The following is a 56,889-nucleotide window of genomic DNA, read 5'->3' as shown; positions in this document are numbered from 1 at the left end:
TGCGTCAGGGTAACCGGCCCGCCGTCCTTGATCTGCTGCCGGAACAGCGGCACGACGGATCCGGAGGAACCGAGCACGTTTCCGAACCGGACCATGGAGAATTTCGTGCGCACTCTGTCAACGGCCGGTTCTGCTGCGAGCGCCTGCAGAACCATCTCCGCCAGCCTCTTGCTGGCGCCCATCACATTCGTCGGACGCACGGCTTTGTCCGTGCTGATCAGCACAAAATTCAAGACGCCGCATTTGTTCGCCGCGCGTGCGGTGATCAGCGTCCCCATGACGTTGTTCTTGATGCCCTCCACGGCATTATGTTCGACGAGAGGCACATGCTTGTAAGCGGCCGCATGATAGAGCGTCTGAGGCTGCCAGCTCTGCATGATATGTTCCATGCGGTCCTGGTCGCGGACGGAACAAAGGATCGGAACGATCTGCACGCTTTCCTGCTGGTAAAGTTCGGCCAGCTTTAGCAATTCGGCGTGAATATTATAAAGCGAAAACTCATTCTGATCGATGAGGATGAGGGTCGAAGGCGCATTGCGCAGAATCTGGCGACAAAGTTCCCCGCCGATGGAACCGCCGGCGCCCGTGACCATCACCACCTTTTTGCGCATCGCCTTGTCGAGCAATTCCTGCCGCGGCGCTACCGCTTCCCTGCCCAGCAGGTCTTCGATCTCCAACTCGCGAATGTCGGAGACGGCGACACGGCCCTGAGCAAGCGCCGTCAGATCCGGCAACGTGCGAACATTCACCCTGGCTTTGCGGATGCGCTCGAGGATTTCGTTGCGCCGCTGCCGCGATGCGGATGGAAGGGCAAGAAGCACGTTATGCACGCCAAGAGCTTCGGCGAGCACCGGAAGGTCCGACGGGTCGTAGATCGGCAAGCCGCCCATGATGCCGCCCTTAAGACGCGGATCATCATCCAGGTAACCGACGACATTGAGTTCGGCGCTGTTCGTCAGGGCGCCGGCGAGTTGCCGGCCGGCATTTCCTGCCCCGTAGATCAGCACCTTGGCGAGCGTATTCTGGTGAAGGATCCGCTGATAGGTATCGCCGAGCCAATAGCGGATACCCAACCGCGACAGTCCGATCGCAATCAGCAGCAGGAAGGGCTGAAGAATACCGACCGTTCTAGGAACGCCCGGAACGCTCAGCGCCGTAAATATCGTCATGAAGGCGACGCCGTAGATCGCAATAGCCTTTAGAACCGCGATGAAAGCGGCAAGACCGGCGTAACGGAAAATTGCCCGATACATGCCCATGACGATGAAGATCGGAAGGGCCATGCACAGGGACACAAAGACCGGCAACCACTGCACGCCGGTCAGAACGGTCCATTCGTTCAGGCGGAAGCAATACGCCAGCCAGATCGTCAGGACGCAAAAGCTTGAATCCACCAGCAAGGCGAGCGCGCGTTTGGCAGCACGCGGCATCGCCAGCAAAGGGGCGACGAGCGCCTGCATCGGCACTAAGAACCATGCTGAGCGTGGCGTCTCAGTGGGGGTATTTTCAGGCATTGCTTCCCAGCGTCTCGCAGATCATCAGACAATCACCTTCTTGTCAGTTTCTACAATGAGCGCAACTGAAATAATCGGGAATCAAGGTCTTCCGCACCGCTTATCTATCGGAAGTTGGTAACTTAATGCCTTATTCCCTTGCGGCCGATCACCTTGCCGGCGGTCAGAAACAGAATGCGCATGTCGAAACCGAACGAGCGCCGCTCGAGATATTCGACATCGAATTTCACCTTCTCCAGAATCGGCAACTCGTCGCGGCCGTTGATCTGCGCCCAACCGGTCAATCCGGGCAGGAGTTTATCGACGCCGTGGGCTGTCCGCAGTTCGATCAGGTCATACTGATTGTAGAGCGCCGGCCGAGGCCCGACAAAGCTCATCCTGCCGCCCAGAATGCACCAGAGCTGCGGCAATTCGTCGAGGCTTGATTTGCGCAGAAACGAGCCGATGGGCGTCAGAAACCGATCCGGATTCTCGAGCAGATGTGTGGCAACCGTCGGCGTGTCGACGCGCATGCTGCGAAATTTCGGCATCAGGAAGATCTGATTGAAGCGGCCGACACGTTTTGACCAGTAGAGGATTGGCCCCGGCGAGGTCAGCCGAACACACAGAGCGACGACAAGGATCGGAACGAGCAGGATGACCGACGCGATCACAGCCAGAAGAAAATCGACCGCCCGTTTCAAACCCATGCTCCGCACTTGTTCCACCGCCTCATGGGGATTTCGCCATACGCCCCACCGCGCCGTATCGTCAAAAAGGCGTTTCGCGTCAACTCCGGTTGTTGCCGCTTTCGTCAATGACCGGCCAACTGATCACGGCCAGTGTCCCCTGCTGAATCAGAAAACCGTAACCCGATTAGGCTCGAGAGAAGATTTTTACGCGCCGTTGCTCAGCTCCCTGCCCCGGGTTTACCACGGTAAACTCTCCGCTCATTTCCGGCCCAGCCCTTGTGGATAAGATCGATTATTTCGGTGTTGACCGAGTCCATTGGCTCGCGCCCGCGCAGGGTTACGCTAAGCCCGGACATTCCTGAGAAAGAGACTTACCAGTCCAATCGATGGAGAGCTTCCCAACCGGCCCCTTGGATTGTTCGCGATAGGCTTCTGGGACATCGTCAATACTGAATTGCTTGGCCACCACCAGAACGATCTTGGCAGCCTCGATGGCCTTCATAGCCTTGCCGAAGTCCCCCGCCGATCCCGTGTTGTTTCCTTGAATCCGTAGAGCCTTGAGGATGATCGGCTTGAGATCGATCTGCAGATTTGTCCCGGTAACGAAGCCGATCGTGAAGATGATACCACCATACGTGAGCTCTGGTCGGCTTTTTGTTCCATTGGTGAGCGGGGTCGCAGGTCAGCTAGCTGGACATTGGAATTCTACACCGGGAGGGTCAGTTGCTCCCATTCCCATTGATGACCTCAGAGCTGGCTGCCTTACTTGCAGTCCGGACTGTCGGCATATAAATTATCCCAATGCTTGATCGTTCATCCCAGTCTCCGACGCAAATTCCTACGGACGCACTCAGCGAAATTCTCCGGGACTTTCGCCTGAGTGGAGTCAATTACGGCCGCTGCGAGCTACGTCATCCATGGAGCATCGCCTTTGCGCAGCAACAGCTGCTTCGCTTTCATTTCGTCAGTGAGGGGCCATGCTGGATCCATACCGAAGCGCAAGGATGGCAGGAGTTGCAGGACGGCGATCTGGTGTTGTTGCCACAAGGTGTCGAACACCGACTGGCCAGCAAGCCCGATGTTGTCGGGGACTCGCTCAAGAGCTGCCAGGTCACCAAGCTGGGGGGCAATGTCTGCGAAGTGGTGCAGGAAGGAACAGGAGCGACGAGCACCTTGTTCTGCGGTTCCATGGCCTTGGGTGCGAATGCCCTCAACCCGTTGATCGCTTTGATGCCACCGATCATCAAGGGTTGTGATGTTGCTGGCAATGATCCGATCGTCGGCCCCCTCCTCGCCGCCATGACGGCAGAGGCGTCGCAGCCCCAGCTAGGCAGCGCCACGGTCTTGTCACGCATGGCGGACGTCCTCGTCGCGCGGCTTATTCGCTGCTGGGTCAATTGCAGCGGCGCCTCGACCAGTGGCTGGCTCGCCGCGATCCGTGATCCTCATATCGGTCGTGCGCTGGCAGCCATGCACCGAGATCCCGGCCATGACTGGACGCTTGAGACCCTTGCTGGCGTGGCAGGTCAATCGCGCTCGATCTTCGCGGAACGCTTCAGCGCCATCTTAGGGGAAGGCGCGGCACGGTATCTCGCCCGTCTGCGAATGCAGCTTGCACGAGAGTTGCTCGGTCAAAACATGTCGGTTGCCGAGGTCGCTTCCCAACTGGGCTATGAATCTGAAGCTTCTTTCGCTCGCGCATTCAAGCGAATCACCAGCGTTTCACCTGGCGTTGTGCGTCGCACCATTTCCGGACGAATGGACATAGAATTCGGACTTTAGGACACATATCATCCTGAAAGACTCCGCTATTAAGACCCTCCAAACCTTGGAGGTACTTCAATGACGGACACAACATCCCAGCTTGACGGCCCCGCGATTGGCCTCGATTCTACCGTTCCGAGTACATGGAGCCCCACGACCTGGTTCGCCGTTATTTCAATGGCAGCCACAAGCTTTGCGCTGGTGTCAGCTGAATTCTTGCCGGCAGGTTTGTTGACCCCAATGGCGCGTGACCTTGGCGTCAGCGAGGGAATCGCCGGTCAGGTTGTCACCGCCACCGCGTCTGTTGGCGCGGTGACGGCCTTGTTGAGCAACGTTCTCATCGGCAAACTGAACCGGAAGACTGTCCTGGTTGGCCTAAGTGCCTTGGCTATCGGCTCCAATCTGGTGGCCGCGCTCGCGACGGATTTTTGGCTATTGTTGTTGGGCCGAGCCGGGCTTGGCATCGCGCTCAGTGGTTTCTGGGCGCTTTCAGTTGCCGTCGTGGCGAGATTGGTTGGCACCAATGCGACAGGCCGGGGTATGGCTATCGTCACCCTCGGTGTCTCTCTTGCCACCATAGCTGCACCATCCATGGGCGCCTTGATCAGCGATTGGCTCGGCTGGCGTGCCGCCACGGCCATGACCGCAGGGCTCGCAGCGATTGCGATGCTGCTGCAGATACTCAGCTTGCCGACGCTACCCGCAAGCACAAGCAACAGTCTTTCCGACGTCTTCCGGCTGACGAAACGGCGCACTGTGCAACTCGGAATGCTTGCTATCCTCTTGCTGATGACTGGACATTTTGCCGGCTCGGTCTATGTGCGACCCTTCCTCGAACAAGTGACGCTCCTTGGCACCGGCCCGATTGCCCTAGCGCTCCTCGGGTTTGGCATCGCCTCTGTGATCGGCAATGTCGCCGGCGGCCGACTGGCAGACGCAAATATCCACATGGCGCTCGCTGTCGCCGGCGTATTGATGGCGTTTTCGGCGCTTGCTCTCGTACTGTGGGGTGCATATAGCGGCATCGCGTTTGCCCTCGTTACACTTTGGGGTTTCGCTTTTGGGATGGCTCCGGTGGTACTGCCCACCAACTTGTCCCGGGGCGCAGCAGACGCCTTGGAGGCTGCTGGCAGCCTGATGGTCGTTTCGTTCCAGGTCGCCATCAGCATAGGTGCGCTGTTCGGCGGCTATGTGGTCGATCACTTTGGTGCCTCAGCGCCATTGACATTTACAGCCGTCTTGGCGGCATCGACTGTCGTTCTGGCGTTGCTTCAGCCCCGCAGCTGACTCTTGGAGCTCCGGCCAAGGTGAGCAGAAGAGGCGAGGTCTCAAGTGGCCGGAGTGCCGGGTGAGGCAAATCCGTGACATGGCGGAGCTTTCTCGTTCCGGCGAGAGCACCGTCCGATCGCCGATAACCGCGACAACAACAATCTCGATTAAAGCGGCGTGGAAGATCGGCGCTCACGCCTAGCAGGGCCGGTGTGCGCCCCAGGCGGGAAAGCGTGGTGGGGTCGCTTCGCAAGAGCAGACGCTCCCTCCAGGCGATTTCCCCGACCGGCGCTACTTGCCTATGCTGGACAGCAATTCGTCGAGCTGCTCCAACTGTTCCGGCAATGCGGCCGCCGAGCCCTGTAGGGCTTCCTCAAGCGCCTCCTTGGACGGATAGACTTCGTGGAAAGTCAGGAGTGTCTTCCCGCCTTGATCCGCGAAGGTCACGGTCGTGATCGCGCCCTCTTCCCCCTCGTCGTTGGTCCAGACGATGCGTTCGTTCGGCACTACCTCGAGATACTTGCCGTAGAAGGCCATGGTGTCGGAATCGTCGGCGCCGAACTCCAGCCGATATTTGCCGCCGGTACGCACGTCCATCTCGCATGAGACGAGCGAAATGCCGGATACCGATTTCGGCACCCACCAGCGCCGGAACAGTTCGGCCTGGCTCCACGCCCTGTACACCGTGCTCGGCGGCGCATCGAATGTCCTGGTTACCAGGAGTTCGCGATCGCCTCTGCGCTCGACCGACGTGCGGTTCTCAGAACCAGCTGCACCGTTAACTCGCTCAGTCATCGCTTCCCTCCTGTTGCATCTCGCTGATGATCTCGTCCAAGGCTTCGAAGCGGGCCTCGAAGAGCTTGCGATGCGCCTCCATCCACGCGGCCTCCGCCTTGAGGCCGCGTGTCCCAAGCTTGCAGGTTCTCACCCGTCCGATCTTCTGCGTGACGACGAGCCCCGCCCGCTCGAGAACCTGGACGTGCTTCTTCATGCCGGTCAGCGTCATCTGGAACTGATCCGCCAGACTGGTGATCGACGCGTCCCCCCGCCCAAGCTGATCGATGATCCCGCGGCGGGTTGCATCGGACAGCGCCGCAAACGAGAGGTCGAGGGGACTTGCATACTGAACCATCTGGTTCAGTGTTTTAGCCTGCCTGTGCAGGAAGCGCAAGCGTTCCGAACTTTCCAGGCCGTAGACCGATCATCCGAGGAAGTCCTTGACGCCGGAGTGGCGGGTGCAAACCAAGCCGGTCAGAGAGAGATAGACTACGTCGCCGACAGGCGACGTGACCGTTTGCCGAGCGCGGTCGGCCATGCAGATTGGCCGTTTTCCGCGCGATCGAACGATCGCGTCGACGCTGCGGCTGCTGGGAGATAGGCCGTCACCCGAATGCGCGGGACTGCTTGCGGGCACCGTGAGCGGCAGCTCATAGCACCGTCCGCCGCAGGCGGCTCGCCCGAACAGTCTGCTCTGCAATGCATCACGGTCATGAATCAATTGCGGCTGACTGATTCAAATGTCTTGTTGGACGCGCAATCGGCAATCGGCGATCCTCTCACCATGATCGCGCAGCCTTATCAGCTTTATATCGAACGCACGGACGCCACGAAGAACATGGCCCGCTATTATGCCATGTCGATCGAGCCGACGCTGTTTGGGGACGCATGTCTCATCCGTCGGTGGGGACGCATCGGTGCTCGCGGTCAGAGGCTGGTGCATCATTTCAAGTGCGAGGAGGAGGCGGTCGGGCTCTTCCTCCAGCTCTTGCGTCAGAAACGGATGCGTGGCTATCGCCCGAAACCGTATCAACAATGACGCGGAGACGTAGGATGACCACCACGAATGAAATCGCCGACAAGATCGCGGGTGAACACAGCCTGACGAAGGCACAGGGCAAGGCCATAGTCGAAGCGGTGATCGCCTCGATCACTCAAGCCGCGATTGCCGGCAACGAAACCTCACTGCCTGGATTTGGCAAGTTCAAGGTGAAGGCAACGCCGGAGCGCGAGGCGCGCAATCCGGCGGCCGGCGCGACCATCAAAGTCGCAGCAGCCAGGAAGCTAGCGTTTACGCCGGCCAAGGCACTTAAGGACGCATTGAACAAGTAAAGCGGTCTGAGCAAGCACATCCGGTCCGCGGGGGACCAGGTGTTCGTTCTTCCACGCTCGATTTTATTCCGGAGGCCCCCTGCCCTGCCAACTAGCGAAAGAACGTATCGACTGGCGCATCGCCGTCATGTCTGCACAGACAATCATGGATTATCCATTCCGTGTTGGCGGCCGCACGGCGCTGGCGCTTCGTGGTCATGTGCACTACTTGGCACTGGGGGCGAGAAAATCTTCATCTATGGCGATGCGCCGCGCTGGCTCGCGAACTTCCCAGCCAATGGCCTCCCTATCCTCCGCAGCACGCGTCTCTTCAAGACCGCGGGTCTCGGCATTGAACCACTGGCGGCGGAATCAGATCGCAACCACATCCCGTTTTTGCAGAGCTGGACGATACGCGCATCAACGACGGAGCAGGTCATCATCGAGGCACTGGACGAACTGCCGGAAAACGAAAGCTTTCACAACATCGATGCGATCTTCGAGGGGCTTACCACCCTTCGTCCGCGCCGCATGACCGAACTTCTCACAGACTGCACAAGAGTCCAGGACGAGGGGCCGACTGACCCGCTGTTTCGTACCCTCCTTGTTTACGTGGCGAGTTCCGGGCGGCCCCGCACGAAATGCTGGATGTCCGGAGCGGTTCCCGAACGACATCCAGTCGCGCCTTGATGCTAAGGCCCGAACGTTTCTCCTCTCTCTTCACGATGGTGAACCTGACATCGAGGTTATACGCTTGCCACACGCCCGCGACTTGTCGGCCGTCCGCTGGAAGATCCCCACCCTGCAAAAATTAAGAAATGACAATCCGCCCAAACACGCCGAACAACGCGAGGAGATCGACCGGCTATTCACATGATGCCTTAGCCACCCCACTCGTCGTCAATCCCACAGCTGGCGCCGCTGAATGCGGAGGTCAGCCGCTCGGTCTAAGTGGAACGTCTTATTCCGGCCGGTGATTTTACTCCAAAATCCCGAAGTTCGAAAAGTGAACGACTGCAAAGGTTTAGAAGAGTTGGTCGCGACCAACTCGTTTTCCAGGCATTGAAGTGAGCGCGATTTCGTTCGCGTCGAAATTGGCGCGGCCGCTCTACCCCGCTTTCGCTTGCGCCACACCATTTGCCTTCAGCAACGCCATGATCATAGGTCCCAGCGAGAATTCCCCACGCTCGGTTCGCCGCGTCAGGTCACGAAGATACCCGCCGGGCGAGTTAATCATGTTGACGCGCTCCAGGATGCCGGCAACGGCGACCGCCGCATTTTCCGGCCCCATGACCTCGCAGGCCTCCTGGTAGGCCGACGGGCTTATCCCCAGCATCGACCGGACGACGACGGCTGCGCGCTCGAGCGAGTAGCTGTGCCCCTGCATGGAGGCCAATTTGTCCGCAGATTCTGCCGATCAAGCTCGGCGAACAGGTGATCGACGCCCGTAATGCCCTTGGCCCGAGCGAACGTCTCGATTCGCGCGCGGTGGAGCTCCGCCATCACCACGACCAAGGGCTTCTCGGCAGGCTCCGGGTCTTTTTTCCGCCTCTCGTTGCGGACGGCGTCGATTAGTTCTTGGTCGGAGCTACAGGACTAATCGCCGACTACGAACCAGTCGGCTCAAGCCGCCGTCGGGTTGATCACATTCATATCGATTTCAGTCAGCTCGACACGCCGCTCAAACGCAATGCCTGCCTCGTCGAAGAGATGGCAATCGGCGGCATTGATGCCGGTGGCAACCGGCGTGTCGGGGCGGATGCCGACGCTGCCGGGGAGCATGGCGCAGAAATTCTCGGCCTCTCCGTTGAGCGAGGCATAGGCGACAGTGTTGGCGCCGAGGCGTTCGATGACCGTCGGGGTGACGGTGAAGACGATGTCGCCGCCGTTCAGCTGGATGTGCTCCGGGCGGATGCCGAGCGTCAGGGTCTTGCCGGCCATGCCGTCGCGTGGTGTCACCGGCAGAAGGGCGGTCTGGCCGAGATAATCGACTTCGACGCCGCTCGCGCTGACGCCCTTGCAGGTGACGGGGAGAAAATTCATTTTGGGGTTGCCGATGAAGCCGGCGACGAACTGGTTGGCGGGCTTGTGGTAAAGCTCCAGAGGCGCGCCGGTCTGCGAGATATTGCCGGCGTCGAGCACGACGATGCGGTCGGCCATGGTCATGGCCTCGACTTGGTCATGCGTCACATAAATCATCGTCGCCTTCAGCTGCCGGTGCAGCTTGGCAAGCTCGATGCGCATGTCGGCGCGCAGCGCCGCGTCGAGGTTGGACAGCGGCTCGTCGAACAGGAAGATCTTCGGTTCGCGCACGATGGCGCGGCCGATGGCGACGCGCTGGCGCTGGCCGCCGGAGAGCATGCCGGGTTTCTGCTGCAGCCGCTGGTCGAGATGCAGGATGCGCGCGGCGTTTTCCACCTTGGCCTTGAGCTTTGCCTCTTCCATCTTTTCGACGCGCAGGGGGAAGGCGATGTTCTCGAAAACCGTCATGTGCGGATAGAGCGCGTAGGACTGGAACACCATGGCAATGCCGCGCTTGACCGGCGGCAGGTCGTTGACCCTGACGCCGTTGATGACGATATCGCCCGCCGTCGTCGCATCGAGGCCGGCGATCATCCGCAGCAGCGTGGACTTGCCGCAGCCTGACGGCCCGACGAAGACGACGAATTCGCCGTTCTTCACCTCGAGCTGCACGCCCTTCAGAACTTCGTAGTCGCCGTAGAATTTCTGAACGTTGTTGAGAAGGAGCTGTCCCAAAAATCTGTCTCCGCCGGCGGTCTTCGTCGCACATTCGATAGAGGGGTGGGGGCCGCGGCTTGCACCGCGACCCCAGGGAGATTCAGGAGGGCTTACTTGAACGCTTCGATTTCGCCGGCAGCCTTCTTCAGCGCGGCTTCCGGTTCGGCCTTGCCTGTGACGACCGACTGGATCATCTCGATCATCGAGTTCTGGAAGCCCTTATAGTCAGTGAAGAGCGGCTCGGGACCACCATAGCTGATGCCTTCGATGAGCGGCTTCCAATAGGGGTCCTTGGCGACGAATTCGTCGACCTTCTTCGAGGGACGCAGGGGCGTGAGGCCGGCGCCGCCCTGCAGCTCGTATTCCGACTGCACATCCGGCGAGGTGATGAACTTGGCGAATTCGGTCGCCTTGTCCTCGACGCCGGAACCCTTGAAGATCGCCAGGCTGTCGGTGATCAGCAGCGTGCCGGGGCCTTTGGCATCGGGGCCGAGCGGCAGGGTCGTAATGCCCCAGTTGATCTTCGTCTCCTTCAGGCGGGAGGCCGCACCCGATCCGGCCTGGATCATGGCGACCTTGCCGTCGAGGAAGATGGCGCGGACTTCGTTCTGCTCATAGGCCGTCGGGCCTTCTTCGGAGTAGGGAACGATATCCTTGTAGGCCTTCAGCGCGGCGAGAATCTGCGGGCTGTCGAGGGTGATCTTGCCGTCGGCATCGATCACGCTGCCATTGTTGGTGTAAACCCAATGCATGAACTGGTGCATCGTGTTGTCGAAGGTCTTGGCCGAGAGACCGAAGCCCGGAATGCCGGTCTTTTCCTTGATGGTCTTGGCCATCTCGATTTCTTCGGCCCAGGTCTTCGGCGGCTTCTCGGGATCGAGGCCCGCCTGCTTGAAGAGGTCCTTGTTCCAGTAGAGCGCCTTGGTGGAGAAGGCGATCGGAACGCCCCACTGGGTGCCCTCGAAGGTCACCGTGTCGACGATGTGGGGATAGTAAGCCTTCTTTTCCTCATCGGTCATCGGCACCTTGACGATGAGATCGTTCTGGGCGAACTCCTTCAGCGTGCGCGAGCCGACATAGGCCATGGCAACCGGCGTACCGGCGGCGGCGAGCGTCGTTGCCTTGTCCTGGCACTGCGCCCAGCCGACAACTTCAGGCGTGACCTTCCAGCCGGCGTTCTTTTCTTCCCACTGCTTGATGTATTTGGTGTGGACCGGGTCGATCGTGTCGCCGCAATAGATCCAGCTGATTTCCTTGTCGGCGGCATGGGCAGTGACCGCGGTCAATGCCGTCGAACCGAGCAAGGCGAGCGCCATAAGGCCTGTCTTGATTGTTATGCTCACGTCGTGACTCCCGTTTGGTTGTTAGCTGTTCACTCGTTTTTATAATCTTATTGTTTCACCGCACCGGCGGTCAGACCGCCGACAAGGTAACGCTGAAGGAAGAAGATGACGACCATCGCCGGCGCGATGCCGACGAAGGAAGCCGCCATCAGTTCGTTCCAGATGACCTCCTGCTTGCCGAAGTAAGCAAAGAGCCCCACCGGCAAGGGCATGTATTCACTCTTCGAGTTGAAGGTCAGCGCGAAGATGAATTGCTGGGCGTAAGCGCCGATGAAGGTGGTAATGGCGACGACGATGATTCCCGGCATCGCAATGGGCAGGATAACGCGACGAAGCGTGTAGAAGTGGCTGGCGCCATCCATGAAGGCGGCTTCGTTGAGCTCCTGGGGAATGCGGATCATGTAGGTGCGCAGCAGCCAGATCGCCGACGGGATAAGGAAGGCTACTCCCGGCACGATCATGGCGAGATAGGTGTTGAGCACGCCCATGCTGCGCATCAGCCGGAAGAGCGGGATCAAGAGCACGGCTCCGGAGAACATGTTCACCGTCAGGAAGGCGCCGAGCAGGATGCCCATGCCCCTGAATTCGAACTTGGCGAAGGCATAGGCCGCCGGAATGACGAGGCAGAGCACGATCAGCGTGACGATGATCGAGATGAAGAAGGAATTGAAGATATAGCGCCCGAAGCCCGGCACGCTGATCCACATCGTCCGGTAGGCTTCGAACGAGCCGTTCTCCGGCCAGAAGCGGTAGGGCGAGGAGAAGAGCTGGGCGAGCGGCTTCAGCGACACCAGGAAGCCCTCGACGAAGGGCGCCAGCACGAAGAACAGGAACACCGCGATGCCGCAATAGATCAGGATGATCTCCCACCAGCGGTAACGGTCGATCATGGCAGCACTGCTCATGCGCGCTTCTCCGGATTGAGGCGGCGGGTGACGCGGAAATAGGCGAAGCAGAAGAGCGACAGGAAGATGCAGATCAAGACGGCGCGTGCAGCACCTTCACCGTATTTCTTCGAGCCGATCGCCGTCTGGTAGGTATCGATGATCATCGTCGTCGTCTCGCCGCTCGGCCCGCCCTGCGTCAGGATCCAGATAATGTCGAACGAATTGAAGGTGGCGATCAAGGACAGCATCGACATGGTGATGATCGCGGGCACCATCAGCGGCAGGGTGATGCGGCGGAAGCGGTACCAGCGGCCGGCACCGTCGGTCCAGGCGGCCTCGTAGAGATCCTTGGGGATCGACTGGATCGCCGCCAGGAAATAGATCGTCACCAGCGGCACGCCGATCCAGACGTCGGTGACGATCGTCGCCCAGAAGGCGGTGCTGCCATAGGCGAGGAAGGCGACCGGGCCGTCGACCAGGCCGAAACGCTGCAACAGGCCGGAGATCATTCCGAACTGGCCATTATACATCCAGCCCCACATGAAGATGCCGATTGCCATCGGCACGATCCAGGGCGGCATGGTCAAGAGCCGGAACAGCGAGCGGCCGGGCACGGCGGCGTTCAGCATGCAGGCGCCGAAGGTGCCGATCACCATTTTCAGCGCGACCGAGAAGAAGGTCCAGATGAAGGTGCGCAGGATCACCTCCGCAAAGGTGGCGTTGAAGATCTTCTCGTAATTGATCCAGCCGACCCAATTGGTGGTCTTCTTCAGCGACGCGTCGGTGAAGGAGAGAATGAACGTATCGACCAGGGGATAAGCGACAATGGCGAGAACATAGAGAACGGCCGGAAGAAGAAGGATCCAGGCAAAGATGAAGGCGCTTCGTTGGACACTCATCTTGCCGCCGTCCTCAAGCCGCTCTTGCGTGAAGGGCTTCGTCGAAGCGGTCCCAGATGGGCCTGAGGTCGACGACCGTTTTCTTCATCCTCGCTGCGTCCATCGCGAGCGCCAGAATGCCTGCCTCGAGCGCATTCAGCGTCGAGACGGGAAGTTCGAGCCCGGTGCGCACGCTCTCCAGGAGGTCGCTCGCCATCTGCTCGTCGGCGCCGTAATGCTGGGAGAGTTCGGTGGCGGCATATGTGTTCGCAACGATCTTGTTGCCGGTCAGTTGCTCGTGCACATCGAGATAGCCGCGGACGAAATCACCTTCAGCCATGCCGCGCGAGCCCATGATGGCGAAGCGGCGGAACTGGTCGGGCACATTAAGATTGGTGTGGAAGTCCATGCCGACGCCGTTTTCATATTCGACAATCGCAACCTGGTAATCGATGATGTCGGCATCGCTGTCGAAGACCTTGTCCGATCCCATCCAGCCGCTCGGCTTGCGGTGGAAAAGCTCGAGGTCGTTGATGCCCTCGCGCGCCGGATCATTGGCCGGGATGAAGCTCTTGCGACCGCCGAAACTGGCGACCCGCTCCGGCCGCGCGCCGACAACACCATTATAAAGGTCGAGGTCGTGGCAGCATTTTTCCAGCATAAAGCTGCCGGAATAGCGCTCGTAGCGGCGCCAGTCGCGCATGAAGAAGGCGCCGTGATAGGGCTCGATATGTTCGGATGCTTCGATCGAGACGATCTGGCCGAGCTTGCCCTCGGCCTGGATGGCGCGCAGGTCCTTGTAAAGAGGGGAGTAGCGCAGCACCAGGCCGACCATCAGCCGCTCGTGGCCGAACTTCGCCATCAGATGCGCCAGCTCGATGCTTTCGGCAATTGTCGTGACGATCGGCTTTTCGCAGAAGACCTTGAGGCCGGCCTGCAGCCCGAGCCTGATATGGCCGAGATGCATGTGATTGGGCGAGCCGATCATCAGCAGATCGAGCTTTTCGGAGGCGAGCAGCTCTTCCGGCGAAGCATAGGCCTTGCCGGCCGAAATGCCCTTTTCGGTCAAGCCGGGAAGGCCGGCGGGATCGGGATCCACATAGCCGACAATGTCGAAGCTGCTATCAATCGCTTTGAAGACGTAGCCGAGGTAGCCGAGCCGGAATCCGAGCCCGATGATGCCCACTTTCATGCCAATCAAGTTCCCGATTAAGTAATTTATTTTCTTTAAGTTGGGACAAAAAACGAGAGGCGTCAATAGAAAACGGGCCCGACGCGGCGAGCATGAAATTGATTTTCATAATTCGCCAGCCGGCTTTCGGTCAGGCACTGTCAACGTCGGGATGCGGAGGCGGACGCACGGTCAAGCCCAGGGGCGCAGACGACGGGCATGAGTGCAACCGGCGGCAATCGCGCCGGCAAGCTCACGCGAAACTCGCGAAATATTGAAAAGTCGAGCGCGCCTGCGCGTGTAGGATGGGCGAGAACCCGAGGCCAGGAGGAGCCATTATGACCCGCATGACAGCCAAGGATTTCCCACAGGAGCTGCTCGAACTCTATGATTATTATGCGCATGGGAGGATCACCAAGCGCGAGTTTCTTGACCGGGCCGGTAAATTCGCCGTCGGCGGCGTGACCGCGGCCGCCATTCTGGCGTCGCTGAGCCCGAATTATGCGCTGGCGACCCAGGTCGAGGCAACCGATCCTGACATCTCCGCCGAATACATCACCTATGCCTCGCCGAAAGGAAATGGCGATGTGCGCGGCTATCTCGTCCGCCCCAAAAACGCCACCGGCAAGGTCGCCGCCGTCGTGGTCGTGCACGAGAACAGAGGCCTAAACCCCTATATCGAAGACGTGGCGCGGCGCGTGGCGAAGGCCGGCTTCATTGCGCTGGCGCCGGACGGCCTCACCTCGGTCGGCGGCTATCCCGGCAATGACGAAAAGGGACGGGAGTTGCAGCAGAAGGTCGATCCGGAAAAGCTGATGAATGACTTCTTCGCGGCGGTCGAGTATCTGATGAAGAGCGAGCTCACCACCGGCAAGGTCGGTATTGTCGGCTTCTGCTACGGCGGCGGTGTCGCCAATGCCGCGGCAGTCGCCTATCCCGAACTTGCCGCCGCCGTGCCGTTCTACGGCCGGCAGCCGCGCGCCGAAGACGTGCCGAAGATCAAAGCGCCATTGCTTCTCCATTATGCCGGGCTGGACAAGGGCGTCAACGAAGGCTGGCCTGCCTATGAAGCGGCGCTGAAATCGGCCGGCAAGACCTACGAGGCCTATATCTACCCCGACGTGAATCACGGCTTCCACAACGATACCACGCCGCGCTATGACGAAGCGGCGGCCAAGCTCGCCTGGCAGCGAACGGTCGACTGGTTTACCAAATACCTTGCCTGAGAACGCAGCGACCCGACGCGACGGGGAGGCATCTCCGCCGTCCCGCCGGGCTGCACCAGCCCGGCAAATGTCGAGTACGGCTATCGCGAACGCTCGACCTTGCGCCGTCCCCGACTGACCATCATTCCAGCGACGATAAGCACAATTCCGCCGGCGTTCGCCCAGAACGACGCCGGCACGCCGCTGACATAATCAAACGCCACTCCCGTGACCATCTGCCCGCCGATGATCAGCAGAGCCGAGTTGACCGCGCCGATCCGCGCGATCGCCCAGCTGCCGGCCGCCACGAAGACGACGCCGAGCGGACCGCCGAGATAGGCATACCAGGGCGCCTCGGCAGCACCCGCAGGAAGCAGACCGCCGACGAAGAGACCGAGGCAGCTCAGTGCGGCGAAACCTATGGCGTGATTCCAGAAGGATGCGATCAGCGGCGTCGTCGAGAGGCTCAGCCGCCCATTGAGCTGGCGGCTGAGGCCGACGAGCACGCCGCCGAGGCAAGCAAGCAGAATGAAGAGCGTCATGCCGCACCTCGCCCGAAGAGGATGATCAGCGCCGCTCCCGCAACGACCAGGCCGAGTGCCGCGATGTCGCGGGTATCAGGATGCCGTTTCTGCATGCCGAACAGTCCCCAGCTGTCGGCCGCAACGCTGAAGACGACCTGGCCTGCCAGCCCGAGAGCCAAGGTGCCGGAGAGCCCGAGCGGTGAGTTGACCGTGGTCGAGGTCAGCATGACCGTTGCCGCGCCGGAGAGCCCGCCGAAATAGGCCCATAGAGGCGCGCGCAGGCCTTGTTCCGGCTTTGGCTTGCGCCGCCGGTGGACCAGCAGGAGAAGAATGACGGCAGCGACCATGCCGGTGCCGTGCGCGGTCCAGGAGGAAAACAGCGGATTCCCGTAGCGTGCCAGCTCGCCGTTCAGGTGCACCATGAAAGTCAGGAGCCCGCCCGTGGCAAAAGCGCCGGCAAAATAGATCGGATGCGGATTTCGTGCGGCGTCGATGGTCATTGGAGATCTCGTGGGAGAATCGGTTGCGGCGGATGGTTTCAAATTGCCACTAGCGCACGATGCCGAAAAGTGTGAGCGGTTTTCGGACGCATCATGCTCTGCCAGGGACGGTCGCGACCACAGGAACATCCGTCTGCAATCGTCATTCGCGCATTTCTTAAATGGCGGAGATTTCGCCAGATATGGCGGCGTTGTTGATAGCGCGCGCGTCTTTCGAAATCCGCGATGCAAGGCGAAAAATGGGGGATTGCCGTAAATCGCTTCCGCTTTTTGCAATTGTGCGGTAGCCTGTCCGTTCGTTCACATCCAGCGAAGATTTTCGCTGCCGCCCTAGAGACGCCAGGGGATGGACGAAGTTGCGACCGTCCAGAGTTTCGCAACAGTTTCCGTCAGCCGTGATACGGCCAAAAAATGCGATGTGGACGGAACAAGCATGCCTGCGATTGGGTTTCGAACCTTAGCGTTCAAAAGGAGGAGCATTATGCCTACGGTTGCTGCGACACCCATCACGCCGCCGGACCAGCACGTTGTCACCGCCCGCGAGGCTCTCGAGCCGCTCTATGAAAAGCTCGAACTGCAAACGGAATCGCTCGTTCTCTCCGCAGCGCTGGAGGCCGGATGGTCCCCGGACGAGGCAACGAAGGCGCTGGCTGCGCTCAGGCTGCAGGACGCGCTTTCCACTCTGGACGAACAGTCCGGCCAGTAAGGTCGAGAACAAATCGGCGAGATCGGGTGGTGGTATCTTAGGATAGCGGCCGCAGCTTCCTCGATCTCATCTTATGCGGACGATCAATCCCCTCGTGTAGGAGCCGACCGTTGCCACTCATCTCCGGCGCGGCGATTGATGTGATGGAAATCACTGCGGCGCGTGACAGTGCTACCGTCTCATCGAGACAGAACGGGATAATTCCCTGCGATCATTTTTCTTGAAGCGCGTCGCGTCAAAAGTGGTTCATGCGACGCGCTTTAGCTCCTTGTTTGGATACATGTCGGTATCCCGGAACCGCTGTGCATTTCCGAGACGCACTAATGCGGTCGAAGCTTTTTGGTCGCGATCAGCATGACGAGATCTTCGGAGGCATCTGCGAGCGCCAGGGCCAATTCCGCAGCCGACCATCCATGTTTCTGCAAACTGACGAGCATTTCAACCATTGCGACTTCGACCTCTCGTCTGCAGCTCGAAAGCGGCTTCAATTCGATATGTTCCTCATCACATGCGGTAGTCATCGTAGCCTCCATTCTGCCACATGGGCAGCGTTCGCAGAAATTCGCCAGTGGGTGGATATAGTAAGGGTTGCGTGCAAGCCTGGGGCTCATTACGCATCGACACAGACGGCCTCGGCCGCGCGCAACCCTTCGCGCGCCATCAGTTGCCGATGTCCGGCCTCAGGAGCGTCTCGCATGAATGTGAGCAGGGAAAACCCGCACGTTTGGCGACAGGAATTTTTCCTGGTGCCTGATGGTTGTGCGGAGAAGAACTGCTGTAAGCCGACGATCGTGCAAAGCGCGCACGAATATTGCCCAGATAGTTCACGACCTATCCTCCTGTTCTCGCATTTTTTGTTTTGAATAAAGTGTCGTTTCACGTTGAGGGTGCTTTGAAACTGCATTGCACCGGCAAGTGAGCTTTTTGGATTTCCGAACGTTTTCGGAATTAACCATTGCTTAATTAGATACAGCAACAGGACGCAATTGTCGTTATCGCCGCATCCTGAAAATTATCGGTGCGTCCATTTCTGCTCGCATAGGAATATGATAAGTAGCTTATGCACGTAGAGCTTCAGTCGATTCGGTCCATCGAATGGGTTGCGCGGACGTTTCAGCCGCGAAAACCCTTGCTTGCTTCAGTTTCAACAGCCCGGATCGGCTATGCGCTGGAGGATTGGATGGTTACGGAGTCTGGAGATGACCCCGCTGGTGGACGGGAGTGGCCGGCCCATTTGGAGCGGCGGCGCTGGCCGCGCGAACCGTCCCCGCAGAAAGAACATCGGGCGGACGTTCCGCCGGCTCTGGTGCCGTTGCGATTTTCGACGCAAGACCTGCCGGCGAAAGAACAGTTCCAGGCCTGGCGATCCCACATGGCGCCGCTTGTGGATGTTCATCTGCCGGACGGAAAATCAGAGGACGACGGTTTTCTTGCGGAACAGACCGGCTGGCATCTCGGCGATATCCTCATCGTCCAGCAGCGCGCGCAGGCATGCAGCTATATTCGCGATCAGGCCATGCTGCGATCGAGCCCAATCGATCACTGGAACGTCGGCGTACTGCGCAGCGGCCGGGCCTGGACCGAGGCCAATCGCCATGTAACGGAGACCGGCCCGGGCGAAATATTTTTCAGGTCGCTGGGTTATCCCTACCGCGGGCGGATGACCGATTCAGTCGCCGTGCTCGTCTTCCTGCGCTATGAACTGTTGACCCATGATGCGAGTCTTCTGCAGAACGCCAACAACACCGTCCTCACCGGCAGCCTGGCTGAATTGCTCGTCAGCTATATCAACGGCCTGGAAGCGAACCTCAGCAATTTGACGCAGGAGGAGGTACCGCGGATCATACGGACGATCGGCGATATGGTCGTTGCATGCGCTGCATCGTCCACAAGTTTGGATCGCGCTCAGGAACAGGCCAATATGGGGCTGATGGAGCGGGCGCATCGCTATATTCACCTCAATCTTCATTCCGATAGCTTGACGCCGGAGGTCATGTGCCGTGCGCTGGGCATCTCGCGGACGCGGCTCTACCAATTGTTCGAAACGAGCGGGGGCGTCTTCAATTACATCCGCAAACGTCGATTGCTGCAGGCATATGCGGATCTCACCAACCCGACCGACAACAGGCCGATCTCGGAGATTGCCGAGGCCGCCGGCTTTGACGTTGCCGCCAATTTCACACGCGCCTTCAGCCATGAATTCGGCCTCAGCCCGCGTGAAGTCCGAAAGACCATCGCCACCGAGCGTCCGGCCATCCCCGCAACACGTTCCATGCAGCATTTTGGGACAACGATCGGCGACTGGCTGACGCTCGCACGTTGATGCGGGTGAATGGCGAAGTTCAGATTCATTCTTCGCGGATCCGGTCGATCGCCAAGCGCTTGAACAGATGCTTCGTAACGGCTCCATGACGCGCGATGCAGCCAACATGATCGTTCGAGGCAACGGCTGGACCGACGCCGGTATTTACGGAGATCGAGGCGCTGGTCGCTGGATCGATGTGACCGTATCCGACTGATTTGCTAAGAGAAAAAAGAGTTCTGTTTGTTAGACGCCCGCAGGTTCCATAAGATAGATTACGCCACATCATACTGTAGCCGGGTACATTCTATTTCCAAGTGCGACATGCCAGAAAAACAACGGCTTCCCCTTTGAAGGTTTTGGAATGTCCCGATGCTATTTGAAACTGACCCTCGCCGATTGCCGTCGCCTGCACCAGATTGTCGAACGCAAGGCGCGGGTCAATTAGATGGCGCGCCAGCTCCAACAATTCCATCGTTCGCTGTCGCAGAACCTGGTTTGCGGCGCGCAGGAGCTATCGAATGGCAAGCAGCAGAATTTCGCAAAGACCAGCGATCATCATAGGCGGCGCGGAGCACGGAAGGCTGACCAAGCTCGCCGAGGCGCATGCGTCCAAGAACCCTGATGTGTCCGACGAGCCCCTTCAAGAACTGGAACGGGCACGCGTTGTCGAAGACGCCCTCGTCCCTCCCAACGTTGTCCAAATGGGCTCCACGGTGGCCGACAAGCCGATGCTGAGGTTGGTGCAAGAAGGCGGACCTGTGTGCAGCGGAAAACCGCCGGAGGAACCGGACGACCCTGGACCGTCGGGCGCTCAGCGTGCAGGCGCGTCCACGGGCGGGAACCTATTGATCTGGTAGTCGTCGAGAAAGCCGCTCGGCAGCGGGTCGATCAATTCGCAATCCGACAGTCGAGATGGCGAGCCCGCCAGCCGTCGGCAAAAATCGAACACGGAACGAAACCTCGCTCGCTGCCGGCGTCCTCCAGTTCGTCTCCGTGAGCTACAGCCTTGGCCAGTTCATTTGTAGTGGTCACGGATGACCGGGAGCAACCAGCGCCTACTGAATGGTCTTCGACTTCTCACGGCGTAGACTGCTTAGGCGCTTACCGATTTGCCAGTGCCTTTACGCAGCGCGCGCTGGCGAGGCCGGAGCGGTATGGCTGGTCGGTCCTGCAAACGAAATCGCAGGCCGCCCGCCAGCTTGCACCTTAAATCGTGAAATCAACCGGGATAGAGAAACGACTTCGTCTGCCAACCGGTTAGTGCTTGCGGTGGCCTCCTCCACCATGGCCGCGTTTTGCTGCGTGACCTGATCCATCTGATTGATGGCCGTATTGACTTCTGAGAGACCAGTCGTTTGTTCTCTTGCCGCAGTGGCGATCGACTGAACGTGTTCGTTTATCTTGGAAACCTGACCTTGGATCAGGTTCAGTGCTTCGCCGGTGGCGGTCACAAGTCTCACACCAGTCTGCACTTCGCTGCCAGAACGGGTAATCAGATCCTTGATGTCCTTAGCGGCGCGGGCGGAACGCTGCGCAAGCTCGCGGACCTCCTGGGCGACGACCGCAAACCCCTTGCCGGCCTCCCCGGCGCGCGCTGCCTCGACGCCGGCGTTCAGCGCAAGCAGGTTCGTTTGAAACGCAATCTCGTCGATGACATTGATGATCTGGCTGATCTCGCCAGAGGCCCTTTCGATACGTCCCATGGCCGCCACGGCATCGGTGACCACCGCGCTCGATTGATCCGTGCTTCTGCGCGCCTCGTCAACCATGTGACTGGCTTCGGCCGCGCGGTATGTGGAACTCTTCACCGCCGATGTGATCTCCTCCAGACTTGCGGCGGTTTCCTCCAATGCGGCCGCCTGCTGTTCGGTACGTTTGGACAGGTCGCCGGACGCATTGCTGAGCTCGCCAGTGCCGGAGTTGATCGCGTCGATCGCCGCGCGGACTTCTGCCATCACGGTTCTCAAACCGTCCATCGTTGCATTCACATCGCGCTTGAGTTCTCCGAATGAACCTTGGAATGCGCCTCGCATCTCATCGGTGAGGTCACCATGCGCCAATGCCGCGATGACACGCTGCACCTCACTAACGCCGCTGTGCACGGAGGTTACGAGCTCGTTGACGCTTCCCGCGAAACGATCGAGATCAGGATTGTCATAGGTTTTCTCAATTCGCCGGGTAAAGTCTCCGGCAACAGCCGCAGCGACGACGGTCGAAATATTTGACGACAGATCCGCGCTCTTTTCATGCAGGGCACGTTCCTGGGCATTGAGGTGATGCATCCGAATGCCGTTTTGCTTAAACACGTTCACAGCGGCGGCCATTTCGCCGATCTCGTCGGTCCGACTTGCGCACGGCACTGCGGTTTCGAGGTTACCGTCGGCAAGCTGCCTCATGCTCGCTGTCAACTGGCCGATTGGGCGAGCGATCGCCTTTGAACCGAAAATCGCCGAAGCGACTAGCGTCGCGACAACGAGAAACCCCATTCCAAGGCTGAGTTGCAGAGCCAAGGCCGATGCCGACGCCATCTGCACTCCCGCTTCGTCCGCTTTGCTTTTCGTCGCATTCACGCACTCATCGAGCAGCGCGCCAATTTGGTCGGCAATATCCAGGAGCTTGCCTTGTGCAGCTTTTTCCTCAGCAGAGGCTTCGACACCGTTGGCAGCGTTGCCTAATCTAACGTCGATTCTGCGTGAAAGAACTTCGTATTCGGTCATCCACTGGCCCGTCAGCTCGGCAACTTTTGCTATCCGGTCTTTGTTGGACTGAAGTGTCACATGAGCGCTTGCGCTTGCCAGGTATTTTGTCACCGATTCATGCCGTTTGGCCACATAGTCGCGCGCTTTCGTTACATCGGTCGAAGTCTCCGCGAGGCGCAATTCCAACATTCCCATCACCATGCCGCGCAGCGATGCTTTCGCGTCCACCAGATCTCGGGAAATCACCAGCTGCATTCGACCGAATTCGGAGCTTCTTCCCACCGAAGCGCCGCCAATCCAGACCGCCGCTAGCAAGGTGAAAACCATGAAGATGCCGACCGCTGACATGGCGGTCAGTTTAGCACTGATGCGGGTGAAAAATTTGGATGGCATCGTCTCACTCCCGTCGCACGGGCCGCCCAGGCTCCGGTCGACGCAATCGGTCAACAAGCTGGACAATCGTGTTCCAGCGGCACATGCATGCGGATCTCAAACATTGCTACACACACTCCGCGACGAGGTGATTGATTAGTATTATGACACAGTGCTTAAGTTTCCGTTGAGGCTATCGGCGCAATCCAAGGACAGTGCGCACTTCGACACGACGCCGCCTCCCGCGCTTGCCGGCGACTTTGCCATACGTTCGGCAGACCCCCTCGGGAGCGCCGCGTGCCCTACGCCGGGAAGACGGAACAACCATCTCCACAGCATGCCCCATGGGCAGTTCGCTGCCAAATGTCCCTACCATTGGACAATGACATAGCGACCGTTGTGTGACACTGTCAGCGCGGGTCCCTGGTGGAAGTCGCGGTCGTCATTGCCTTCCGCAGCACATGTCACCCGCCTAATCTGCGATCTTCTGCCAAACGGAGACATGTCGATCGCTGACTTTTGTGAACGGCTCCTTTTTCCATCCGCCCCATCGATCTTTGAGTTTCAAGCCGGCCAGCCGCGCCATAAGATCGAATTCCGCTGGCCAAGCATATCGAAACGGGACCGAGAAATGTCCATAGTTTCCGTCCCGGAACCAGATGTGATGTGACGAGAAGTTCTGGTTTACCACGTCGTATTCGTCGACGCCCCAATGCGTCTCGGTGCGGTCGAACGCCAGGAGCGTCTCGCCGAGCGGAAGTCGCTGAAGCGGCGGTACGCCAACCTCGATCAGGAAGTGCCCACCAGTTTCCAGATGCGCGGCCGCATTTCTAAAGCAAGCGACCTGGGCTTCCTGCGACGTCAGGTTGTTGATCGTGTTGAAAACCAGATAAACGAGGGAAAAGCGCCGCTCGACACGGGTGGTGGCCATGTCGCCGATCACCACCGCAATTTCCGCGCCGCCCTCTTTGGCGCGAAGGCGAGACACCATCGCTCTCGAAAGCTCGATGCCTTCCACCTGTACCCCTCTCCGCGCGAGAGGAAGCGCCAGGCGGCCAGTGCCGATCGCGAACTCCAGGACGCGCCCGCCTCCTGCGAACTCGGCGAGGATATCGACCGCCGGATCAACTAGTTCCGGAGCTGAGATGCCGCCATCGTCGTCGTAGGTTGCTGCAACCTCTTCGTCAAAAAGCCCGTCGTCGTGCATCTTGCTTACCTCTCTTATAATGCGGTTGCTTGAGGACCGGTATTGCCATCACCTTGCCCGCCGCTTCGCGGACATCGCATCAATTGGCGCTTGCGACCGCGCCACCTCGCGGATCTCATGGCGCGCGACGCCTATGTCTGCCAGATCACGGTCCGATAGCCACTGTAGGGCCTGTTCCGTTTCGCGCCGTTGCCACCAGCCAAGGACGACGGGCGCTCCAAACCGCAAAGCTGCCAGCTTCGTCAGCAAGCTTGGAGCAAAGCGATCCGAAATTTCAGTTTGTCGGCGCTCGAATGTCATAACTTACGTCCAAGTTGTTCTGCGGTGATATCAATCTAGTGAAATGCCATCCGACGTGTTATCGGCAGTCTGTCAAATTATGTCTATGAGACGCCATGATTGCCCGCGACAACCTCACTAACGTTTATCTGCCGGAAGACGAGTTTGGAGATTATCCGCACACCGCTGTCGCTCAGGGTGGAGCAGAGCCCGCCGGGCGAACCTACTCCTTCCACGTGCACCACCGCGCGCAGCTTTTCCAGATCGTGCGTGGTTCGCTAAGGCTGGAGACCGAGCGGGGCTACTTCATCGTTCCGCCTGAACGCGCCGTATTCGTGCCGTCCGGCGTCCTCCATGAAGTGACATACCTGCAGGAGACGGAGCGCAGCTACCTTTTCTTTCGCCCCGACGCGGTCGTGAACCTGCCCTCCCGGGTCTCCGTGATCGGTACGACACCGCTCCTCCGCGAACTGATCCTGGCGTTCCTGGAGATACCGCGTGCGGACGCCGGCAGTGCCCGTGCCGAACGCCTTGTCGCGGTCATTCTCGACCAGCTTGAGACGAGTCCAGCCGCGCCGCTGTCCCTTCCCTCGCCGGGATCCGAACGCCTCCGGAGCATCGCTTCAGACATCCGGAATGAACCGGGTGCCGATTGGCCGCTCGATGAACTTGCGTCACGTGCGGCCATGTCCCCCCGCAGCTTCCAGCGCCATTTCCAATTTGAGACAGGCATGAGTTTCCGCGCCTGGCGTCAGCAGGCGAAACTCCTCAAAGCAGTGGAGTGGCTCGCCGTCGGCCGAAGCGTCGGCGATATCGCCTTCTCGCTCGGCTACTCGAGCCCCAGCGCCTTCATTGCGGTGTTCAGGACGGCCTTCGGTGTCTCCCCAGGGCAATATTTCCAGCTGGAAGCAAGGGAGACTTGCTCTTGATCAGCCCGGTTGGCTACGTGCGCCTCGGCGGGGCGCAAGCTAGGGGATGGGATAAGCTACATCTATAGTCAACATATGTTATAATCAATTAGGAGTTGTGGATCACAATCAGGTCCGTACGACGCGCAGAATTGTCTGCGCGTATAGCGTTCGCTCCGAAAGCCTCGAAGCCCACAAAGTGCTGATATGACCGTTACCGCATCAACTTCAGAGCAATTCGATTTTGCACTCGCCCTGATCAAGTCATCCGACACCCCTCTGTTGGTGCTCGACAAGGACCTTGTGATCCTTGCTGGAAGCAGTTCATTCTGCAGCGCGTTTCAGATCGATCCGACAGCCGTAAAGGGCAATTCCATGTCGGTTCTGGGTTCCGGCGCGGCGGCATAAAGGGCCGGGTCATCGGCGTTGCTGCCTGGCTTAAGCCTCCTCCGAGACTTGCTGGACGGCGTGTCGTGGCTGCGACTCTTTGCCAAAGCAACGGCGTCCGGTATAACTCAAGATGAGGCCTTTCAGCCTTGCAGGCCCTGAAAGGATCAGGCCCATCACATGATCATGAAACTGTTTGCCAATTCCCGAGAGCGCTTTCTCGAAGCAATCCTGCAGAGCGCGATCGAGTATGCGATCATCTCCACGGATCTCGATGGCCTGGTGACTACGTGGAATGAGGGCGCGCGACGAATCTTTGGATGGGACGAGGCTGAGATGATCGGCAAGGCCGCAGCCGTAATATTCACCCAGGAAGACCTGCAGGCGGGAATTCTCCAACGGGAGATGACCGCCGCTTTAGCGGAAGGCCATGGCAACGATGAGCGCTGGCACGTTCGCAAAGACGGCTCGTTGTTCTGGGCCTCGGGCCAGATGATGGCATTGACGTCCGACGATGGCAAAGTCGAGGGCTTCGTAAAGATCCTCAGGGACCAGACCGAGCAGAGAGAAAATGAGGAGCGACAGCGGGTTCTCATGCACGAACTCTCTCACCGCATCAAGAATACGCTGGCCGTCATTCAGGCTATTACCAGTCAATCCTTCCGAAACGCCAGCTCTATAGAAGATGCAGAACAGGCGATCTCGGCCCGGATCAATGCCTATTCGAAAGCACACGACATTTTGCTGCAGCAGAATTGGCTGGGCACTACCATGGCGACGATTGTCGAGGCGACTGCGATTAATCTTGGACTTGAGACGTCGGGACGTTTCAAAGCAAGCGGTCCTGCAGTTGAATTGGGCCCGCAGGCCGCCCTTTGTTTCTCCCTCGTGCTTCACGAACTCGTTACCAACGCCAATAAGTATGGTTCGCTGTCGGTCGATCCAGGGTCTGTCGAAATCGAATGGTCCGTGCGCGACGAGGCCGGCGACAAGCGCCTGAGCTTCATTTGGCAAGAGGTTGGAGGTCCGGTGGTGGAACCTCCGTACAAGAAGGGGTTCGGCACTCGGCTCGTTAGCTCCAGCTTGTCCGCTTTCGGAGAGGTCTCTCTTGATTTCGCACCGACCGGGCTCATCCTCAGGCTGGATGCATCGCTTCAGAAGCTGCAATACAAGAACTATTCCGACGCGGAGGAATAATTTGATTGCAAAGCTGGGAGGGCCCTGGACCAAGCAGAAGCCGCCGGAATGCCGATAGCCCCCGATCCAACGTGAAGAAACACCCGAATGATGAAGAGGTCCCGGGTTGCTCCGCACAGTCGGATCAATCGAGCAGAGCGACAAGCGGATTGGGTTATTTGGTCTGGCCGCCGTTACCCCGCGGCCGCCTGACGCCAGGCAGCAATGGGCATTTTCTTTGCCACGCCTTTTTCGATGGTGAGCACGCTGTCGAAGAAATCAACGCCGCTTCCTGATCGGATGGGTGAAACGTCATGCATGATGGCGATCACAGTCACCTCCGGACAATGATCCATGATCGCCTGGTGAAATGCATGAACTGCTTGAGTGTCAAGGGCGCTCGTGGCCTCGTCGAGAAAGATGAGGCCAGGCCGTAATAAAAGGATCCTGGCAAGAACGAGCTTCTGCTTTTGGCCTCCCGACAGCAGCTGATCCCAGCTCTGGCCGTTGCGGCCTTCGTTGGGGAGCTCATCGATGAATTCGCCGAGTCCCGCCTCGTGCAACGCCACCGCGACGTGCGTCTCCTGATAATCGCTCGCCGGGTCTGGAAGGCAAGCGAGCTCCTTCAAGGACACGGCCTGAAGCTTGACGTCCTGGGCGGCATACAGGATTCGGGCGTGTCTTGGCGTTGCGACAGTACCGCGGCCGTGCGCCCAAAGACCGTTTATCGCCTTTATAAGCGAGGTCTTCCCGCTCCCTGACTCGCCGACGACCAAGGTCCATTCGCCGGGCAGGAACTGAAGTCTGTCGGCGGTCAGAAATGGGAGCTCGGTGCCCGCATGATGCAGGCCAATTTGCTCGAGAGTCAGGCCGAGCGCCGGGTCCTGCTCGGTATATTGGAATTCGTAAAGGCCTGTTTGGGCATAAAACTCCTCGGGTCGCTGAACGGTTTCGATCGCGTTCGCGAGATCGGTCATTCGCCGGGCGTTAGCCTTCAACGTCGCAATATCGGGCATGACGTGTATGAACCACGAGCATTCGTTGATCAGGGCAGTCGCCAGTTCGGCACCGGTTACGTAGTGCTGCAGGCTGACCTTGTTGTCCATGTAGGGGAGCAGGCCGGGTGCATAGGCGACAATCCGCGAGCCAATGAAATTATGGACCAGTTCGAACCCCATGTAGCCGGCAGTCACCCGATTTAGGCTGGCCCAAGTTTGATCGATGTCGAGATACCGGCGCTTGTTGACGACGTTCTGGGCTCTTTCTCCATGGAGGACGGCAACATGGAAGCTGCGGTGCAGGAGAGCGTTCAGTTCCGTGCGGTAGCTTCCCTCCGCCCATTGCATGCGTACCGACAGGCGCTGGAGAACGCCGCCGAGCTTGGCGGCAATAACGGTGTTGAGCGGTACATAAATCGCGACCGCCATGAAGGCCAAACAGGCGCTTCCATAGCTGCCGAGGAACTCAAGCCCCCCGACTTCGCTCGACATCTCAACAAGTTTACTGCCGACGAAGCCAAGGGACAGCACGACTCCCGCAATGCCCATCGCCAGCCCGATAGCACCGCCAGTCAAGCCTTTGATAGACTCCTGGACGCGCTGATCGATATTGTCCGGCGCCGGGACAGCGGACCCGGACGCATCGGAGCCCATTTGCAGAAGATGGAAATGCGTATGATTGCTGTCGAGCAGGGCTTCGTTAAAGCGTCGGTCGAGCCACGCGCGCCATTTGCGGTGAAGCGTGGTCGAGAAGAAATGGCGGACAGCGGTGAAACACACGTCCCTCATGATCGCGATCGTGGCAAGCGTTGCCGCTGTTTTCAACAGTTCCATGGGCGTCGTGGGCGTGGATGGATGGTGGAAGTAGGCGATCCGATTGATCAACTCGCCCGAGGTGATAGCGAACCAGACGCTGGCCTGGGCGGACAATGCCGTGAGGACAAGAATGGCGGATGTCAGCCCCCAGGCCTCGCGCCAGCTTTCGGAAAGCCAGTAGGCGCGCATTAGGCCCCAGAAGCTGCACATCGCGGAAACAGGACTTGTATGACTCCGTGCTTTGCGGGTGAGCATCCGCTCGACAAATGCGCCTATCTGCCAATCACGACTTCGCATGGCGGCTACACTTCTCCATACCGGTAAGAGCAGAGTTTTGGAGCATGTGTCGGGGTTGTCAACTCAACACAGCTGAGGCGAGAGGCAATCGCTGCATGGCTGCGATCCGGCGGCAGACGCACCTTCCTCCAGACGGATGGTGACCGGACCCGCCACAAACTCGGCGCGGGAGAATCTTAGCAGTTGGCGGCTCCGGCGTTCTGATCGGCACCGGTGCCTCGACAACCATGGCCGCGAATTCGGCTGCGTCTTTCCAGGCAAGACCAGCTTGCAATGCCGCGCCAGTGTTCGTCGGGACGACAGGTGGTTCGCCTTCAAGCCATGGCGTTCCGCCACTTCGTTCACCGTCACGCCCGCCGCAGACTCTCTGAAACGGTCCGCGCCTTGAGCTCATCCGGCCATTGGCGATGCGCCTCACCTCAGCTCCGCTGCGTTCTGAGACTCCAACATAGACTCCATGGTCAATCTCCGCCTCCGTTTGTCATACTTCCCTCATCATTATGACTTGGCGTCCAGCGCGGCCTCGATCCGCTTCACACGTTCGATTATACGGCGGTTGCGATCGTAGAGCCGCATCAGCAGCTCATTGTCCAAGTACACCGACTTGCCGATGTTGCGAGATCGCTTTCCGATCATTTCCTGTCTCGACAGGCGATCGTGGGCTCTCGCAGCCGTTTTCTTCGCGAATGTCAGATCTCTTAAGTGGTACCTTACTGGGGGCATGCGGGCCTCATAGAGTGGCAGGATGAACCAAGGCGACGGAATGGAAGGCAGGATCGGAAGAGGTCGAGACCCGGACGTCTGCACCAATGCACCGTTTCGCCGTAACGGGTGTTCTGCTTCCACGTTTCCCGTTGTCACCTGATCTGTGATCGACTTTCCATAGACGAGCGATAAGGAATTTGACCTGCGGAAATCGGCGATGAGGCGCAAGATCGTCGTGCCTCAATCTTCTCAAGACGTACTGGTCTTTAAGTCGAGCACTGGGCCAAAAATTGGTCGAGAGGAGAGCAACTCGTTTAATAGGTACTACAGCGTGAGCCATACTCAGAGCCCACGCTGCTTTCGACCACCGTCGAAACTCAGTGTTTCACAACAAGCCTACGGTTGAGGGCCAGTTGGCTCGTGCTATTTTGAGGAGATCTCTGTCGCTTCCGATTCCTTTGCCGTACATAGCGAAGCGAAGGCACGAAAGAGTATGGTGACCGTGATCGCGCTTGGCGACGGAGCCGTCGAAGTTTCCTTCGATGGTGGACAGTCCCAACGATTTTTTATGGCCGGTTCGGACGCCAAACATGGTTCGTCCTTTCAGGTTGGGGCGAAAGCTGGGCACTTCCAGGCGAAGCAGCCCGTGGAGGTTGGCTTCGATAGGGTGTTATGCGCGCCTCGCTGCCTTAGCGCAACGTTTCATTCCTAATCACTTCAGGCGAGCTCGATTGGGTGAGCCTACACCGCGCCGTAAAGCCGTACGCTCTTCTCTGCATCGACGATCGAAACTCTGAAGGATTTGGTCACGTACCGCAGCTTCTCGTCATGTGTCCAGGCTCGATGTTCGGCCTCAGCAACAAACTTGGGATCGATCAGTCGGAGTCGGAAGGCGGGGTGGGGTTACTGCGTTCCTCGACTTCGGCCATGGTCCACTCGCGGAAGAGGCTGTAGGCGGCCGCCAGCAGCGTTGGCCCAAGAAAGATCCCGATAAATCCAAAGGCGATGACACCGCCAAGGAGTCCGAAGAGGCCGAGCAACACCGGCAAGTTGTTGGTCTTGCCGAGGATGTAGGGTCTGATGACATTGTCGATGCTGCTGACGAGAAGTAAGCCCCACGCTGCGACGAAGATGCTTCTCCAAACGGCTCCCTGAGCAAGAAACCATAGCACCACGGAGCCCCATACAAGCGGGGGGCCTGCCGGCAGAAACGACAGGATGAAGGTGAGGAAGCCAAGCAGCAGCGCCTGAGGTACACCGGCGATCCAAAAACCAATGCCGGCTAAGAGGGACTGGGCGAGTGCCGTGCCTATCAAGCCATAAATGACGCCCTTGACAGTTGCGCCCACGACCATAAGCAGCTCTCGGGCCCGGGCCCCGGCGAATCTTTCGCCGACTGCGCGCACGTGGGCTGCCATCCGCCGGCCGTGAAGGAAGAAGAAAAAGGCGATGAATACGCTCAGCCCGAGTTCGAGGAGTCCGGCGCCGAGCACCGCCCCGCTGGCTACTGCTAGGTCTGTGGCCGGGCCGATTAGCTTCTTGAGTTCAACGGTGAACGCGGGCGCATTATGGGCCAAGCTCTCCCAGTAGGCAGCCAGGTTCTCGCCGATTACCGGCAGTCCTGCGACCCAGCGCGGCGGCGTCGGCGGGCCTTGCTCGAGAACCTGGTTCACAGCCGGGAGCAGGTTCCCCACGCTGTCCGTCAACGTCGGCACCACCACGGCGAATGGTGCGACCAAAATAAGGGCGACCAGCAACGTCATCACGGCGGCGGCCACGCTTTTGTTGCCACCGACTGCCCGCTCGCACCTCCTGTAAACCGGCCATGTTGAGAAACAGATCACCGCCGCCCACAGGATAGCTGAGAGGAAGGGCTGAAGCACGAGAGCGCAGCCGATCGCAAGGAGTAGTAGGGCGCCGACCCCTAGAATTTGTTCGATCGGCTTGCCGAGGGGTATCATGTCCAATCTTTCCTATTGCTTTAGGCTAGATTATCACGAGTGACGCGATGTGCAGCCAGTGGCTCATGCGTCGCAGCCAACGATCCTGTCCACCTAAACCTGGGCGACGCTGTCTAGAGACAGGTTACGGCCACTCTTACATTCCCCCGCAGCTTGCGGCACCGTGCATGCTGGCGTAAAACCCGTTCCCCGAGAGTCACGATCAAGCTCGTTTCCTCTGCGAGCGGGATAAACTCCGCGGAACCGAGACCCCGCTGAGGGTGGCGCCAACGCACGAGCGCTGGTTGCCGCGTGCGTCGAACTGGGCGCGGTGCTCTCCGAGATTGCCCGCGCGGCTGGCATCCATGTCAGACAGCTCTTCCATTAACGCGCAATGGGGTTTGCCGAGTTGATGCGTGTGTTCCCACGTGCAAATTGATCCCCTTGGCGGGGTAATCGGCGTCGAAAAATTGGACGCCGATCGACATTGATGCGGCGTCGACGCCGGCGGCGGGCACGTTGGTACCTGTGATCGTGTCCGAGACCGCACCGTCAACCTCGCCGATGCCCTCAGAACACCCGCCCCATCACCTTCCCGCCGGAAGCGCAGCGATGTGACGATTGGCGGTCGTGCCCAGGTGGACAGTGACATCGGACACGGACTGTGCGGCATGTTTGCCAAAACCGCATCAAAGCGACTGTTCTGATCGTTGAAGTTCTTCTTGATGGCCGTGAAAATCGAGATGTCATCGCAACTGATCAACCACCCGCCCTCCCAAACGAAGTGGCCGAGAAGATGAAGGCTCTGGAGCGGGAGAACCGCGACCTTCGACAAACCAATGAGATACTGCGCAAAGCATCCGCTTATCTTGCGATGGCGGATCTCGACCGCCTATTGAAGCGATGATCTCCTTCATCGACGAACACCGGTCGGTATTCGGGGTCGAGCCGATCCGCAGACTGCTGCCGATCCTATCGCATCTCGAATTCCGGATCGGGCGGAACCTGCATGGCGAGAGCGAGATGGTTTGTCAGTGCGGCAAGCCCGATGATCGTCAAGAGTTCGCCGTGCTGGGCATCGGTCATCCCGCGGGCGCGGGCGGCTGCGGTGTGGGATTGAATGCAGTACTGGCAGGCATTGGCCGTCGACACCGCTATGTAGATCATCTCCCGCGTCAACGGATCGATGGCGCCTTCGACCGTCATGACCGATTTGAGCGTCTCCCATACCCGCTTGAGGTTTGCGGGGTCGTTTGCAAGAGCACGCCAGAAGTTGTTGATGAAATCGGTCTTGCGTGTCGCCCTGATGTCATCGAACACGGCTTGGACGGCCGGAATGGCTGCGGCCTCTTGATCCGACAGAAGTTTGACTGTTGCCATCGAAAGTTCCTTTCCGGGCGCCGATCCACCGCCTCAAACATAATGTTGCTCGGCGATCCCACGCCGCCGGTTGAAGATACGAAGAAACGGCAATGGCCGCCAGCCTCCCGCCTGGCGAGGAAATCGAAGCGGCTGTTTCACGAAAACGGGCAAAATTAGAAATTATTGTCTACAGATTTTGTAGATTATGCGGTTCCATAGCCTGTCGACTTCAGCGCTGAGATTTCGAACGCCCAATGGATGCATCCTTGGGCGCATGTGACCTGCCGACTTCTTCCCAAATCAAACAGGAGATTTCCATGAGCAATCCGGTTCTCGTCAATCAGATCATTCCCGAGTCCGATATCGTCCCGCTGACCGGCCGTGTTGGCGCCGAAATCAAAGGCGTCCGCCTCGGCGGAGAGCTTTCGGACGCAGCGGTGGCGGCCATCAACCAGCTTCTCCTGAAGCACAAGGTGATCTTCTTCCGCGATCAGGGACATCTTGACGATCCAGAACAGGAAGCCTTCGCACGCCGCCTCGGCGATCTCGTGCCGCATCCAACTCAGGGACCGATCGCCGGTACGGCTTCTATCCTCAATCTCGATTCCAGCCGCGGCGGCGGCAGGGCGGACCAGTGGCACACCGACGTCACCTTTGTCGACGCCTATCCCAAATTCTCCGTGCTTCGCGGCGTCGTCATTCCGGCGGCCGGCGGCGACACGATCTGGTCCAACACCCACGCCGCCTATGAAAGCCTGCCGGCGCAGCTCAAATTGCTGGCGGACAATCTGTGGGCCATTCACAGCAATGCCTATGACTATGCGGCCGTGCGTCCTCGCGCCACAGCCGAAGAGAAGAAGCATTTTGAGGAGGTTTTCACTTCGACCATCTATGAGACCGAGCATCCTGTTGTCCGTGTCCATCCGGAAACCGGCGAAAGATCGCTGCTGCTCGGCAACTTCGTTCAGCGCCTGGTCGGCCTGTCAAAGAGCGACTCCGCAAAACTCTATGAAGTGTTTCAGTCCTACGTCACCGCCCCGGAAAACACCGTGCGCTGGCGCTGGCGGGCCGGGGATGTCGCGATCTGGGACAACCGCGCCACCCAGCACTATGCCGTCAACGACTATGGTGACCAGCACCGCGTGGTGCGCCGCGCCACCGTTGATGGCGATGTTCCCGTCAGCATCGACGGCCGCCGCAGCATAACCCATGTCAAGGCCGCCAAGCCGCAAGCGAAGGCGGCGTGATCGTGCACATATGAGTGTCGCCCGGAAGCAAAATGCGTCGGATGCCTTACGAGAAGGACAGCTTCTCGCTCGGCCGGGTCAGCGTTTCCGGGCGAAGCACCGCATCGAGATGCTCCTTTTGCATCAGCCCGCGCTCGAGAAGGATTTCGTAGACCCCCCGTCCCGAATGATGCGCTTCCAACGCAACCTCTGTGGCGTTGCGGTAGCCGATATAGGGGTTGAGCGCTGTCACGATGCCGATCGATTGCTCGACCATCTGCCGCAGCCTTTCGCGATTGGCGGTAATGCCTCGAATGCAATTCGCCTCGAGCGTCAGGCAGGCATTGGTCAGATGGCTCAGGCTGCGGTAGAGGCTGTAGAAGATCACCGGCTCGAAGGCGTTGAGCTGCAGCTGGCCGGCCTCCGCCGCCATGGTGATCGTCACATCATTGCCGATCACTTCGAAGGCGACCTGGTTGACGACTTCCGGGATAACCGGGTTGACCTTGCCGGGCATGATCGAGGAGCCGGCCTGGCGTGCCGGCAGATTGATCTCGTTGAAGCCGGCCCTCGGCCCCGAGGACAGCAGCCGCAGGTCGTTGCAGGTTTTGGAAAGCTTGACCGCCACGCGCTTGAGAACGCCCGAAAGCTGCACGAAGGAACCGCAATCCTGCGTCGCCTCCACCAGGTCAGGTGACGTCACCAGATCGACGGCGACGATATCGGACAGGCGCTCGCACACCAGCGCCGCATAGCGAGGATGGGCGGTGATGCCGGTGCCGATCGCCGTTGCGCCGAGATTGATCTCGCGGATCAACGACACCGCTTCGGAAAGGCGCGCCTCATCCTCCGCCAACATCAGCGCGTAGGTTCCGAATTCCTGGCCGAGCGTCATCGGCACGGCGTCCTGCAACTGGGTGCGGCCCATCTTGAGGACGTCGGCGAACTCGACCGCCTTGGCCTCGAACGCGCGGCGCAGGATCGCCATGGCGTCGACGAGACGGTGAACACCGATCCATGCGGCAAGCTTCAACGCCGTCGGATAGACGTCGTTGGTGGATTGCGAGAGATTGACGTGCTCGTTCGGATGCAGGTGCTGGTACTCGCCGCGGCGATGCCCCAGGATTTCAAGCGCCCGGTTGGCAATCACCTCATTGGCGTTCATGTTGGTCGAGGTTCCCGCCCCGCCCTGGATCAGATCGACGACGAACTGGTCGTGCAGCGCGCCGTCGCGGATTTCGATGCAGGCCGTGACGATGGCGTCGGCCCGCTCCTGATCCAGAAGGCCGAGGCTCAGATTGGCCTGAGCCGCCGCTTGCTTGATCGCCGCCAGCGATGCGATCAGATCCGCCGATTCTTTCAGCGTCTGACCGGTTATCGGAAAATTCTCGACCGCGCGCAGCGTATGCACGCCGTAATAGGCCGAGGCCGGCACGTCGCGATCGCCGATCAGGTCGTGTTCGACGCGGATAGCAGTCGTATCGGATGTCGTCATGGCGGGAACTTTCGAGAGGGGCGCACGCATTGCGGCGACAGGCTGGAGACAAGAATGGCTGGTGACGCGGCAGAATAGCCGCGTCCGCAGGCGTCATCGGGTCAGGCGGCAGGATGAGGATCGTCCCCGTCCGGCTTCGATCCGCGCAGTTTGAATGGGAAAGATACGCCGCCTGTTGTGACACCCATCGTGTTCACGCGCTGGGGATGATGGAACGGCGCGAGCTGGCTGCGGATATCAGGCGAGCCGATGCCGAGCCGCTCGAGGAGCTCCGTCACGACGGCGTACAGGATTTCAAGGTTGCCGTCCTCGATCTTGACGGAGATGCCAAGGGCATCGTCCGTCCCTAATCGCCGGGTTGCATCCGAGGCCCGCACGCCGATCGCGTAGCTCGCGTCGGCGCCGAGCTTGCCGATGAGGGCGCCGTCGAATGCGCACATCAGCAGCGTGCAGTAGCGCCCCTCGCCCGCGACCATGTCAGGGTGGCCGGCCATTGCATGGAAGATGCGGGCCAGTGCCGGCCCTCGCATCGACGGCCCCTCGCCCGCATCGTCGCCGTCCGCTGCCGCGGCAAGCTTGGCATAGATGCGGGCCAGGCGATCCAGCGGAAAGGCGGGAGTTGGGAGATTGCATCCGTCGATCCCCCATTCGACATCCCGAACGTCCAGATCGCAGAGTTCGGCGACGGTGCGCTTGACCCTCTCCTGCATCGGATGATCCGGCAGGTGGTAGCCTTCCATGCCTGCCCCGGTCGCCCGAGCGCCGGCAAGCATGCCGACGTGTTTGCCCGAACAATTGCTGCAGACTGCCGTCGGGACAAAGTCCTGCCTGATCCAGGAGCGGTTCACCATTTCGGACAGGGAAGGATGACCGCCGCAGCGAAGGTCGGCCTCCTCGGCCTTGATCTTCGACAGCATGGTTCGCGTCCGCGCGATATGCCGCTCTTCGCCGCTGTGGGACGCGCACATCAGCGCAATATCCGCATCATCGAAGCCGAAACGCTCGAAACCCTCCGTCTCCAGTATGGCAAGCGCCTGGGCCGGCTTGGCCGCGGACCGGGCAAGCGTCATACGCGTCGGATTTCCCAGCGCGTAGAGCAGCCTGCCCTTTGCATCGACGACAGCCGCGTGGACGCGATGGCTGTTCTCGACGATCCCGCCACGATCGGTGACGACGAAATCCTCACTCGGGGTCATGTCTCTCTCCATTCATGCCGCACCCCGGCGGCCTGCGCCGCCGGAGCAAGCTTGGATTCTCGATCAGTGTCAGGCGAGATCGAAACCGCCGCGATCGTCGCCTTGTTCGGCGGCGAGCATGTAGATGCGTTGACGCATCAGCAGCCAGCCGACCACCAGTGCCGGAATAATCAGGGCCAGCGAGGCGACCGTGTAGGTTCCGACGGGATAGTCGAGGGCCATCAGGATCACGACGACGGCAAGGAAGCCCAGCGTCAGCAGGCCGGTATAAGGCGCGCCGAACACCCGAAATTCAGGCCGCGCCAGCTTGCCCTGCCGCGACAGCTGCCACAGCTTGAGCTGGCACAGCACGATCACGCCCCATGCCGCAATGATGCCGAGGGCTGCGACATTCAGGCCGATTTCGAAGGCTTCCGCCGGAACGACGGCGTTCAGCACGACGCCGAAGGCGGTCACGACAGCCGTCACCGCGATACCCCCATAGGGCACGCCTGATCGGTTCATCTTCGCCAGCGCCGCCGGCGCCGAGCCTGATATCGCCATGGAATGCAGGATGCGGCCAGTCGAGTAGAGGCCGGCATTGAGCGACGACAGGACGGCGGTCAGCACGACGAGGTTCATGACGACGTCGGCACCCTGAATGCCGATCTTGCCGAAGAAGGTGACGAACGGGCTCTCGCCACCCTTATAGGCCGTGTAAGGCAGCAGCAGGGACAACAGCAGGACCGAGCCGACATAGAAGACCACCAGGCGCAGCACGACCGTGCGGATCGCCCGCGGCATGACTTTGCGGGCATTTTCGGTTTCACCGGCGGCGGTCCCGATCAGCTCGATCGAGGCATAGGCGAAAACCACGCCCTGTATCACCACCAGGGCCGGCAGGATGCTGTTCGGGAACATGCCGCCGAAATCGGTGATCGTGTTCACGCCCGGAACATGGCCGTCGATCGGCGTGCCGGTGACGACGAAGTAGACGCCGACGACCAGGAAGACGACGAGGGCCAGAACCTTGACGAGGCTGAACCAAAATTCCAGTTCGCCGAAGACCTTCACCGACAGAAGGTTCATCGAAAGGACCAGGACCAGCGCCGCGAACGCGAACACCCACTGGTCGATCATGGCGATCCAAGGGACATATGCCTTGAAGAAATTCATGTAGAGGGCGACCGCGGTGACGTCGGCGACCGCCGTCATCGCCCAGGTCAGCCAATACATCCAGCCGACTGCGAAGGCGAGCTTTTCGCCGTAAAATTCGCGGGCATAGGACACGAACGAGCCCGAGGTCGGACGGTGAACAATCAGTTCGCCGAGGGCTCTCAGAACGAGGAAGGCGAAAAAGCCGCACAAGGCATAGACCAGCACAAGTGCCGGACCGGCAGCAGCAAGCCGACCGCCGGCGCCGAGAAACAGCCCCGTGCCGATGGCGCCGCCGATGGCAATCATCTGGATTTGCCGCGGCTTCAGCGCCTTTTGATAACCGAGGTCCTCCTCGACAATGACCTGGCTATCGGCCTCGCTTCTGTTGGATTGCATCACTGTCATTTCTCCTCCCTATCGCGTGGGTTCGGCAACCTCCCGGCCGCCCCTCCGCGCAGATGCCAAAGATGTTAATCTGCTATGCGGTCTGACAGGTTTGGCGATAAAGGAAAAACTACCCTGCAGTCAAGGATTTTCTCTTTGCTATTTGTGGATGCGTAGCGAACGCCTGTGAGAAGGCAGGCCTTGGCGGCTGGTTACATTGAGCCGATAATGCGGCTGACCGCCGCCTCGACCTTCTTCAGATGAATTTCCATCGCCGCCTGGGCCTCAGCCTCCGCCCCTTTTCGGATGGCTTCGACGATGGCGCGATGCTCTTCGTTCGATTCCTGACGCCTCGGCCCCAAGGCGGTCAGCAGCCCGGATTGCTGCGCCATCGCCTCGCGGACGTCATCGACGATGTCGCGAAAGACGGCATTCTTCGATGCCTCGGCAATCAGCCCGTGAAAATCCGAATCCAGCCGCACCCAGGCCTCGGTATCTTCTTCCTGCTCCATCCGGTCGCAAAGCCCCAGCAGCCGGGACAACTCATCATCGCTCCGGCGCAGCGCCGCCCAGCCGGCCGCGGACACCTCGACGAAGGGGCGCGCCTCCAACAGATCACGCGCCGAATAATTGCCGTAGCGGATATCTCCGTCGCCTGCGGCGGCGAGCACATAGGTCCCGCTCCCGGTCCGCGTCTCCGTTAGCCTCAAAATCTGCAGCGAGCGCAGCGCTTCCCGCACGATCGGACGGCTGACACCGTATTTTACCGCGAGCTTGGCTTCCGACGGCAGCTTCGAACCGGCGGCAAAACGGCCGGAAAGAATGAGATTGCGCAGCTCCTCGAAGACCAGTTCCGAGGCGCTTTTTCGACTGAGGATCGCGGAGTCGGAAAGCCAGCTTTCTAGATCGTTCATCGCTTTGCATTCGATCGGCAGCGACCCGGATACCCGGGCGCGACATTGGAAATCATATCGTCAGCGGCGCTCTCTCTTCACCGGCAATGCCGATGATGGAGCGCTTGACCTCCAGCAGGTGCTCCGCCATGGCGGCGCGTGCATCCCGCTGGCTGCCTGCGGCGATAGCCTCCAGAATTCGACGGTGCTCGGCGTTGGAGGCTTTGCGCCGGCCGCGAACATGCTCCACCAGTTCCGACTGCGTCGAAAGCGCCCCGCGGACATCGGCGACGACTTTCCGGAAAATCGCATTGCCCGAGGCTTCGGCGATTTCGCCATGAAACTCCGCGTCCATCCGCACCCATGTCTGGACGTCCTCCTCGTCGTCCATCCGGTCGCACAAGGATGAGAGCGATGCGAGCTGCGCGTTCGAGCGCCGCAATGCCGCCCATCCGGCAGCCGGGATCTCGATGCAGGGACGCGCCTCCATGAGATCGCGGGCGGAATAGGCGCCGCCGCCGAGCTGCCGCGCCGGGCTCTCCGAAACGACGAAAGTGCCCCGCCCCGTCCTGGTTTGCGTGAACCCCAGCGTCTGCAGCGAGCGAAGCGCCTCACGCACGATGGCCCGGCTGACGCCGTAACGTTCGGCGAGCTGCACCTCCGAGGGAAGACGGGTGCCGAGAGCCAGTTTCCGATCGATAATGGCCGTGCGTACATCTTCGAAGACCGCTTCGGCAGCGTTTCTCCGGCTTATCTCTTTCTTCTCCGACAGCCATGAATCCATATCCTGCATCGAGCGACGATGCGGGCATTCGAAGGAGCTGTCAAGCAACCGGACAGGTGTGCGATACTGCCTACCAGAGCTTCATATGCCGGTTGACATCCTTGTAGAGGAGGTAACGGAAGCGGCCGGGGCCACCGGCGTAGCAGGCCTGCGGGCAGAAGGCGCGCAGCCACATGAAGTCGCCGGCCTCGACCTCCACCCAGTCCTGGTTAAGGCGGTAACCCGCCTTGCCCGAGCACATAGAGCCCATGCTCCATGACATGGATTTCCATGAAAGGGATCAACCGCGCCCGGCATCAGCGTGACGATATTGACGTGCATGTCGTAGCGCACATCGGCCGGATCGATGAAGCGGGTGGCGCCCCAGCGGCGGCGATCACCGAGAACAAGCGGCTCAGCGACGTTCTGGCTATATCAAGGAGTGCCAGGAGCAACAGTCAAAGCTAGTGGTGAAGACCAACAGCGAGAAGAACGGCTATGTGCGACGGGCTCATGCTCCGGGACGGTGGAGGATTTTATGACCGATCCGGCGACGATCGAACGCCGTAAAGCAGCGCTGGCAAAGCTTGATGCTGCCGACCCCACGCCAATCTGTTCCACGTTTCCCCGCCACGCCTCTCCTCTCACCATCATCGAATGTTGCGCTCAACGGCGAATGAACCTGTGGACCAAAAACGCTGGGGCTTAACCACCGATGGGCGGTTTCACCATAGATCCGTGGCCGACAGGTTCACAGTTCCGTCGGGCCATGTCCTCAGAACTTCACCCGGAACCCGGCAGTCCCAGTGAGGCTGTAGCTGTCCGAGAAGTTGGACAGGCTGGTGTTGATGGAAACCTCGCCATACAGGGAATATTTGTCATCATTCCAGTTATAGCTGCCGCCCGCGCCGATACCACCCCAGGTGCGGTCGCTCTCGTTGGCAAAGTCCACGCCTGATACTCCAACCTCCGTCCCGTCAAGGAACTCGTAATAAAGATTGGCAATGCCATAAAGAAGCGCGCGGGTCGTCGTTCCTGAAGCGCCCTCCCATGTATTTTCATAATCCGCCGAAAGTCCAAGACGGCCCTTAAGGCTTTCGCCTCTCCCGAGAGAAACATTGGCACCGAAGGAATCCGTGAAGTTATCAAAATTGACATTGGAATATGCGAGCTGAGCTTGCGGGGTAAGCGTCCAGCTCTGGTTCAACGCAAATCTTTCACCGGTTTCCAAGCTGAAGGCGTAGCCGAAACCGCCATTCCCTCTCGAGAGCCCACCCAGGAAGTCGGAAGACAGGTCACTATCATACCATGTCGCCTGCGCCTGCCCGTCAAGATAGAAACCATTCTGGCCATACCAGGTCAGCGTAGCGCCAACGCCATAGCCGTCGGTATTGACCGTGCCATCGCCGAAGACGGAGGACACATCTGCGGACGCTTTGCCGTACTGAGCCGTGATGCCTCCCATGAGTGTGCCGCTGCCGCTTTCGTAAAGCTGCTTTTCCAAGCCGCCTTGGAACTTCCATGTATTCAAATCGTAATCAGCGGAACTCGTTGACGTTCTCGGGTCAAAGCTTTGATGTGCGCCTTCGACGCGTGCCCACACGCCGCCTCCCTCGACGAGGGTCGGTCCGCCCTCAGACGGCTGCGGGGCCGGCTCGATCGTTCCAGGGCCGTCACCCTGGGACAACGTTCCGTTGCCAGCTCCTGACCAATAGCGGTTCCCAAGACGCTGTTGCAGCGTTGGCAGCCCGTTCAGGCCTAGCAATGTCTGCGCGTAGGCCTCATAAACGGGAACACCGGGTTGGTAGAGCGGCGATGATGCGGCGTCAGCCGCATCGACTAAAGCGGAACGCAGATACCAATCACCATCGTTTGGCGTTGCGATGCCATTCTTGTATAGCCGGTAGGCATAGGCGCCGCCGACAACGGCTTCTTCGCCCTGAAAGAGATAGTCTCCGTCAAGGGCAAAGCTGCCGGCGGAAGAGCCAGCAACATCGATCACCCGTATCCCTTCCACAGTCAGCGCTCCCTTGCCGCCAACATTGTTCACGACAAGCGTCGTCAATCCTGACGTGTTACCCGCAACCACAAGCCGGTCGGTCGTTGACGCGTCATTGCCCAGCGCCGTATTCAATCGTAAAGTGCCACCCGCGCCCACATAGTTACCGCTGACAGTCAGTGTTGCTCCCGGGGCGCCTCCCACAATGACCGATCCGGCATTGGTGAGCACGCTAAGGGTCTGATCGAATCCGGCCGCATCGAGGGTCCCGCCAGCAAGCACAGAAGTCGACGAAGTGGAGCTAAAGGCGTTCGTGGTCCCAGCCGCGAGCGTTCCAGCCTCGACCGTCGTTGCACCTGAATATGTATTCTGTGCGGTCAGAATTGTCGTTCCGCCGCCGATCTGCCTGACGTTACCCAAGCCGGATATCACGCCGTCGAAATTCATGCTGTCCGAGCGATTGAATGCAAGTGAACCGTCGTTGGCAACATCTCCGACAATAGAGCCCGACGTGCCGCCATTGCCGAGCTGCAGTGTCCCGGCGTTGATGGTGGTTCCGCCAGTGTAGGTATTGTTGCCGGCGAGGACCGTGGTGCCCGAACCGTTCTGTTCCACGGCACCCGAACCGGAAATAATCCCGGGCACTAAAAAAGCGTCCGAGCGGTTGAACGCGAGGAGACTGTTGTTCAACACATTGCCAGAGATCGAGCCGCTCGTTCCGCCGTTTCCAAGCTGGAGGGTGCCTGCTGAGATCACGGTACCACCAGCATAATCGCTGTTGCCCGTCAGGACCAGAGACCCTGATCCCGTCTTCGTAAGTCCGCCGGGCCCGGTTATACCCTGTGCCAAGGTCGAATCGAAGGCCTGTGTATTAATCGTGCCGCCCCCGACATTCAACGTCACTGCGCGAGTGGCCGATAAGTCGAAACTGCTGTTGAGTTGCAAGGTGCCGCCATTGAAACTGACACCGCCCGTCGAAGCACCTAGCGCATTGTCGGCGCCGACCGCGACAACGCCGCCATTGATAAAGGTTCCTCCGGAATAGGTATTGCCCGCCGCGACCGAGGGATCGAGCGTAAGGGTGCCCGCTCCGGTCTTTTCGACGGCACCGGTTCCGACGATCTGACCGACATAGGTGCCATTATCGGGCTGAGTAAACCGGACAAGGCCGTTATTGGTGATGTTGGCGATATTGTTTGCGGGAACAAGTTGCGTCGGGAGAGCCTGCGCGCGCGCTTCCAATATGCCGGCAGGATCGATGATAACCTGCCCGGTATAGTTGCTGTTCGTCCCCGTCAGGACAAGCGTGCCGTTCTGAACCGTAGCGACGGTGACGCCGGTAATGGTACCTGTCAGCGTCCACCTTCCGAGATCGTTTTTAACGAGGCTTTCAAACCCGGTGAAGTTGCCGGCCATGGACGATTGCCCATCGCCGCTGAGGAAGATCGCATCAGTCCCGCCGCCGCCGGTAAAATTGCCAGTGACACTCGATCCGGTATAGAGGCGCAAGATATCATTGCCATTGGCTAGATTGATACTGCCTCGAATTATGCCTTTGTTGGTGAAGTCGAGCGCTCCGGCGCCCGATCCACCGATGACGGTGCTGGTTGTTCCGTTGCCCGCTTCGATAATTCCGGTTTCATTGTTGATGACCGTGTTCAGGCCGGACGTGTTCTGCGACCAGATAGCGACAGCATTGTTCGCATCGATTAGGCCATTGTTGGTAAGCACATTGCCAGTGCCCTGGAAATTTACGGCTTCCGCACTGTTCTGCGACCCGAGGGCAAGTAGCTGCCCCCCCTGCTCAATCGTCACCGTACCATTGTTGTTGACCTCAATGGCGTTCCCACCCGTGTTGTAATTGCCAAGGGTGGAGACTGCCGTCGCGCTAACAAGGCCCCCACCGGAAATGGTGATCACCGCGCCGTTGCGCAGGCTGATACCATTCATGTCGCCGACTGCAATCTGCGCACCGGATCCAACATTGACGGTGATGTTGTCTCCAGCAGCAGAATTGCCGGCGCCGACCGTGGTTGTATAAGGATTGGGAGCAGTCGTGTCGCAGCTGATGACACCCCCAAAGGTGACGCAATCGGCAAACGCCATCGTCGGCGCCAGGAATGAGCCTCCGATGAATACGGCAGCGCAGATCGACAAACGGGAGGTGCACGAAGCAAAGGCGGAATGAAGTTCCTGCATTCATTATCTCCAAATCTTTTCCACCTCCTTAAACTAGAACGGGCAAAATGCCTGTGTTCGATCGGCAACAAAGAAAAAAATTAAAACCACCACGGGCACATATGCAGGATTAACGATCACAGGTGGGTGTCTGGCAAGGAAGTTCAGGATGTGGATCAAAAACGCGCTCCGTTCTGCAGGCCTGGCACGCTTCGAAAAACCTGACGGCGACGCTTATGGGCGGCGACGGCAGAGGCAACGAAGCGTCTGGTTTTTGAAATGCTCGAGCCACATTCGAACGCACAAGACAGACCGCTTCCTGCTCATCCGAATGTTTAGTTTTCCAGCAGATTTGGCGCACGATGGGTCTTCAGTAGCTGTTTCTCCGGGCGCTGCTGCGTGGAGGTCGTTGTTGCCTTCGCCCCAAATTGAAGGAGGACAGCATGTCTTCCAATCTCAACATCTCCGTGCGGACGTCTGACTTGGCTATATTGCAAGGCGTCCTCGACGACGCCGGATACGATTCCACAAGTAGCCTCGCAGATCCGAAACATTACAACATCGCCGTCAGACTGCTGTTCAAGCTTTATCGCGACGGAATGACCTCGCCCGCCGCCCTTTCTATCGAACTCAGCCGGCACTTCGGCAAAACACCACTGCCCTCGAAATCATCCGCGGAGTTCGAAAAAAATCGCAAACTGATACAGGGGGTCCGTTCAGCCGTTATAGTCAAGTCGCCCACCGGCGCCTGAACAGACACTTGGTGAGTTACTTTTCGCGGAAAAGAACAGCTTCCTGTCGGCACGCGCGAGTTTGACAGATCGGCATGACTGAACGTCGCCGCTGTCTGGAGCTCGACTCGGATCGCGGGCGAATTCTATCCGCTCGCTAGACCGGCTGCCGGTTCTTCCTTCGCGTTGAGCTCGGGGCCAAACCGACGCTGGTCAAACGTTACGGAATCCATCGTATCATGGCCGCGCGATGATTGGGTGCAACAGCGACCATCTCTCTGCTGACGGCCGATTTGATACGCCTCTCCCTCTCACGGATCAGCGAAAAGAGGCCCGGGAGTAGTCCCATTCGCTCCCAGAGCGAACGGCACTTATGCTACCAGAGCTTCATATGCCGGTTGACATCCTTGTAGAGGAGGTAGCGGAAGCGGCCGGGGCCCCCGGCGTAGCAGGCCTGCGGGCAGAAGGCGCGCAGCCACATGAAATCGCCGGCCTCGACCTCGACCCAGTCCTGGTTGAGGCGATAGACGGCCTTGCCCTCCAGCACATAGAGACCGTGCTCCATCACATGGGTTTCCATGAAGGGGATCACCGCGCCTGGTTCCAGCGTGACGATATTGACGTGCATGTCGTAGCGCACATCGGCAGGGTCTATGAAGCGGGTCGTGCCCCAGCGGCCGTCGGTGTCGGGCATGGCGCGGATCGGATGGTCGTCCTCATGGGTGACGATCGCCGGCGGCGGCTCCAGCTCCTCGACCTCCTGAAAGGCCTTTCTGACCCAGTGGAAGATCGCTGGGGCCGAGCCGTCGTTCTTCAGACGCCAGGCCGAACCGGCGGGAATATAGACGAAGGAGCCGGCGCGCAGCGTATGTTTGACGCCTTCGAGCTCCACCGTCATGCCGCCTTCGACGACGAAGAGCACTGCCTCGGCCCGCTTGTCCGGCTCTGGCCGGTCGCTTCCGCCGCCCGGCTGAACCTCCATCACATATTGCGAGAAGGTCTCGGAGAAGCCGGAAAGCGGACGGGAAAGAACCCATGCCCGCGTTCCCGTCCAATGCGGCAGGAGGCTGGTGACGATATCGCTCATGACGCCGCGCGGGATGACCGCGTAAGCCGTGGTGAAGACGGCCCTGCCGGAAAGCAGCTGGGTCTGCGGCGGCAGGCCGCCGAGCTTCGAGAAATAGTCTGTCTTGTTCATCGTCCGGGCTTCCAAGCAATTGTTTCTGCATCTGCTTTATGCGCCACGGGCCGGATAGGCAACTGCGAATAGGCCAAACCAACCTACCGGTCGGCCATCACCAGATGGCCCGGCCCGACTTCACGATACAAGGTGGCCGGAGGCTGGTAGTCCACGGCACGCATCGGGCTCTTGATTTCGTCATTCGCCACCATGCGTTTTTCGTGGCGGCGGTGGGGATCGGGCACCGGCACGGCGGCGATGAGTTTCTTCGTATAGGGGTGCTGCGGATTGTCGAAGACGGCGGCGCGCGGGCCGATCTCGACGATTTCGCCGAGATACATCACCGCCACGCGGTGGCTGACGCGCTCGACCACCGCCATATCGTGCGAAATGAACAGGAAGGCGAGGTTGAGGCTCTGCTGCAGGTCGAGCATCAGGTTGATGACCTGCGCCTTGATCGAAACATCGAGCGCCGACACGCTTTCGTCGGCGACGATGACCTTCGGCTGCAAAGCGAGCGCCCGGGCGATGCAGATGCGCTGGCGCTGGCCGCCGGAAAATTCATGCGGGTAGCGCGAAGCCATATCCGGGGAGAGGCCGACTTTGACCAGCAGGTCGGCGACGACGTCCCTCGCCTGCTGCGAATTGCCCATCCGGTGTTCGAGATAGGGCTCAGCGATCGCCGCACCGACCGTCATGCGCGGATTGAGGCTGGCGAAGGGATCCTGGAAGACCATCTGCACGGATTTGCGCATCTCGCGCAGATCCTTCCTGTCGAGGCCGACCACCTCCCTGCCCTCGACGAGAACGGAACCCGCCTGCGGCTCGATGAGGCGCATGATGGCGCGCCCGGTCGTCGATTTGCCGCAGCCGGATTCACCGACGAGCGACAGCGTTTCGCCGGCATGAAGATCGAAGGAGACGTTTTCGACCGCATGCACCCGGCTGGTCAGCCGGCCGAACAGGCCGGAATGGATGTCGAAGCGCTTGGTGAGGTTCTTGACCTCAAGCACCGGCCTCGCGGCGACGGTATCGGCGGCCTCGGCCGGTATGTCCGATTCGCCCGTCGCCGTATTGACCACGGGAAACCGCAGCGGCCGCTGACGGCCCTGCATCGAGCCGAGAACCGGCACGGCCGACAGCAGCGCCCTGGTGTAAGGATGTTTGCCGCGGTGAAAAATATCGGCGGTGGGGCCGCTCTCGACCTGTTCGCCGCGATACATCACCACCGTCCTGTCGGCGATCTCGGCGACGACGCCCATGTCGTGGGTGATGAAGAGAACCGAAGTCCCCTCCTCTTCCTGCAGCATCTTGATGAGATCGAGGATCTGGCCCTGGATCGTCACGTCGAGCGCCGTCGTCGGCTCGTCGGCGATCAAGAGTTTCGGCCGGCTGGCAAGCGCCATGGCGATCATCACCCGCTGGCGCATGCCGCCGGAGAAACGATGCGGATATTCGTCGAAGCGCGTGGCGGCCGAGGGAATGCGGACCTTTTCCAGGAGCCTGATCGTCTCGGCCCTGGCATCGGCCTTGTTCATCGCGGAATGGCAGAGCAGCGCTTCGGATATCTGGTCGCCGATGGTGAAGAGCGGATTGAGCGATGTCATCGGCTCCTGGAAGATCATCGCCACCTCATTACCGCGCACCTGCCGCATGGCCTGTTCCGGCAGGGCCAGCAGGTCGCGCCCTCCGAGCATGACGCGGCCCTCGATGCGGCTGACCTCCGCCTGCAGCAGCCGCATGATCGACAGCGACGTCACGCTCTTGCCCGAGCCGGATTCGCCGACGATCGCCACGGTTTCCCCGGGCGCCACGGTGAAGGAAACGTCGCGCACGACAGGCTTCCAGGCGCCGTCGACCAGAAAGGACGTCGTCAGCCCCTCGACGGAAAGAACGGGGATGGCGGTCTCGATCGATTGTGCTTGGACGCTGCCCATGTCGGCTCCTGTTGCGGCGGATGAGAACGGCGGATCAGTCCGGCCAGCGCAGCAAGCCGTCGAAGCGATGCCTGCTGCGGTTTTCGATCGGGGTTGCGATGATCTCGTTGGAAGCGCTCGCCTTGTCGAGTTCCTCGGCCAGGCGGTTTGCGACGATGACCTCCTGGCCCGGATGCAGGTTGCACGGGTCGAGATAGAAGTAGCGGTGCTCCACTTCATGGTCGCGCACGATGATCGGCGGGTTGCCCCTCGCCAGCGCACCGGCGAGATCCCAGGCGGTGATATGCGCCTGTTCGGGATCGACGATCAGGCGCAGCCGGTCGAGCGGATTGCTGGTCGGGTCGGGTTCGATCAGCGCAGTGATGCCGGGGCGACCGTCAAGCGTGCGTTTCCACAGGTTGAGATAACCGGTCTCGCGTTCCCGGATGCCGGCATGGTCGCGGCGTTCCCAGGCTTCCAGCGCCGCCATGACGCCGAAGATGCTTTCCTTGCCGACCTTCATGCCGCGGCCGATGCCCACATTCTGCAGGAAGGCATGGCGCACCAATTCCTTGCGGCCGGCGACGATGCCCGAGGTCGGGCCGCCGAGGAACTTGTGGCCGGAATAGAGCGCGATATCAGCCCCTTGCTCCAGGAAAATCCTCAGATCATATTCCGACGCCGCATCGACGATCACAGGCACGCCCTTGGCATGGGCGATTTCGACGAATTCCTTGAGGTTCAGCAGGCCGTAATCGACGACATGATGGGAGACGACATAGACGGCGGCGGCGGTCTTGTCGGTGATCGCCTTCTCCATGTGGAAACGGTGCGTCGAGGTCGCCTGCCCCACCAGCACGACCTTGCCGCCGGCAAGCCGGATCGCTTGATCGACCGGCGCGCCGTAGCTCACCACATGGCCCATCTGCACCAGCACCTCGTTTTTCTCGGGCACGGCATCCGGCAGCTTCTCGATCGCCAGCAGATCATCGCCGGTAATGGCGCCGGCGACAGCGAGAGAAATGCCGGCCGAGCAGGAGGCGGTGACGAAGCCGGCCTCGCCGCCGGTCAGCCGGGCGATGAAGCTGCTTGCTTTGCGCTGCAGGTCGTTGATCTCGACGAAGTGCGGCAGGATCGCGGTCATCGCGGCGATCGCCTCCGGCACGACGATCGAGGCGCCGAGGCTGGTCATCGTGCCGGATACGTTGATGACGGGGCGAAGGCCGAGCGAAGGTCTGATGTCATTGGGCATGAAGGTCTCCGGAAGTCTGGGGCGAGGAACGGGCCGTGGGTGGCAGCTGCTCCAAATATGCAAGCTCTCGTCAGCCATTCAAGGCGACGATCGCCTCGATCTCGACGGTGATGTTGCCGGGCAGCGAGCCGAAGCCGACGGCCGAGCGGGCATGTTCGCCGGCCGCGCCAAAGACCGCGATCAGCAGATCCGAGCAGCCGTTGATGACGCTCGGATGATCCTCGAACTCAGGCACGGCATTGACCATGCCGAGCAGCTTGACCACCCGCTTGACGCGGGAGAGATCGCCGAGCGCCTCCTGCATGACGGCAAGCAGGTTGATGCCCGTCAACCGCGCATGCCGGTAGGCCTCCTCGACACCGACGCCGCCGCCGACCTTGCCCGCATGCAGGAAGCCGTCGGCCTCGCGCGGCCCCTGGCCGGAGAGGTAGAGCATATTGCCCTCCACCACATGCGTCACGAAATTGGCGATCGGCGGCGGCGGCGGCGGCAGCTTGATGCCGAGGGCGGCTAACCGTTGGTAAGGCGAGTTCTCGACCTTGCCGGCGGCGTTGGGAAATTGATTCACGCAAACTCCTGTCATGCGAATTTTGGATTGGCGAATTTGGTTTCGGATTGGCCGATTTAGGTCGGCGGATTAAAGGTCCTTGCGAAGTCTCGGATCGAGCATGTCCCTGAGGCCGTCGCCGACCATCTGCAGCGACAGCACCGAAAGGATGATGGCGACACCGGGAAACAGCGTCATCCAGTCGGCCTGGCCGATATATTGCCGGCCGGCGGCGATCATTGTTCCCCAGGTCGGGATTTCCGGGCTGACGCCGAGGCCGAGGAAGGAGAGGCCGGCTTCGGCGAGCATGGCGCTGGCGAAAAGGAAGGTGGCCTGCACCAGGATCGGCGAGAGCAGGTTACGCAGCACATGCCGGGTCATGATGTGGAAAGTGGAGATGCCGAGTGCCCTCGCCGCCTCGACATAGGGCAGCTCGCGAATAACCAGCGTCGATGCGCGGACGATGCGCGCCAAGCGCGGCGCATAGACAATCGACAGCGCGATGATGACCGTAGTCAATGACGGCCCGAGGGCGGCGACGAGGGCGATCGCCAGCAGAATATCCGGGAACGCCATCATCGCGTCGATCAGCCGGGCAATCGGCGTATCGAGCTTCTGGAAAAAGCCGGCAAGCAGGCCGAGCGTCACGCCGATCACCGCCGACAGGCTGACGACCGCAACGCCGACGAGCAGCGACAGGCGGCCGGCAAAGATCGTCCGCGAGAAGACGTCGCGGCCGAACTCGTCCGTGCCGAAGAAGAAGGTGCCGCTCGGCGGCTTCAGCCGGTTGACGATGGAAAGCTTGGAGGGCGAATAGGGCGAGACGACAGGCGCGAAGACCGCCAGCAGCACGAAGATCGCCAGGATCAACAGGCCGAAGGCCACCGTCTTGCGCTTGAGCAGGCGGCGGACGAATTTGCTGCCTTCGCTCTCGGCTGATTTGATTGCGATATCGGCCATCAGTAGCGCACCCTCGGATCGACCAACAGATAGAGCATGTCGATCGCAAAATTGATCAGCACATAGAGGGCGGCGATGACGAGCAGCGCCCCCTGGATGACGGGGTAATCGCGCCGCAGCACCGCCGAGACGACGAGATTGCCGACACCCGGCAGACCGAAAACGGTTTCGGTGACGACGGCACCCGAGATCAGCACCGCCGCCGTCAGGCCGAGCACCGTCAGGATCGGGATCAGCGCGTTCTTCAGCGCGTGCTTGAGGATGACCTTGCGCTCGACCAGCCCCTTGGCGCGGGCCGTGCGGATATAATCATCGCCGAGCACATCGAGCATCGAGGCACGGGTGAAACGCAGGATCAGCGCCGAGGAGACGATGCCGAGCGCAATGGCCGGCAGCGTCAGATGATACATGCGGTCTAGGAAGGTCGAGCCCGGCCCGGCATAGCCCGAGACCGGGAAGAGATTGAGCCTGACGGCGAAGAACTGCATCAGGATGAGGCCGAGCCAGAAGCTCGGGATGCTGGCGGCAAACATGGCGAGCGTCGTTGCCGCCTGGTCGACGAAGGAGCCGCGCCGATAGGCGGCGTAAATGCCGATCGGGAGCGCGATGACGCTGGCAATGGCAAGCGAAAACAGCGTCAGGAAGAAGGTGGGCTCGGCGCGGTCGAGTAGCGCCGACGTGACCGGCATGTTGAGGAAGATCGACTGGCCGAGATCGCCCTTTAGCAACTGGCCGATATAATAGAGATATTGCAGGCCGAGCGACTGATCGAGCCCGAGCCTGCTTCTCAGATCGGCAATATCCTGCGGCGTCGCATCCGGCCCGAGCATGACGGCCGCCGGATCACCCGGCGTCACGCGCACGATGACAAAGACGATCGTGACGACGAGAAACATTACGACGATCATGCCGAACAGGCGCTGGAGGATGTAGCGGATCATCCGACTCTTGCTCCTAGGCTCGGTTCATGTGGCACTGTAGTGGAACTTACCGCCCCGCCCTCATTCCTGTCCTCGGGCTTGACCCGAGGGGTGTCACAGGAATCCAGCCACGGCGCGTCTGCGCCGTGATTGACTTTTATCCGTTCAAGAAGTCCTCCGCGCCCAAGGACTTGGGCGCGCTGGATTCCTGTGACACCCCTCGGGTCAAGCCCGAGGACAGGAATGAGGGAGCGAGTGGTAGGCACAAAAATCACTCCATCACTTCTTGATCGAGGCGTTCCAGAAATACGGCCACGGAGCCGGATCGACGCCTTCGAGCTTGACCGATTTCGCCGAAACCGCGTTGAAATCGCCGATCTTCATGAAGGGCGCATCGGCATAGATCGCCTTCTGGACATCGGCCCAGAGCGCCACGCGCTTCTTCGGATCGACCTCGGAGGTGAAGGCATCGACAGCGGCCTTGCGGGCCGGCGTATCCCACCAGCCGGGCGAGCTGGTCGAGAGCGAGCCGATCAGCGCCGGCTCCGGCAGGAAGGGGCTGTGGGTGATGTAGATATCCCAGAGCTTCGGATCGGTGCGGCGCTGCGTCAGCGTCGCCCAGTCGACCACCTGCATATCGACGGTGAAGCCGGCAAGCTTCAGATATTCGGCGGCGACCTGCGCCATCTTGTAGTGGAACTCGTACTGGCGGCTGGTCAGGATACGGATCGGCTCGCCGTTGTAGCCGGCCTTCTTGGCGGCAGCGGCCGCCCCTTCCGGATCGGCGACGTTATAGGCGCCTTCGACGCCCGCATCCGTCGACCAGGAGAATGTCTTCGGATAGCTGGCGCCGTCGAGCGCATAAAAATCCTTGCTGCCGAAAGCGGCGGCCAGCATGTCTTCCATGCTGAGCGCCTGGCGGATCGCCTTGCGAACCTCGACATTCCCAGCAACACCTTCCTTCGTGTTGAAGACGAAGACCGGATAACCGAAGGGCTTCAGCATCACCGGCTGCGAGGCGGTCGACGCTTTCAGCTTGTCGTAGGATTCGACTGCGATCGAATCGACATAATCATACTGGCCGGAGATGGCGGCCTCCACGCGGGTGTTCGGGTCCGGCACCGGTACGAAGCGGATCTCGTCGAGATATTGGTGGCGGGCGCCGCCGTACCCATCGCTGTCGCCCTCACGGGACTTGTAGCCGTCGAAGCGGACGAGCTGGATATATTGGTCGGCTTTGCGCTCCTTCAGCATGTAGGGACCGGTGCCGATGAACTCCTTCATCGGCTCGTCCTGCTTTTCGGCAGGGATGATGATCGCGGCCGAATTGTTGAAGGCAAGCAGCGAGGTCAGCGGCGCATAGGGCTGCTTCAGCGTGATCGTCACGGTTGACGGATCGGCAGCAGTGATCTTGTCGATGAAGCCCGCCACCTGCTTGCCGCGCGAGGCGATCTTCATCCAGCGACCAAGCGAGGCGACGACATCTTCCGAGGTCATGTCGCTATTGTCGTGGAACTTGATGCCGGTCCTGAGCTTGATCGTATAGGTTTTGCCGTCGGCGCTGATCTCAGGCAGGCTTTCAGCCAGAAGCGGCGTGACATTCCAGCTCTTGTCGAACGTATAGAGCGTTTCGAAAATATGCTGCGTGACGATGCCGACGAGATCGGCCGTCGACGACATCGGATCGAGCGTCGGCGGCTCGCCGATCGTCGCGACGTTGATGACGCCACCCTTTTCCTGGGCAAAGAGGGTCGAAGGCAGGGCGATAAGCGCAGTGCCGAGCAGGAATGCGACAAGCGTTTTCATATGAGGGCTCCCGGTTACGTTCCACAATTATGTAATTCATGTTTTTGTAACAGAATAAGAGATGAAATGATCGTGTCAAGCGGAAGCCGCGGATTATATCGTGAGACGAAGGTCGGAACGGCGGAAACAGCGCCGCACCATCGGCGGCTAGCCGTCCAGGACAAGGTTGCGCATTATGCGGGCGCGAAGAATCGGCAGCGGCAGAGCTTCAACAAAGCGAGGATGGAATGGACATCGATTTCAACGACGGAAAATGGCTGAACGAACCGGAAAGCTGGCAGGCCGACGCAACCGGCCTGACGCTGACAACCGGCGGAAAGACCGATTTCTGGCGGGAAACGCATTACGGCTTCACCCGCGACAGCGGCCACTTCCTCGCCTTCCCTACCACCGAGAGCTTCACCGCGCAGATCCGCGTACAAGGCGAGTTCCGCACCCTCTACGACCAGGCCGGCCTGATGGTGCGCCTCGACGAAAAACGCTGGGTCAAAACCGGCGTGGAATTCACCGACGGCGAAGCCTTCCTCAGCACCGTCGTCACCGACGGGAAGTCCGACTGGTCGGTCTCGCAACCCTTCAGGCAACTCGAGGACTTCCACATCCGTGTTACCCTGGCGGCCGGCGCCCTTCGCATCCAGGCCTCCAGCGACGGCCACCGCTGGCCGCTGCTGCGGCTAGCGCCCTTCCCGATCGCTGACCGATACGAGGTTGGGCCGACCGCCTGCACGCCGGAGCGCAGCGGATTGATGGTGCGGTTTTCGGAGTTTTCGATTGGGCCGGCGATTATGACGGATCTGCATGATTTGACGTGAGGGAGTCCGGAACGCGGTCAAGTTGCACTCAGAGGTACCAACGATAATAATCCGGCAACGGCAAACTATAAATCATGAGTCTCCTCGCGATAGCCCTTCTCAATTCGCTCAACCAGCAAGGGTGCACTGATGATCCCGTGGACCGGATATCTCTTTTTCCTCGTTAGAAAGGCCTCGAGTCAGCATCACTTCCGTTTCGCCATTCCATAACCACAAGGGCCCTCGCCGCCCGTCCCTATCCCGCGCACTGGTCCGAAAGATGGGAAAGACGGAATTCGCATCGGTGACGCTGCTATTTCCGACATTTGCCCCTAGGCCTTCGTTAACTGCTTTTTGGACAGGAAAAAAGGCAGAAAAGAACACCGGAGAGGCAACCACTTCGCTAAAATTATCAAGTCTGTCAGCGTAAAAGCCATCAAACGCACGGAGCAGGTGCCCATAGCGCAAATGCTTATGAGTAACCTGGGCGTAGGAAACTCCCTTCGACGTTAAAATTTGTACGACGTCGCCGATTTTTGTGCGCTTAGACATGAAGAATCCGCCATCTTTCTTATCCGAAGCCGCAGAGGTGAGGCTCTATCTCTAGCGGTCAGGGGCATGATCAAGCACCGCGACAATGGGGCATTATATCGGCCCTCCCGCTTCCAGCGCCGATGAAGTCGCCCTAGGCGAAGGTGCCGGCCGCCGCAATTACATGCTCAGTAATGCCACGTTGCCGGATCCGAACCACGGCGATCGCTAAAAGCTCAACTTACCAAGTCCCCGGTATCGAGATTAAAAATCGACTGACATTTCGACCTCTATTTTGGATAGGAATACACAAGTTTACCCTGTGTGGTGTAAATCGTCACAGTTGGCGCGTTTTTGTCGCACAAGCATCCGACATGACATTTTTCATGGCCTGTTCCGCGGCTCAGATTGGCGGCGCGACCGTCGATGACAATCGATGCGCCCGAGGCCTTGCGGGAGGAAAGCGCCCTTGATGCTGAGCTTGGTGTCGAGGGTCGCGGTGTCGGTGGCCTCGGCGATCGTCACGTTGCCGTCGGCCTTGAGAGCGACCTTGCCGTCGGCGGGGAGCCCACTACGTTGGAAATGGGATCAAGACGAAGAGGAACGTCTTACAGATATTAGGCGATCAAGTTGATGCAAAGATATCCCGGGACATCCTGCAAGTTTCCACGCATAAAAGTATTCTGGGTAGGGTGACAGTATCTTCCCATCTACGTCCACCGGATCCTTCCTATCCCCGTACTCAATGAAGAACTGAAGGTGTTGGAGCGCCATCCCCCGAAGCCTACGTGAATGCCTATCGAGGCTTTCAAAGGCATCGAGGTCAGCGAATTCGTTCTCGCCAATGAGCATTTTTACAATATCAGCCGCAAAACCGCGATCGACAAGCCAGTCTATATCGAAACCTTCCTTCATCATCATTCAAATCCAAATTTGAAGTTGGTTCTAGATCCTGTCGTTACTTCAACAGTGGTGAACCCAAGCTGTTTCATCGTCTTTCCAAGCGGCGTTCCCCACGCGGCACCAGTTGGCGACATGCCTGAGGAGGTAAGTTTGTCATAGGCCGATTTGTTATCAAGGCCAAACTCTCCGGAAACCGTTTTTACTTTCGAAGATCCAGCCGCTTCGATTGCGTTAGACACAAGTTCAGTCCCGATATTTTGGCCTTTCACTTCGGTTCTGTAAAAGTTAATTTGAAGGTTCCCATCAGAATACCTGCCATGAATTTCCGCACTGCGATAAGGCTTCGGAGTGCCACTGATTTCCAATTCAAGAACATCTGATCCGTCGTAAGTTTTGGTTTTTACATCGTATTTTGTTTCGGTGGACTTAAACGGCGTAAATCCACCCGATCCGGCGTCTACCTCGCTACCGGCATCATTTTGGCCACCTTTGCCGCCGCGTCCGACCCCAAGCGCCCCATAGGCCGCCTCAAGTGCAATCTGGCTCCCAAAATACAACAGCCCGCCATTGCGCTTGCAATTGTCGCCGGGGTTGCTTTCGCAATATGCGGCGGTGAAATAGGCATATGCGATATCCGTCTGTAGCTGGCTTTGTCCGAGAAGTTCGATCTGCTGATACGCCGTTGCAAGCTCAGCAGCCTGCCTGGAGTAATTCAATAGTTCAACGTAATCGCTCCCGAGCGTCGCCTGCGAATCTTGCAGAGACACAACGATGGCATCGACACAAGCCTTGGTCTTGCACGCAACGAGCCCGTTCTCCTGCGAGACGTTCAAATCGCGATATTTATCGACGTTTTCTTGGATGCACTTCTCATCACCATTACAAGCTTTCAGCTCATCAATCTGAGCCTGGCGCTGCGTGTGAGTCAGATAATTGTATTGATAATTGGCGGCCCCGTAGCCGGCGCCTTCGCCACCGCCCACGACCCCGCCCACCGCAGCACTCAGGCTTGCACCGATCAGAGTGGCAAGCTGTCTCTTGTCGTCCTCTGACAGCCTACTGTCTTTCAACATGCCCTTGACAAGCTCGGCTATGGCAGGTGCCATCAAGGTTGTGACAGCGCCGCCCAAGGCGGCTTTAATCGCCCCCTCCCAACCGTTGACGCCTCCAAGAATGCCGCCGCCGATGGCGTGCAGCAGCGCGCGGCCCTGGCCGCCTTCGGACCAGAAGTCGCGTTGGGCCTGGGTCGTCGCCCGATCGTACAATTCGGAAGCGATATCGCCAACCAACCCCGCCATCGTCTTCTGCGCTTCCTGCAAATCGGCCTGCGTCTTGTACTGGTCGCGCAGGATGTTCTGCAGGTCCGGCAGG

General features: G+C 59.7%; 52 protein-coding genes, 4 pseudogenes and 1 other annotated feature (2 of these 57 only partly in view). Of the genes and pseudogenes, 17 read left to right on the top strand and 39 right to left on the bottom strand.

The genetic code is table 11. The features are described 5' to 3' along the window. The 3 genes from PYR71_RS07855 to PYR71_RS07845 all read right to left on the bottom strand — a co-directional run. A protein-coding gene (locus tag PYR71_RS07855; RefSeq protein ID WP_275618889.1) for a polysaccharide biosynthesis protein crosses the window boundary here: on the bottom strand, positions 1-1,514 show its 5' portion. 481 nt of this gene lie to the left of the window's left edge; the window shows 1,514 of its 1,995 coding nt (coding positions 1-1,514); the start codon lies at positions 1,512-1,514; the stop codon falls past the left edge of the window. A 122-nt stretch (positions 1,515-1,636) separates the two neighbouring features. Then, on the bottom strand, positions 1,637-2,203 hold the full coding sequence (locus tag PYR71_RS07850) for a sugar transferase (RefSeq protein ID WP_275618888.1): 567 nt from the start codon (positions 2,201-2,203) through the stop codon (positions 1,637-1,639). A gap of 319 nt (positions 2,204-2,522) precedes the next feature. After that, on the bottom strand, positions 2,523-2,687 hold the full coding sequence (locus PYR71_RS07845; RefSeq protein ID WP_275618887.1) for a hypothetical protein: 165 nt from the start codon (positions 2,685-2,687) through the stop codon (positions 2,523-2,525). Between the two features lie 299 nt (positions 2,688-2,986). Here PYR71_RS07845 and PYR71_RS07840 point away from each other — a divergent pair, with 299 nt between their 5' ends. Then, positions 2,987-3,967 (top strand): AraC family transcriptional regulator, encoded by a 981-nt coding sequence (locus tag PYR71_RS07840; RefSeq protein ID WP_275618886.1) that lies wholly within the window; start codon positions 2,987-2,989, stop codon positions 3,965-3,967. Positions 3,968-4,027: 60 nt separating this feature from the next. Next, entirely contained in the window at positions 4,028-5,236 is a 1,209-nt protein-coding gene (locus tag PYR71_RS07835; protein ID WP_275618885.1) for an MFS transporter, read from the top strand. A gap of 273 nt (positions 5,237-5,509) precedes the next feature. On the opposite strand, the gene PYR71_RS07830 is transcribed toward PYR71_RS07835, so the two are convergent. Both PYR71_RS07830 and PYR71_RS07825 read right to left on the bottom strand, forming a co-directional pair. Continuing rightward, positions 5,510-6,013 (bottom strand): SRPBCC family protein, encoded by a 504-nt coding sequence (locus PYR71_RS07830; protein WP_275618884.1) that lies wholly within the window; start codon positions 6,011-6,013, stop codon positions 5,510-5,512. Next, positions 6,006-6,350, bottom strand: a complete 345-nt coding sequence (locus PYR71_RS07825) for an ArsR/SmtB family transcription factor (RefSeq protein ID WP_275618883.1) — start codon at positions 6,348-6,350, stop codon at positions 6,006-6,008. The genes PYR71_RS07830 and PYR71_RS07825 overlap by 8 nt, the downstream gene beginning before the upstream one ends. A 357-nt stretch (positions 6,351-6,707) precedes the next feature. On the opposite strand from PYR71_RS07825, the gene PYR71_RS07820 reads away from it, so the two are divergent. From PYR71_RS07820 to PYR71_RS07810, 3 genes are read left to right on the top strand one after another with little or no spacing between them, the layout of a single operon-like run. Further along, a complete protein-coding gene (locus PYR71_RS07820; RefSeq protein ID WP_275619061.1) occupies positions 6,708-7,034 on the top strand; it encodes a WGR domain-containing protein in 327 nt (108 codons plus the stop codon). Positions 7,035-7,048: 14 nt separating this feature from the next. Next, positions 7,049-7,327 (top strand): HU family DNA-binding protein, encoded by a 279-nt coding sequence (locus PYR71_RS07815; protein ID WP_465165667.1) that lies wholly within the window; start codon positions 7,049-7,051, stop codon positions 7,325-7,327. Between the two features lie 39 nt (positions 7,328-7,366). Further along, positions 7,367-7,996, top strand: coding sequence for a type IV toxin-antitoxin system AbiEi family antitoxin domain-containing protein (locus tag PYR71_RS07810; RefSeq protein WP_275618881.1), 630 nt, complete (start codon positions 7,367-7,369; stop codon positions 7,994-7,996). 418 nt (positions 7,997-8,414) lie between these two features. On the opposite strand, the pseudogene repC reads toward PYR71_RS07810, so the two are convergent. The 6 genes and pseudogenes from repC to PYR71_RS07780 form a co-directional block, all read right to left on the bottom strand. Beyond that, positions 8,415-8,672, bottom strand: a pseudogene (repC, locus tag PYR71_RS07805) (replication initiation protein RepC); the annotation flags it as partial. A gap of 257 nt (positions 8,673-8,929) precedes the next feature. Continuing rightward, positions 8,930-10,063 carry an ABC transporter ATP-binding protein gene (locus PYR71_RS07800; protein ID WP_275618880.1) on the bottom strand — a complete coding sequence of 378 codons (1,134 nt, stop codon included), beginning with the start codon at positions 10,061-10,063 and terminating at the stop codon, positions 8,930-8,932. 92 nt (positions 10,064-10,155) lie between these two features. Beyond that, entirely contained in the window at positions 10,156-11,361 is a 1,206-nt protein-coding gene (locus PYR71_RS07795; protein ID WP_275619060.1) for an ABC transporter substrate-binding protein, read from the bottom strand. A 74-nt stretch (positions 11,362-11,435) separates the two neighbouring features. Then, entirely contained in the window at positions 11,436-12,293 is an 858-nt protein-coding gene (locus PYR71_RS07790; RefSeq protein ID WP_183916995.1) for a carbohydrate ABC transporter permease, read from the bottom strand. Continuing rightward, a complete protein-coding gene (locus PYR71_RS07785; protein ID WP_064812254.1) occupies positions 12,290-13,174 on the bottom strand; it encodes a carbohydrate ABC transporter permease in 885 nt (294 codons plus the stop codon). Before PYR71_RS07785 ends, PYR71_RS07790 begins: the two co-directional genes overlap by 4 nt. A 13-nt stretch (positions 13,175-13,187) precedes the next feature. Then, on the bottom strand, positions 13,188-14,345 hold the full coding sequence (locus tag PYR71_RS07780) for a Gfo/Idh/MocA family protein (RefSeq protein WP_275618879.1): 1,158 nt from the start codon (positions 14,343-14,345) through the stop codon (positions 13,188-13,190). A gap of 317 nt (positions 14,346-14,662) precedes the next feature. Between PYR71_RS07780 and yghX the strand changes: the two genes are divergently transcribed. Then, a complete protein-coding gene (yghX, locus tag PYR71_RS07775) occupies positions 14,663-15,550 on the top strand; it encodes a YghX family hydrolase (RefSeq protein ID WP_275618878.1) in 888 nt (295 codons plus the stop codon). 80 nt (positions 15,551-15,630) lie between these two features. Here yghX and PYR71_RS07770 read toward each other — a convergent pair whose 3' ends face one another. After that, positions 15,631-16,071, bottom strand: a complete 441-nt coding sequence (locus tag PYR71_RS07770) for a DMT family transporter (protein ID WP_183917001.1) — start codon at positions 16,069-16,071, stop codon at positions 15,631-15,633. After that, a complete protein-coding gene (locus tag PYR71_RS07765; RefSeq protein WP_275618877.1) occupies positions 16,068-16,553 on the bottom strand; it encodes a DMT family transporter in 486 nt (161 codons plus the stop codon). Before PYR71_RS07765 ends, PYR71_RS07770 begins: the two co-directional genes overlap by 4 nt. Positions 16,554-17,034: 481 nt before the next feature. Here PYR71_RS07765 and PYR71_RS07760 point away from each other — a divergent pair, with 481 nt between their 5' ends. Next, positions 17,035-17,259: a hypothetical protein gene (locus PYR71_RS07760; RefSeq protein ID WP_020923200.1), complete on the top strand. Its 225-nt coding sequence runs from the start codon at positions 17,035-17,037 to the stop codon at positions 17,257-17,259. 320 nt (positions 17,260-17,579) lie between these two features. On the opposite strand, the gene PYR71_RS07755 is transcribed toward PYR71_RS07760, so the two are convergent. Both PYR71_RS07755 and PYR71_RS07750 read right to left on the bottom strand, forming a co-directional pair. Further along, positions 17,580-17,780: a hypothetical protein gene (locus tag PYR71_RS07755; RefSeq protein WP_064684714.1), complete on the bottom strand. Its 201-nt coding sequence runs from the start codon at positions 17,778-17,780 to the stop codon at positions 17,580-17,582. A gap of 139 nt (positions 17,781-17,919) precedes the next feature. After that, complete coding sequence (locus PYR71_RS07750; RefSeq protein ID WP_275618876.1) at positions 17,920-18,087, bottom strand: hypothetical protein; 168 nt, start codon at positions 18,085-18,087, stop codon at positions 17,920-17,922. Positions 18,088-18,439: 352 nt separating this feature from the next. Here PYR71_RS07750 and PYR71_RS07745 point away from each other — a divergent pair, with 352 nt between their 5' ends. Further along, positions 18,440-19,582: a helix-turn-helix transcriptional regulator gene (locus PYR71_RS07745; protein ID WP_275619059.1), complete on the top strand. Its 1,143-nt coding sequence runs from the start codon at positions 18,440-18,442 to the stop codon at positions 19,580-19,582. Between the two features lie 500 nt (positions 19,583-20,082). Beyond that, positions 20,083-20,421 carry a GreA/GreB family elongation factor gene (locus PYR71_RS30970; protein WP_416340274.1) on the top strand — a complete coding sequence of 113 codons (339 nt, stop codon included), beginning with the start codon at positions 20,083-20,085 and terminating at the stop codon, positions 20,419-20,421. 264 nt (positions 20,422-20,685) lie between these two features. On the opposite strand, the gene PYR71_RS07740 is transcribed toward PYR71_RS30970, so the two are convergent. The 3 genes from PYR71_RS07740 to PYR71_RS07730 all read right to left on the bottom strand — a co-directional run bounded on the left by PYR71_RS07740 (position 20,686) and on the right by PYR71_RS07730 (position 24,142). Next, positions 20,686-22,656 (bottom strand): methyl-accepting chemotaxis protein, encoded by a 1,971-nt coding sequence (locus tag PYR71_RS07740; protein ID WP_275618875.1) that lies wholly within the window; start codon positions 22,654-22,656, stop codon positions 20,686-20,688. A 451-nt stretch (positions 22,657-23,107) separates the two neighbouring features. Next, entirely contained in the window at positions 23,108-23,842 is a 735-nt protein-coding gene (locus PYR71_RS07735; protein ID WP_275618874.1) for a class I SAM-dependent DNA methyltransferase, read from the bottom strand. 48 nt (positions 23,843-23,890) lie between these two features. Continuing rightward, complete coding sequence (locus PYR71_RS07730) at positions 23,891-24,142, bottom strand: DUF1127 domain-containing protein (protein ID WP_275618873.1); 252 nt, start codon at positions 24,140-24,142, stop codon at positions 23,891-23,893. 95 nt (positions 24,143-24,237) lie between these two features. Between PYR71_RS07730 and PYR71_RS07725 the strand changes: the two genes are divergently transcribed. The 3 genes from PYR71_RS07725 to PYR71_RS07715 all read left to right on the top strand — a co-directional run bounded on the left by PYR71_RS07725 (position 24,238) and on the right by PYR71_RS07715 (position 26,613). Continuing rightward, complete coding sequence (locus PYR71_RS07725) at positions 24,238-25,050, top strand: AraC family transcriptional regulator (RefSeq protein ID WP_275618872.1); 813 nt, start codon at positions 24,238-24,240, stop codon at positions 25,048-25,050. Positions 25,051-25,236: 186 nt separating this feature from the next. Continuing rightward, positions 25,237-25,437, top strand: coding sequence for a hypothetical protein (locus PYR71_RS07720; protein WP_275618871.1), 201 nt, complete (start codon positions 25,237-25,239; stop codon positions 25,435-25,437). Positions 25,438-25,596: 159 nt separating this feature from the next. Continuing rightward, on the top strand, positions 25,597-26,613 hold the full coding sequence (locus PYR71_RS07715; protein WP_183920230.1) for a sensor histidine kinase: 1,017 nt from the start codon (positions 25,597-25,599) through the stop codon (positions 26,611-26,613). Positions 26,614-26,786: 173 nt separating this feature from the next. Here the strand turns inward: PYR71_RS07715 and PYR71_RS07710 are convergent, their stop codons facing one another. The 3 genes from PYR71_RS07710 to PYR71_RS07700 all read right to left on the bottom strand — a co-directional run bounded on the left by PYR71_RS07710 (position 26,787) and on the right by PYR71_RS07700 (position 31,369). After that, the gene (locus PYR71_RS07710) at positions 26,787-28,703 is read right to left on the bottom strand and encodes an ABC transporter ATP-binding protein/permease (protein ID WP_275618870.1); all 1,917 of its coding nucleotides are present in this window, start codon (positions 28,701-28,703) and stop codon (positions 26,787-26,789) included. Positions 28,704-29,201: 498 nt separating this feature from the next. Further along, positions 29,202-29,636 carry a hypothetical protein gene (locus PYR71_RS07705; protein ID WP_183920228.1) on the bottom strand — a complete coding sequence of 145 codons (435 nt, stop codon included), beginning with the start codon at positions 29,634-29,636 and terminating at the stop codon, positions 29,202-29,204. Positions 29,637-30,283: 647 nt separating this feature from the next. Then, complete coding sequence (locus tag PYR71_RS07700) at positions 30,284-31,369, bottom strand: AI-2E family transporter (protein ID WP_275618869.1); 1,086 nt, start codon at positions 31,367-31,369, stop codon at positions 30,284-30,286. A gap of 769 nt (positions 31,370-32,138) precedes the next feature. Between PYR71_RS07700 and PYR71_RS07695 the strand changes: the two are divergent. Continuing rightward, a pseudogene (locus PYR71_RS07695) lies at positions 32,139-32,320 on the top strand (IS3 family transposase); the annotation flags it as partial. After that, positions 32,210-32,326, top strand: a sequence feature (AL1L pseudoknot). (Overlaps the previous pseudogene by 111 nt.) On the opposite strand, the gene PYR71_RS07690 reads toward PYR71_RS07695, so the two are convergent. Then, positions 32,321-32,728 carry a carboxymuconolactone decarboxylase family protein gene (locus PYR71_RS07690; protein ID WP_275618868.1) on the bottom strand — a complete coding sequence of 136 codons (408 nt, stop codon included), beginning with the start codon at positions 32,726-32,728 and terminating at the stop codon, positions 32,321-32,323. Its footprint overlaps the feature before it by 6 nt. 299 nt (positions 32,729-33,027) lie before the next feature. Here PYR71_RS07690 and PYR71_RS07685 point away from each other — a divergent pair, with 299 nt between their 5' ends. Next, positions 33,028-33,957 carry a TauD/TfdA dioxygenase family protein gene (locus tag PYR71_RS07685; protein ID WP_275618867.1) on the top strand — a complete coding sequence of 310 codons (930 nt, stop codon included), beginning with the start codon at positions 33,028-33,030 and terminating at the stop codon, positions 33,955-33,957. Between the two features lie 46 nt (positions 33,958-34,003). Here PYR71_RS07685 and aspA read toward each other — a convergent pair whose 3' ends face one another. The 6 genes and pseudogenes from aspA to PYR71_RS07655 all read right to left on the bottom strand — a co-directional run. Next, entirely contained in the window at positions 34,004-35,431 is a 1,428-nt protein-coding gene (gene aspA, locus PYR71_RS07680; protein WP_275618866.1) for an aspartate ammonia-lyase, read from the bottom strand. A gap of 101 nt (positions 35,432-35,532) precedes the next feature. After that, positions 35,533-36,627: an asparaginase gene (locus PYR71_RS07675; protein WP_275618865.1), complete on the bottom strand. Its 1,095-nt coding sequence runs from the start codon at positions 36,625-36,627 to the stop codon at positions 35,533-35,535. Positions 36,628-36,696: 69 nt separating this feature from the next. After that, positions 36,697-38,169: an amino acid permease gene (locus tag PYR71_RS07670; RefSeq protein WP_275618864.1), complete on the bottom strand. Its 1,473-nt coding sequence runs from the start codon at positions 38,167-38,169 to the stop codon at positions 36,697-36,699. 191 nt (positions 38,170-38,360) lie between these two features. Further along, positions 38,361-39,062, bottom strand: coding sequence for a FadR/GntR family transcriptional regulator (locus PYR71_RS07665; RefSeq protein ID WP_275618863.1), 702 nt, complete (start codon positions 39,060-39,062; stop codon positions 38,361-38,363). Positions 39,063-39,114: 52 nt separating this feature from the next. After that, a complete protein-coding gene (locus tag PYR71_RS07660; protein ID WP_275618862.1) occupies positions 39,115-39,834 on the bottom strand; it encodes a FadR/GntR family transcriptional regulator in 720 nt (239 codons plus the stop codon). Between the two features lie 61 nt (positions 39,835-39,895). Beyond that, positions 39,896-40,194, bottom strand: a pseudogene (locus tag PYR71_RS07655) (cupin domain-containing protein); the annotation flags it as partial. On the opposite strand from PYR71_RS07655, the pseudogene PYR71_RS07650 reads away from it, so the two are divergent. Beyond that, positions 40,195-40,405, top strand: a pseudogene (locus PYR71_RS07650) (ISNCY family transposase); the annotation flags it as partial. Positions 40,406-40,579: 174 nt separating this feature from the next. On the opposite strand, the gene PYR71_RS07645 reads toward PYR71_RS07650, so the two are convergent. Further along, positions 40,580-44,002 (bottom strand): autotransporter outer membrane beta-barrel domain-containing protein, encoded by a 3,423-nt coding sequence (locus PYR71_RS07645; protein WP_275618861.1) that lies wholly within the window; start codon positions 44,000-44,002, stop codon positions 40,580-40,582. 422 nt (positions 44,003-44,424) lie between these two features. Between PYR71_RS07645 and PYR71_RS07640 the strand changes: the two genes are divergently transcribed. Continuing rightward, on the top strand, positions 44,425-44,733 hold the full coding sequence (locus tag PYR71_RS07640) for a hypothetical protein (protein WP_275618860.1): 309 nt from the start codon (positions 44,425-44,427) through the stop codon (positions 44,731-44,733). Positions 44,734-45,088: 355 nt separating this feature from the next. Here PYR71_RS07640 and PYR71_RS07635 read toward each other — a convergent pair whose 3' ends face one another. From PYR71_RS07635 to PYR71_RS07605, 7 genes are all read right to left on the bottom strand, one after another. Further along, on the bottom strand, positions 45,089-45,910 hold the full coding sequence (locus PYR71_RS07635) for a bifunctional allantoicase/(S)-ureidoglycine aminohydrolase (RefSeq protein ID WP_183920211.1): 822 nt from the start codon (positions 45,908-45,910) through the stop codon (positions 45,089-45,091). 83 nt (positions 45,911-45,993) lie between these two features. Next, a complete protein-coding gene (locus tag PYR71_RS07630; RefSeq protein WP_275618859.1) occupies positions 45,994-47,829 on the bottom strand; it encodes an ABC transporter ATP-binding protein in 1,836 nt (611 codons plus the stop codon). A 34-nt stretch (positions 47,830-47,863) separates the two neighbouring features. Beyond that, entirely contained in the window at positions 47,864-49,060 is a 1,197-nt protein-coding gene (locus tag PYR71_RS07625; RefSeq protein WP_275618858.1) for an aminotransferase class V-fold PLP-dependent enzyme, read from the bottom strand. 70 nt (positions 49,061-49,130) lie between these two features. Then, positions 49,131-49,643 carry a RidA family protein gene (locus PYR71_RS07620; RefSeq protein ID WP_037144659.1) on the bottom strand — a complete coding sequence of 171 codons (513 nt, stop codon included), beginning with the start codon at positions 49,641-49,643 and terminating at the stop codon, positions 49,131-49,133. A gap of 54 nt (positions 49,644-49,697) precedes the next feature. Continuing rightward, on the bottom strand, positions 49,698-50,567 hold the full coding sequence (locus tag PYR71_RS07615) for an ABC transporter permease (RefSeq protein ID WP_183778136.1): 870 nt from the start codon (positions 50,565-50,567) through the stop codon (positions 49,698-49,700). Beyond that, a complete protein-coding gene (locus tag PYR71_RS07610; RefSeq protein ID WP_275618857.1) occupies positions 50,567-51,508 on the bottom strand; it encodes an ABC transporter permease in 942 nt (313 codons plus the stop codon). Before PYR71_RS07610 ends, PYR71_RS07615 begins: the two co-directional genes overlap by 1 nt. 258 nt (positions 51,509-51,766) lie before the next feature. After that, positions 51,767-53,293, bottom strand: coding sequence for an ABC transporter substrate-binding protein (locus tag PYR71_RS07605; RefSeq protein WP_275618856.1), 1,527 nt, complete (start codon positions 53,291-53,293; stop codon positions 51,767-51,769). Positions 53,294-53,520: 227 nt separating this feature from the next. Between PYR71_RS07605 and PYR71_RS07600 the strand changes: the two genes are divergently transcribed. After that, complete coding sequence (locus PYR71_RS07600) at positions 53,521-54,105, top strand: DUF1349 domain-containing protein (RefSeq protein ID WP_275618855.1); 585 nt, start codon at positions 53,521-53,523, stop codon at positions 54,103-54,105. A gap of 108 nt (positions 54,106-54,213) precedes the next feature. On the opposite strand, the gene PYR71_RS07595 is transcribed toward PYR71_RS07600, so the two are convergent. The 3 genes from PYR71_RS07595 to PYR71_RS07585 all read right to left on the bottom strand — a co-directional run. Further along, on the bottom strand, positions 54,214-54,636 hold the full coding sequence (locus tag PYR71_RS07595; protein ID WP_275618854.1) for a hypothetical protein: 423 nt from the start codon (positions 54,634-54,636) through the stop codon (positions 54,214-54,216). Positions 54,637-55,203: 567 nt separating this feature from the next. Continuing rightward, complete coding sequence (locus tag PYR71_RS07590) at positions 55,204-55,533, bottom strand: hypothetical protein (RefSeq protein ID WP_275618853.1); 330 nt, start codon at positions 55,531-55,533, stop codon at positions 55,204-55,206. After that, positions 55,533-56,889 carry the 3' portion of a hemagglutinin repeat-containing protein gene (locus PYR71_RS07585; protein ID WP_275618852.1) on the bottom strand. It continues 8,015 nt past the right edge of the window, so only the last 1,357 of its 9,372 coding nucleotides appear in the window; its start codon lies off the right edge, out of view; its stop codon occupies positions 55,533-55,535. The genes PYR71_RS07590 and PYR71_RS07585 overlap by 1 nt, the downstream gene beginning before the upstream one ends.

Source organism: Rhizobium mulingense (assembly GCF_029194105.1).
Taxonomy (GTDB): Bacteria; Pseudomonadota; Alphaproteobacteria; order Rhizobiales; family Rhizobiaceae; genus Rhizobium; species Rhizobium mulingense.
The sequence above is the reverse complement of the archived record's forward strand: the minus strand, read 5'-3'. Positions and strand labels throughout refer to the sequence as shown.

Bases quoted from the DNA above. Each gene is read 5' to 3' on its own strand.
- PYR71_RS07735 (WP_275618874.1), bottom strand. From the start codon at position 23,842: ATGCACGACGACGGGCTTTTTGACGAAGAGGTTGCAGCAACCTACGAC.
- PYR71_RS07815 (WP_465165667.1), top strand. From the start codon at position 7,049: ATGACCACCACGAATGAAATCGCCGACAAGATCGCGGGTGAACACAGC.
- PYR71_RS07740 (WP_275618875.1), bottom strand. From the start codon at position 22,656: ATGCCATCCAAATTTTTCACCCGCATCAGTGCTAAACTGACCGCCATG.
- PYR71_RS07790 (WP_183916995.1), bottom strand. From the start codon at position 12,293: ATGAGCAGTGCTGCCATGATCGACCGTTACCGCTGGTGGGAGATCATC.
- PYR71_RS07780 (WP_275618879.1), bottom strand. From the start codon at position 14,345: ATGAAAGTGGGCATCATCGGGCTCGGATTCCGGCTCGGCTACCTCGGC.
- PYR71_RS07645 (WP_275618861.1), bottom strand. From the start codon at position 44,002: ATGCAGGAACTTCATTCCGCCTTTGCTTCGTGCACCTCCCGTTTGTCG.
- PYR71_RS07640 (WP_275618860.1), top strand. From the start codon at position 44,425: ATGTCTTCCAATCTCAACATCTCCGTGCGGACGTCTGACTTGGCTATA.
- PYR71_RS30970 (WP_416340274.1), top strand. From the start codon at position 20,083: ATGGCAAGCAGCAGAATTTCGCAAAGACCAGCGATCATCATAGGCGGC.
- PYR71_RS07685 (WP_275618867.1), top strand. From the start codon at position 33,028: ATGAGCAATCCGGTTCTCGTCAATCAGATCATTCCCGAGTCCGATATC.
- PYR71_RS07760 (WP_020923200.1), top strand. From the start codon at position 17,035: ATGCCTACGGTTGCTGCGACACCCATCACGCCGCCGGACCAGCACGTT.
- PYR71_RS07590 (WP_275618853.1), bottom strand. From the start codon at position 55,533: ATGATGAAGGAAGGTTTCGATATAGACTGGCTTGTCGATCGCGGTTTT.
- PYR71_RS07825 (WP_275618883.1), bottom strand. From the start codon at position 6,350: ATGGTTCAGTATGCAAGTCCCCTCGACCTCTCGTTTGCGGCGCTGTCC.
- PYR71_RS07840 (WP_275618886.1), top strand. From the start codon at position 2,987: ATGCTTGATCGTTCATCCCAGTCTCCGACGCAAATTCCTACGGACGCA.
- PYR71_RS07730 (WP_275618873.1), bottom strand. From the start codon at position 24,142: ATGACATTCGAGCGCCGACAAACTGAAATTTCGGATCGCTTTGCTCCA.
- PYR71_RS07625 (WP_275618858.1), bottom strand. From the start codon at position 49,060: ATGCCCAATGACATCAGACCTTCGCTCGGCCTTCGCCCCGTCATCAAC.
- PYR71_RS07600 (WP_275618855.1), top strand. From the start codon at position 53,521: ATGGACATCGATTTCAACGACGGAAAATGGCTGAACGAACCGGAAAGC.
- PYR71_RS07665 (WP_275618863.1), bottom strand. From the start codon at position 39,062: ATGAACGATCTAGAAAGCTGGCTTTCCGACTCCGCGATCCTCAGTCGA.
- PYR71_RS07770 (WP_183917001.1), bottom strand. From the start codon at position 16,071: ATGACGCTCTTCATTCTGCTTGCTTGCCTCGGCGGCGTGCTCGTCGGC.
- PYR71_RS07835 (WP_275618885.1), top strand. From the start codon at position 4,028: ATGACGGACACAACATCCCAGCTTGACGGCCCCGCGATTGGCCTCGAT.
- PYR71_RS07795 (WP_275619060.1), bottom strand. From the start codon at position 11,361: ATGGCGCTCGCCTTGCTCGGTTCGACGGCATTGACCGCGGTCACTGCC.
- PYR71_RS07635 (WP_183920211.1), bottom strand. From the start codon at position 45,910: ATGAACAAGACAGACTATTTCTCGAAGCTCGGCGGCCTGCCGCCGCAG.
- PYR71_RS07845 (WP_275618887.1), bottom strand. From the start codon at position 2,687: ATGAAGGCCATCGAGGCTGCCAAGATCGTTCTGGTGGTGGCCAAGCAA.
- PYR71_RS07595 (WP_275618854.1), bottom strand. From the start codon at position 54,636: ATGTCTAAGCGCACAAAAATCGGCGACGTCGTACAAATTTTAACGTCG.
- PYR71_RS07615 (WP_183778136.1), bottom strand. From the start codon at position 50,567: ATGGCCGATATCGCAATCAAATCAGCCGAGAGCGAAGGCAGCAAATTC.
- PYR71_RS07820 (WP_275619061.1), top strand. From the start codon at position 6,708: ATGAATCAATTGCGGCTGACTGATTCAAATGTCTTGTTGGACGCGCAA.
- PYR71_RS07745 (WP_275619059.1), top strand. From the start codon at position 18,440: ATGGTTACGGAGTCTGGAGATGACCCCGCTGGTGGACGGGAGTGGCCG.
- PYR71_RS07620 (WP_037144659.1), bottom strand. From the start codon at position 49,643: ATGACAGGAGTTTGCGTGAATCAATTTCCCAACGCCGCCGGCAAGGTC.
- PYR71_RS07785 (WP_064812254.1), bottom strand. From the start codon at position 13,174: ATGAGTGTCCAACGAAGCGCCTTCATCTTTGCCTGGATCCTTCTTCTT.
- PYR71_RS07710 (WP_275618870.1), bottom strand. From the start codon at position 28,703: ATGCGAAGTCGTGATTGGCAGATAGGCGCATTTGTCGAGCGGATGCTC.
- PYR71_RS07765 (WP_275618877.1), bottom strand. From the start codon at position 16,553: ATGACCATCGACGCCGCACGAAATCCGCATCCGATCTATTTTGCCGGC.
- PYR71_RS07755 (WP_064684714.1), bottom strand. From the start codon at position 17,780: ATGACTACCGCATGTGATGAGGAACATATCGAATTGAAGCCGCTTTCG.
- aspA (WP_275618866.1), bottom strand. From the start codon at position 35,431: ATGACGACATCCGATACGACTGCTATCCGCGTCGAACACGACCTGATC.
- PYR71_RS07690 (WP_275618868.1), bottom strand. From the start codon at position 32,728: ATGGCAACAGTCAAACTTCTGTCGGATCAAGAGGCCGCAGCCATTCCG.
- PYR71_RS07660 (WP_275618862.1), bottom strand. From the start codon at position 39,834: ATGCAGGATATGGATTCATGGCTGTCGGAGAAGAAAGAGATAAGCCGG.
- PYR71_RS07850 (WP_275618888.1), bottom strand. From the start codon at position 2,203: ATGGGTTTGAAACGGGCGGTCGATTTTCTTCTGGCTGTGATCGCGTCG.
- PYR71_RS07605 (WP_275618856.1), bottom strand. From the start codon at position 53,293: ATGAAAACGCTTGTCGCATTCCTGCTCGGCACTGCGCTTATCGCCCTG.
- PYR71_RS07630 (WP_275618859.1), bottom strand. From the start codon at position 47,829: ATGGGCAGCGTCCAAGCACAATCGATCGAGACCGCCATCCCCGTTCTT.
- PYR71_RS07610 (WP_275618857.1), bottom strand. From the start codon at position 51,508: ATGATCCGCTACATCCTCCAGCGCCTGTTCGGCATGATCGTCGTAATG.
- PYR71_RS07715 (WP_183920230.1), top strand. From the start codon at position 25,597: ATGATCATGAAACTGTTTGCCAATTCCCGAGAGCGCTTTCTCGAAGCA.
- PYR71_RS07675 (WP_275618865.1), bottom strand. From the start codon at position 36,627: ATGACCCCGAGTGAGGATTTCGTCGTCACCGATCGTGGCGGGATCGTC.
- yghX (WP_275618878.1), top strand. From the start codon at position 14,663: ATGACCCGCATGACAGCCAAGGATTTCCCACAGGAGCTGCTCGAACTC.
- PYR71_RS07725 (WP_275618872.1), top strand. From the start codon at position 24,238: ATGATTGCCCGCGACAACCTCACTAACGTTTATCTGCCGGAAGACGAG.
- PYR71_RS07830 (WP_275618884.1), bottom strand. From the start codon at position 6,013: ATGACTGAGCGAGTTAACGGTGCAGCTGGTTCTGAGAACCGCACGTCG.
- PYR71_RS07720 (WP_275618871.1), top strand. From the start codon at position 25,237: ATGACCGTTACCGCATCAACTTCAGAGCAATTCGATTTTGCACTCGCC.
- PYR71_RS07670 (WP_275618864.1), bottom strand. From the start codon at position 38,169: ATGACAGTGATGCAATCCAACAGAAGCGAGGCCGATAGCCAGGTCATT.
- PYR71_RS07700 (WP_275618869.1), bottom strand. From the start codon at position 31,369: ATGATACCCCTCGGCAAGCCGATCGAACAAATTCTAGGGGTCGGCGCC.